Origin of the sequence: Streptomyces sp. WMMC940 (assembly GCF_027460265.1) — a bacterium.
In the GTDB taxonomy this organism is placed as follows: Bacteria; Actinomycetota; Actinomycetes; order Streptomycetales; family Streptomycetaceae; genus Streptomyces.
Window position 1 is genome coordinate 6,427,561 of sequence record NZ_JAPZBC010000001.1, and the last position, 57,671, is coordinate 6,485,231.

Annotated in this window: 51 protein-coding genes and 1 pseudogene (2 of these 52 only partly in view); 44 read left to right on the top strand and 8 right to left on the bottom strand. The window is 72.7% G+C overall.

Going from position 1 to position 57,671, the window contains the following annotated elements; all coding sequences use genetic code 11:
• The 15 genes from rpsD to nusB all read left to right on the top strand — a co-directional run.
• A protein-coding gene (gene rpsD / locus O7595_RS28380) for a 30S ribosomal protein S4 (RefSeq protein ID WP_269731425.1) crosses the window boundary here: on the top strand, positions 1 to 56 show its 3' portion. The gene continues 556 nt to the left of window position 1, outside the view; 56 of the gene's 612 nt are visible here — the last part of the coding sequence; its start codon lies off the left edge, out of view; the stop codon is at positions 54 to 56.
• Positions 57 to 311: 255 nt separating this feature from the next.
• Complete coding sequence (locus O7595_RS28385) at positions 312 to 743, top strand: DUF948 domain-containing protein (protein WP_269731426.1); 432 nt, start codon at positions 312 to 314, stop codon at positions 741 to 743.
• 6 nt (positions 744 to 749) lie between these two features.
• Positions 750 to 1,097: a DUF6167 family protein gene (locus O7595_RS28390; protein ID WP_269731427.1), complete on the top strand. Its 348-nt coding sequence runs from the start codon at positions 750 to 752 to the stop codon at positions 1,095 to 1,097.
• A complete protein-coding gene (gene alaS, locus O7595_RS28395) occupies positions 1,097 to 3,781 on the top strand; it encodes an alanine--tRNA ligase (RefSeq protein ID WP_269731428.1) in 2,685 nt (894 codons plus the stop codon). The genes O7595_RS28390 and alaS overlap by 1 nt, the downstream gene beginning before the upstream one ends.
• Positions 3,781 to 4,245 carry a Holliday junction resolvase RuvX gene (gene ruvX, locus O7595_RS28400; RefSeq protein ID WP_269731429.1) on the top strand — a complete coding sequence of 155 codons (465 nt, stop codon included), beginning with the start codon at positions 3,781 to 3,783 and terminating at the stop codon, positions 4,243 to 4,245. Before alaS ends, ruvX begins: the two co-directional genes overlap by 1 nt.
• 103 nt (positions 4,246 to 4,348) lie before the next feature.
• Complete coding sequence (gene mltG, locus O7595_RS28405) at positions 4,349 to 6,124, top strand: endolytic transglycosylase MltG (RefSeq protein WP_269731430.1); 1,776 nt, start codon at positions 4,349 to 4,351, stop codon at positions 6,122 to 6,124.
• Positions 6,102 to 6,944 (top strand): shikimate dehydrogenase, encoded by an 843-nt coding sequence (locus O7595_RS28410; RefSeq protein ID WP_269731431.1) that lies wholly within the window; start codon positions 6,102 to 6,104, stop codon positions 6,942 to 6,944. Before mltG ends, O7595_RS28410 begins: the two co-directional genes overlap by 23 nt.
• Positions 6,945 to 7,168: 224 nt before the next feature.
• Positions 7,169 to 8,353, top strand: coding sequence for a chorismate synthase (gene aroC / locus O7595_RS28415; RefSeq protein ID WP_269731432.1), 1,185 nt, complete (start codon positions 7,169 to 7,171; stop codon positions 8,351 to 8,353).
• 77 nt (positions 8,354 to 8,430) lie between these two features.
• Complete coding sequence (locus O7595_RS28420) at positions 8,431 to 8,913, top strand: shikimate kinase (protein ID WP_269732663.1); 483 nt, start codon at positions 8,431 to 8,433, stop codon at positions 8,911 to 8,913.
• Entirely contained in the window at positions 8,910 to 10,004 is a 1,095-nt protein-coding gene (aroB, locus tag O7595_RS28425) for a 3-dehydroquinate synthase (RefSeq protein WP_269731433.1), read from the top strand. Before O7595_RS28420 ends, aroB begins: the two co-directional genes overlap by 4 nt.
• Positions 10,001 to 10,441 carry a type II 3-dehydroquinate dehydratase gene (aroQ, locus tag O7595_RS28430; protein ID WP_269731434.1) on the top strand — a complete coding sequence of 147 codons (441 nt, stop codon included), beginning with the start codon at positions 10,001 to 10,003 and terminating at the stop codon, positions 10,439 to 10,441. Before aroB ends, aroQ begins: the two co-directional genes overlap by 4 nt.
• Positions 10,442 to 10,573: 132 nt before the next feature.
• Positions 10,574 to 11,416 carry a Pro-rich N-terminal domain-containing protein gene (locus O7595_RS28435; RefSeq protein ID WP_269731435.1) on the top strand — a complete coding sequence of 281 codons (843 nt, stop codon included), beginning with the start codon at positions 10,574 to 10,576 and terminating at the stop codon, positions 11,414 to 11,416.
• Positions 11,417 to 12,031: 615 nt separating this feature from the next.
• Positions 12,032 to 13,147, top strand: a complete 1,116-nt coding sequence (locus O7595_RS28440) for an aminopeptidase P family protein (RefSeq protein WP_269731436.1) — start codon at positions 12,032 to 12,034, stop codon at positions 13,145 to 13,147.
• A gap of 71 nt (positions 13,148 to 13,218) precedes the next feature.
• Positions 13,219 to 13,785: an elongation factor P gene (gene efp / locus O7595_RS28445; RefSeq protein ID WP_018892597.1), complete on the top strand. Its 567-nt coding sequence runs from the start codon at positions 13,219 to 13,221 to the stop codon at positions 13,783 to 13,785.
• 2 nt (positions 13,786 to 13,787) lie between these two features.
• Positions 13,788 to 14,216 (top strand): transcription antitermination factor NusB, encoded by a 429-nt coding sequence (gene nusB / locus O7595_RS28450; RefSeq protein ID WP_269731437.1) that lies wholly within the window; start codon positions 13,788 to 13,790, stop codon positions 14,214 to 14,216.
• A 311-nt stretch (positions 14,217 to 14,527) separates the two neighbouring features.
• On the opposite strand, the gene bldD is transcribed toward nusB, so the two are convergent.
• Positions 14,528 to 15,028: a transcriptional regulator BldD gene (bldD, locus tag O7595_RS28455; protein WP_017945577.1), complete on the bottom strand. Its 501-nt coding sequence runs from the start codon at positions 15,026 to 15,028 to the stop codon at positions 14,528 to 14,530.
• Between the two features lie 219 nt (positions 15,029 to 15,247).
• Here bldD and pyrR point away from each other — a divergent pair, with 219 nt between their 5' ends.
• The 14 genes from pyrR (at position 15,248) to O7595_RS28525 (ending at position 32,103) form a co-directional block, all read left to right on the top strand.
• The gene (gene pyrR / locus O7595_RS28460; RefSeq protein WP_269731438.1) at positions 15,248 to 15,823 is read left to right on the top strand and encodes a bifunctional pyr operon transcriptional regulator/uracil phosphoribosyltransferase PyrR; all 576 of its coding nucleotides are present in this window, start codon (positions 15,248 to 15,250) and stop codon (positions 15,821 to 15,823) included.
• 87 nt (positions 15,824 to 15,910) lie between these two features.
• Positions 15,911 to 16,891, top strand: coding sequence for an aspartate carbamoyltransferase catalytic subunit (locus O7595_RS28465; RefSeq protein ID WP_269731439.1), 981 nt, complete (start codon positions 15,911 to 15,913; stop codon positions 16,889 to 16,891).
• A 3-nt stretch (positions 16,892 to 16,894) separates the two neighbouring features.
• The gene (locus tag O7595_RS28470; protein ID WP_269731440.1) at positions 16,895 to 18,181 is read left to right on the top strand and encodes a dihydroorotase; all 1,287 of its coding nucleotides are present in this window, start codon (positions 16,895 to 16,897) and stop codon (positions 18,179 to 18,181) included.
• The gene (locus O7595_RS28475; protein WP_269731441.1) at positions 18,178 to 18,759 is read left to right on the top strand and encodes a PH-like domain-containing protein; all 582 of its coding nucleotides are present in this window, start codon (positions 18,178 to 18,180) and stop codon (positions 18,757 to 18,759) included. The genes O7595_RS28470 and O7595_RS28475 overlap by 4 nt, the downstream gene beginning before the upstream one ends.
• Positions 18,756 to 19,922 (top strand): glutamine-hydrolyzing carbamoyl-phosphate synthase small subunit, encoded by a 1,167-nt coding sequence (carA, locus tag O7595_RS28480; RefSeq protein ID WP_269731442.1) that lies wholly within the window; start codon positions 18,756 to 18,758, stop codon positions 19,920 to 19,922. Before O7595_RS28475 ends, carA begins: the two co-directional genes overlap by 4 nt.
• Positions 19,915 to 23,223, top strand: coding sequence for a carbamoyl-phosphate synthase large subunit (carB, locus tag O7595_RS28485; protein ID WP_269731443.1), 3,309 nt, complete (start codon positions 19,915 to 19,917; stop codon positions 23,221 to 23,223). Before carA ends, carB begins: the two co-directional genes overlap by 8 nt.
• 84 nt (positions 23,224 to 23,307) lie before the next feature.
• On the top strand, positions 23,308 to 24,420 hold the full coding sequence (locus O7595_RS28490; RefSeq protein ID WP_269731444.1) for a quinone-dependent dihydroorotate dehydrogenase: 1,113 nt from the start codon (positions 23,308 to 23,310) through the stop codon (positions 24,418 to 24,420).
• Positions 24,417 to 25,259 carry an orotidine-5'-phosphate decarboxylase gene (gene pyrF, locus O7595_RS28495; RefSeq protein ID WP_269731445.1) on the top strand — a complete coding sequence of 281 codons (843 nt, stop codon included), beginning with the start codon at positions 24,417 to 24,419 and terminating at the stop codon, positions 25,257 to 25,259. The genes O7595_RS28490 and pyrF overlap by 4 nt, the downstream gene beginning before the upstream one ends.
• Before the next feature lie 417 nt (positions 25,260 to 25,676).
• The gene (locus O7595_RS28500; RefSeq protein ID WP_093658266.1) at positions 25,677 to 26,000 is read left to right on the top strand and encodes an integration host factor; all 324 of its coding nucleotides are present in this window, start codon (positions 25,677 to 25,679) and stop codon (positions 25,998 to 26,000) included.
• Positions 26,001 to 26,038: 38 nt separating this feature from the next.
• Entirely contained in the window at positions 26,039 to 26,602 is a 564-nt protein-coding gene (gene gmk, locus O7595_RS28505; RefSeq protein ID WP_269731446.1) for a guanylate kinase, read from the top strand.
• A gap of 41 nt (positions 26,603 to 26,643) precedes the next feature.
• Positions 26,644 to 26,916, top strand: a complete 273-nt coding sequence (gene rpoZ, locus O7595_RS28510; protein ID WP_003982715.1) for a DNA-directed RNA polymerase subunit omega — start codon at positions 26,644 to 26,646, stop codon at positions 26,914 to 26,916.
• A gap of 135 nt (positions 26,917 to 27,051) precedes the next feature.
• Positions 27,052 to 28,254 (top strand): bifunctional phosphopantothenoylcysteine decarboxylase/phosphopantothenate--cysteine ligase CoaBC, encoded by a 1,203-nt coding sequence (gene coaBC, locus O7595_RS28515; RefSeq protein WP_269731447.1) that lies wholly within the window; start codon positions 27,052 to 27,054, stop codon positions 28,252 to 28,254.
• Between the two features lie 340 nt (positions 28,255 to 28,594).
• Entirely contained in the window at positions 28,595 to 29,803 is a 1,209-nt protein-coding gene (gene metK / locus O7595_RS28520) for a methionine adenosyltransferase (protein WP_269731448.1), read from the top strand.
• A gap of 131 nt (positions 29,804 to 29,934) precedes the next feature.
• Complete coding sequence (locus O7595_RS28525) at positions 29,935 to 32,103, top strand: primosomal protein N' (RefSeq protein WP_269731449.1); 2,169 nt, start codon at positions 29,935 to 29,937, stop codon at positions 32,101 to 32,103.
• Positions 32,104 to 32,250: 147 nt separating this feature from the next.
• Here the strand turns inward: O7595_RS28525 and O7595_RS28530 are convergent, their stop codons facing one another.
• Complete coding sequence (locus O7595_RS28530) at positions 32,251 to 32,772, bottom strand: hypothetical protein (RefSeq protein WP_269731450.1); 522 nt, start codon at positions 32,770 to 32,772, stop codon at positions 32,251 to 32,253.
• A 221-nt stretch (positions 32,773 to 32,993) separates the two neighbouring features.
• Between O7595_RS28530 and fmt the strand changes: the two genes are divergently transcribed.
• From fmt to O7595_RS28550, 4 genes are all read left to right on the top strand, one after another.
• The gene (gene fmt, locus O7595_RS28535; protein ID WP_269731451.1) at positions 32,994 to 33,926 is read left to right on the top strand and encodes a methionyl-tRNA formyltransferase; all 933 of its coding nucleotides are present in this window, start codon (positions 32,994 to 32,996) and stop codon (positions 33,924 to 33,926) included.
• Positions 33,927 to 34,228: 302 nt separating this feature from the next.
• Positions 34,229 to 35,659: an RsmB/NOP family class I SAM-dependent RNA methyltransferase gene (locus O7595_RS28540; protein ID WP_269731452.1), complete on the top strand. Its 1,431-nt coding sequence runs from the start codon at positions 34,229 to 34,231 to the stop codon at positions 35,657 to 35,659.
• Positions 35,660 to 36,275: 616 nt separating this feature from the next.
• Positions 36,276 to 36,959 carry a ribulose-phosphate 3-epimerase gene (gene rpe / locus O7595_RS28545; RefSeq protein WP_269731453.1) on the top strand — a complete coding sequence of 228 codons (684 nt, stop codon included), beginning with the start codon at positions 36,276 to 36,278 and terminating at the stop codon, positions 36,957 to 36,959.
• A gap of 75 nt (positions 36,960 to 37,034) precedes the next feature.
• The gene (locus O7595_RS28550; RefSeq protein ID WP_269731454.1) at positions 37,035 to 38,081 is read left to right on the top strand and encodes a sugar-binding transcriptional regulator; all 1,047 of its coding nucleotides are present in this window, start codon (positions 37,035 to 37,037) and stop codon (positions 38,079 to 38,081) included.
• A 426-nt stretch (positions 38,082 to 38,507) separates the two neighbouring features.
• On the opposite strand, the gene O7595_RS28555 is transcribed toward O7595_RS28550, so the two are convergent.
• Both O7595_RS28555 and O7595_RS28560 read right to left on the bottom strand, forming a co-directional pair.
• Complete coding sequence (locus tag O7595_RS28555; protein ID WP_269731455.1) at positions 38,508 to 39,629, bottom strand: amidohydrolase family protein; 1,122 nt, start codon at positions 39,627 to 39,629, stop codon at positions 38,508 to 38,510.
• Positions 39,630 to 41,105 (bottom strand): glutamine synthetase, encoded by a 1,476-nt coding sequence (locus tag O7595_RS28560; protein ID WP_269731456.1) that lies wholly within the window; start codon positions 41,103 to 41,105, stop codon positions 39,630 to 39,632.
• Between the two features lie 69 nt (positions 41,106 to 41,174).
• On the opposite strand from O7595_RS28560, the gene O7595_RS28565 reads away from it, so the two are divergent.
• From O7595_RS28565 to O7595_RS28575, 3 genes are read left to right on the top strand one after another with little or no spacing between them, the layout of a single operon-like run.
• Entirely contained in the window at positions 41,175 to 41,591 is a 417-nt protein-coding gene (locus tag O7595_RS28565) for a ribonuclease domain-containing protein (RefSeq protein WP_269731457.1), read from the top strand.
• A complete protein-coding gene (locus tag O7595_RS28570) occupies positions 41,588 to 41,950 on the top strand; it encodes a barstar family protein (RefSeq protein ID WP_269731458.1) in 363 nt (120 codons plus the stop codon). The genes O7595_RS28565 and O7595_RS28570 overlap by 4 nt, the downstream gene beginning before the upstream one ends.
• Before the next feature lie 36 nt (positions 41,951 to 41,986).
• Positions 41,987 to 43,498, top strand: coding sequence for a GuaB1 family IMP dehydrogenase-related protein (locus tag O7595_RS28575; RefSeq protein ID WP_269731459.1), 1,512 nt, complete (start codon positions 41,987 to 41,989; stop codon positions 43,496 to 43,498).
• A 424-nt stretch (positions 43,499 to 43,922) separates the two neighbouring features.
• On the opposite strand, the gene O7595_RS28580 is transcribed toward O7595_RS28575, so the two are convergent.
• Positions 43,923 to 44,996, bottom strand: a complete 1,074-nt coding sequence (locus O7595_RS28580; RefSeq protein WP_269731460.1) for a GDSL-type esterase/lipase family protein — start codon at positions 44,994 to 44,996, stop codon at positions 43,923 to 43,925.
• Positions 44,997 to 45,300: 304 nt separating this feature from the next.
• Between O7595_RS28580 and O7595_RS28585 the strand changes: the two genes are divergently transcribed.
• From O7595_RS28585 to O7595_RS28615, 7 genes are all read left to right on the top strand, one after another.
• Complete coding sequence (locus O7595_RS28585) at positions 45,301 to 48,027, top strand: sensor histidine kinase (RefSeq protein ID WP_269731461.1); 2,727 nt, start codon at positions 45,301 to 45,303, stop codon at positions 48,025 to 48,027.
• On the top strand, positions 48,020 to 48,457 hold the full coding sequence (locus tag O7595_RS28590) for a roadblock/LC7 domain-containing protein (RefSeq protein ID WP_269731462.1): 438 nt from the start codon (positions 48,020 to 48,022) through the stop codon (positions 48,455 to 48,457). The genes O7595_RS28585 and O7595_RS28590 overlap by 8 nt, the downstream gene beginning before the upstream one ends.
• Positions 48,458 to 48,461: 4 nt before the next feature.
• Complete coding sequence (locus O7595_RS28595; RefSeq protein WP_269731463.1) at positions 48,462 to 48,830, top strand: DUF742 domain-containing protein; 369 nt, start codon at positions 48,462 to 48,464, stop codon at positions 48,828 to 48,830.
• 245 nt (positions 48,831 to 49,075) lie between these two features.
• Positions 49,076 to 50,548 carry an amino acid permease gene (locus O7595_RS28600; RefSeq protein WP_443071755.1) on the top strand — a complete coding sequence of 491 codons (1,473 nt, stop codon included), beginning with the start codon at positions 49,076 to 49,078 and terminating at the stop codon, positions 50,546 to 50,548.
• A 10-nt stretch (positions 50,549 to 50,558) separates the two neighbouring features.
• Positions 50,559 to 51,014, top strand: coding sequence for an Lrp/AsnC family transcriptional regulator (locus O7595_RS28605; protein ID WP_138056358.1), 456 nt, complete (start codon positions 50,559 to 50,561; stop codon positions 51,012 to 51,014).
• Positions 51,015 to 51,282: 268 nt separating this feature from the next.
• Entirely contained in the window at positions 51,283 to 52,095 is an 813-nt protein-coding gene (locus tag O7595_RS28610; RefSeq protein WP_269731464.1) for a carbon-nitrogen hydrolase family protein, read from the top strand.
• A gap of 40 nt (positions 52,096 to 52,135) precedes the next feature.
• Positions 52,136 to 53,830, top strand: coding sequence for a flavin monoamine oxidase family protein (locus O7595_RS28615; protein ID WP_269731465.1), 1,695 nt, complete (start codon positions 52,136 to 52,138; stop codon positions 53,828 to 53,830).
• 205 nt (positions 53,831 to 54,035) lie between these two features.
• Here the strand turns inward: O7595_RS28615 and O7595_RS28620 are convergent, their stop codons facing one another.
• Entirely contained in the window at positions 54,036 to 54,740 is a 705-nt protein-coding gene (locus O7595_RS28620) for a DUF5995 family protein (RefSeq protein ID WP_269731466.1), read from the bottom strand.
• A gap of 107 nt (positions 54,741 to 54,847) precedes the next feature.
• On the opposite strand from O7595_RS28620, the gene O7595_RS28625 reads away from it, so the two are divergent.
• Entirely contained in the window at positions 54,848 to 56,041 is a 1,194-nt protein-coding gene (locus O7595_RS28625; RefSeq protein ID WP_269731467.1) for a glycoside hydrolase family 6 protein, read from the top strand.
• Positions 56,042 to 56,195: 154 nt separating this feature from the next.
• Here O7595_RS28625 and O7595_RS28630 read toward each other — a convergent pair.
• Positions 56,196 to 56,419: pseudogene (locus O7595_RS28630) on the bottom strand (hypothetical protein); the annotation flags it as partial.
• Between the two features lie 81 nt (positions 56,420 to 56,500).
• Positions 56,501 to 57,671: the 3' portion of an MFS transporter gene (locus O7595_RS28635; RefSeq protein ID WP_269731468.1), read on the bottom strand. The gene runs 68 nt beyond the window's last position; only the last 1,171 of its 1,239 coding nucleotides appear in the window; its start codon lies off the right edge, out of view; its stop codon occupies positions 56,501 to 56,503.

Below are 57,671 nucleotides of genomic sequence, written 5' to 3' on the forward strand. Positions count from 1 at the left end.
AGGAGATCCCGGTGATCTGCGACGAGCAGCTCGTCGTCGAGTACTACGCCCGCTGATCCAGCGGCGCGGTACCACCGGCCTTCGCGCCACGGCCCGCCGCCTCTCCGCCCTCACCGGCGGGGGAGCGGCGGGCTCTCGCGTTCCGCATCCCCGCGCCGGAGAACACGGAGCGTGAGCGGGGGCGGCGGCCCGTAGAATCCCCGCAACTCCCGTTCTGCGGTCACTGATCCGTTACGGGGTCCGACCTCGGGCGCGATAGGGTCGGACGAAGACTTTCGAAGTGACCCTCGACGAGCAGAGAGCGGTGCAGCGTGACCGGTGGAGAGGTTGCCGGGATCCTGGTGGCCGTCTTCTGGGCGATCCTGGTCTCCTTCCTCGCCGTGGTGCTGGTGAGGCTGGCCCAGACGCTCAGGGCGACCACCAAGCTGATGGCGGAGGTGACCGAACAGGCGGTGCCGCTGCTGGCCGACGCCTCCGCCACCGTCCGCTCCGCGCAGACCCAGCTCGACCGGGTCGACGCCATCGCCTCCGACGTCCAGGAGGTCACCTCGAACGCGTCGGCGCTCTCCACCACCGTCGCCTCGACGTTCGGCGGCCCGCTCGTGAAGGTCGCCGCGTTCGGCTACGGAGTGCGCCGCGCGATGAGCCGCAACAAGGACGTCGCGCCGCCCGCGCAGACCCGGCGCACGGTCGTCGTCGGCCGCACCGTACCGGCCGCGAGGCGCCGGAAGCAGAAGGACTGAGACCCGATGTTCCGTCGTGCGTTCTGGTTCACCGCCGGCGCCGCAGCAGGCGTGTGGGCCACCACCAAGGTCAACCGCAAGCTCAGGCAGCTGACCCCCGAGAGCCTCGCCGCCCAGGCGGCGAACAAGGCGATCGAGACCGGGCACCGGCTCAAGGACTTCGCCCTCGACGTCCGGGCCGGGATGGCCCAGCGCGAGGCCGAGCTCGACGAGGCGCTGGGGATCGAGCGCCCCGTCGACCGGGGACTTCCCGCACAGCGCCGCCGGGCCGCCCTGGAAAACCACAAGCACGACAAGAAGCACTACGAGATGCTTGACGAGAAGCGCTCGTACAACCGGAATGAGGACCACTGATGGAGTCGGCTGAAATCCGCCGCCGCTGGCTGAGCTTCTTCGAGGAGCGCGGGCACACCGTCGTGCCTTCGGCGTCGCTCATCGCGGACGACCCGACTCTGCTGCTGGTCAACGCGGGCATGGTCCCCTTCAAGCCGTACTTCCTGGGCGAGACCAAGCCGCCCGCCCCGCGCGCCACCAGCGTGCAGAAGTGCGTGCGCACCCCCGACATCGAAGAGGTCGGCAAGACCACCCGCCACGGCACGTTCTTCCAGATGTGCGGCAACTTCTCCTTCGGCGACTACTTCAAGGAAGGGGCCATCAAGTACGCCTGGGAGCTGCTGACCTCACCTCAGGACAAGGGCGGCTACGGCCTCGAGCCCGAGAAGCTCTGGATCACGGTCTACCTCGACGACGACGAGGCCGAGCGCATCTGGCGGGAGGTCGTCGGCGTCCCCGCCGAGCGCATCCAGCGCCTGGGGAAGAAGGACAACTTCTGGTCCATGGGCGTCCCCGGACCGTGCGGTCCCTGCTCGGAGATCAACTACGACCGCGGCCCCGAGTTCGGCCCCGAGGGCGGCCCGGCCGTCAACGACGAGCGCTACGTGGAGATCTGGAACCTGGTCTTCATGCAGTACGAGCGCGGCGAGGGCTCCGGCAAGGAGGACTTCGAGATCGTCGGCGACCTGCCGAGCAAGAACATCGACACCGGTCTCGGCCTCGAACGTCTCGCCATGATCCTGCAGGGCGTGCAGAACATGTACGAGACGGACACCCTGCGCGTCGTCATCGACAAGGCCACGGAGCTCACCGGCGTCCGCTACGGCGACAGCCACGAGTCGGACGTCTCGCTCCGCGTGGTCGCCGACCACATCCGTACGTCGGTGATGCTCATCGGCGACGGCGTCACCCCCGGCAACGAGGGCCGTGGCTACGTCCTGCGCCGCATCATGCGCCGCGCCATCCGCAACATGCGGCTCCTCGGTGCCACCGGCCCCGTCGTCTCCGCGCTGGTCGACGTGGTCGTCAAGACCATGGGGCAGCAGTACCCGGAGCTGGAGACCGACCGCAAGCGGGTCGAGACCGTCGCGCTCGCCGAGGAGGCCCGCTTCCTCAAGACGCTGAACGCCGGCACGAACGTGCTGGACGGCGCCGTCACCGAGGCCCGCAACGCCGGCTCGACCGTCCTCTCCGGCGACAAGGCCTTCCTGCTCCACGACACCTGGGGCTTCCCGATCGACCTCACCCTCGAGATGGCCGCCGAACAAGGCCTGTCCGTGGACGAGGACGGCTTCCGCCGTCTGATGAAGGAGCAGCGGGAGCGCGCCAAGGCCGACGCCAAGGCCAAGAAGACCGGCCATGCCGATCTGTCCTCCTACCGCGAGGTCGCCGACACCTCCGGCTCGACCGAGTTCACCGGCTACACGCACACGGAGGGCGAGTCGACCGTCGTCGGCCTGCTCGTCGACGGCGTGCCCTCGCCGGCCGCCTCGGAGGGCGACGAGGTCGAGGTCGTCCTCGACCGCACCCCCTTCTACGCCGAGGGCGGCGGCCAGCTCGCCGACCAGGGCCGCATCAAGCTCGACACGGGCGCCGTCATCGAGGTCCGCGACGTGCAGCAGCCCGTCCCGGGCGTCTCCGTACACAAGGGCTCGGTGCAGGTCGGCGAGGTGACCGTGGGCGCCTCCGCCTACGCCGCCATCGACGTCAGGCGGCGCCGGGCCATCGCCCGCGCCCACAGCGCCACCCACCTCACCCACCAGGCGCTGCGCGACGCCCTCGGCCCGACGGCCGCGCAGGCCGGCTCCGAGAACTCGCCGGGGCGTTTCCGCTTCGACTTCGGTTCGCCGGCCGCCGTCCCCGGCGCGGTGCTGACCGACGTCGAACAGCGGATCAACGAGGTCCTGGCCCGTGAGCTCGATGTCCAGGCCGAGGTCATGAGCATCGACGAGGCCAAGAAGCAGGGCGCCATCGCCGAGTTCGGCGAGAAGTACGGCGAGCGGGTCCGCGTCGTCACCATCGGCGACTTCTCCAAGGAGCTGTGCGGTGGCACGCACGTGCACAACACCTCGCAGCTGGGTCTGGTGAAGCTGCTCGGCGAGTCGTCGATCGGTTCCGGCGTGCGCCGTATCGAAGCCCTCGTCGGTGTCGACGCCTACAACTTCCTCGCCAAGGAGCACACGGTCGTCGCCCAGCTCCAGGAGCTGGTCAAGGGCCGTCCGGAGGAGCTTCCGGAGAAGATCGCCACCATGCTCGGCAAGCTCAAGGACGCCGAGAAGGAGATCGAGAAGTTCCGCGCCGAGAAGGTCCTCCAGGCCGCCGCCGGTCTCGCCGAGAACGCCAAGGACGTCCGCGGCACGGCGCTGGTCACCGGTCAGGTCCCGGACGGTACGTCCGCCGACGACCTGCGCAAGCTGGTCCTGGACGTCCGCGGCCGGCTGCAGCAACTGTCGGGGGCCGGCGACCGTCCCGCCGTCGTGGCGTTGTTCACCACCGCCAACGGACGTCCGCTGACCGTCATCGCCACCAACGAGGCCGCCCGTGAGCGCGGGCTCAAGGCCGGCGAGCTGGTCCGCGCCGCCGCCAAGACCCTCGGCGGCGGCGGAGGCGGCAAGCCCGACGTCGCCCAGGGCGGTGGCCAGAACCCGGAGGCCGTCGGCGACGCCATCGACGCGGTCGAGCGCCTGGTCGCCGAGAGGGCCTGATGCGCAGGGGACGCCGTCTCTCGATCGATGTCGGGGACGCCCGGATCGGGGTCGCCTCGTGCGACCCCGACGGGGTCCTCGCCACCCCGGTGGAGACCGTGCCGGGACGGGACGTCCCGGCCGCCCACCGGCGGCTGAGGCAGCTGGTCGAGGAGTACGAGCCGATCGAGGTGGTCGTGGGGTTGCCGCGTTCGCTGAGCGGTGGCGAGGGCCCGGCGGCGGCCAAGGTCCGGACCTTCGCCCAGGAGCTCGCCCGCGGTGTCCATCCGGTTCCGGTGCGACTGGTCGACGAGAGGATGACCACAGTGACGGCCGGTCAGGGGCTGCGCGCTTCGGGCGTGAAGTCCAGAAAGGGCCGGTCTGTCATCGACCAGGCCGCGGCAGTTGTCATCCTTCAGAACGCTTTGGAGGCCGAACGGACCTCGGGGGGTCCCCCGGGCGAGGGCGTCGAAGTGGTCATCTGATCGCGATACGGTAACGTTCCGCGCGATGCGGCGGTGTTCGAACAACCGCCGCACAACGTAGAGGCGGAGCGTTCGGCGCTCGTCTCGCGGCTCTAGGGGATCGATGACTGAATATGGCCGGGGCCCCGGCTCCGAACCGTGGCACCCCGAGGATCCCTTGTACGGGGACCAGGGGTGGAGAGGACAGCAGGGCGGCGCCGGCCCCGCGTCCTACGGCGGCCAGCCGCAGCAGCAGTACCCGCAGCAGCCGCAGGACCAGGCCCGGCACGGGGACGCCCAGTACGAGACGGGCCATCGGCAGCAGTACGGACAACAGCAGTACGGACAACAGCAGTACGGGCAGCAGCAGTACGACACCGGGCAGTACGACACGGGACAGTACGGCACCGGGCAGTACGGCACGGATCAGTACGGTCGGCAGCAGTACGACACGGGTCAGTACACAACCGGCCAGTACGGCGGCCAGGACCACGCAGCCCAGCCGTACGACGGCACCTGGGACACCGGGCAGCAGCCCGTGATGCCGTACGACCCGAACGCCGGGGCCGCCCCCTACGGCGCCGGCGCCGATCACTACGCCACCCCCGAGGCCTACCCGCCCCCGCAGCCTCCCGGCCATCGCACCGCTCCGCCGTCCCAGGGTCGGCAGCCGACTGCGGACGACGACTGGGCGACGGATCGGCAGGAGGAGGACCATCCCTTCTTCACGGGGGACGACCGTCGCGGCGACGATGACGACGAGCCGGGCGCGATGCCCGGACGCGGCGGTGACGGCCGCGGCCCGGCCAAGAAAAAGAAGAAGGGCCGCAACGGCTTCGCCTGCCTCTTCGTGGCCCTGGTCCTGGTCGGCGGTGCCGGCGGTGCCAGCTACGTCGGATACCAGTTCTGGCAGGGGCAGTTCGGTGAGGCGCCCGACTTCGACGGCCCCGGCAGCGGAAGCGTGCAGGTCGAGATCGCCCTGGGCGCCAGCGGCACGGACATCGGCAACGCACTCAAGAAGGCCGGCGTCGTGAAGAGCGTCGACGCCTTCGTCTCCGCGCAGAACGACAACCCCCGCGGCACCAGGATCCAGGACGGCATCTACACCCTGAAGAAGGGGATGTCGGCCGAGGAAGCCGTCAAGGCGATGCTCGACCCGAACAACCGCAACGCCCTCAGCATCGCCGAGGGGGCGCGGAACGCCGCGATCTACGAGTTGATCGACAAACGACTCGAACTCGATCCCGGCACCACGAGGTCCGTCGCCCTGAAGGAGGCGAAGAACCTCGGACTCCCCGTGTGGGCCCAGAACCACGAGAACGTCAAGGACCCGCTGGAAGGGTTCCTCTACCCGGCCACGTATCCGGTCGCGCCGGGCTCCAAGCCGGAGACGATCCTCAAGGCCATGGTCGCCCGGGCCAACCAGGAGTACGGGAAGATCGACCTCGAGGCCAAGGCGAAGCAGTTCAAGCTGAAGAACGCCTGGGAACTGATCACCGTGGCCAGCCTGGTGCAGGCCGAGGGCAAGAACGAGGACGACTACAAGAAGATGGCCGAGGTCATCTACAACCGTCTGAAGCCCACCAACACCGAGACCAACCAACTGCTCCAGTTCGACTCGGCCTTCAACTACCTCAAGGGCCAGAGCAAGATCGACATCAGCGAGCGGGAGATCAACAGCAACCAGGACCCGTACAACACGTACACCCAGAAGGGGCTGCCGCCCGGGCCCATCGGCAACCCGGACCTGACGGCGCTGAACGCCTCGATCGCGCCGACCTCGGACGGCTGGTTGTACTTCGTGGCGACCGACGGCAAGCACAAGACCGAGTACGCCAGGACCCACGCGGACTTCGAGAAGCTCAAGGCCAAGTTCAATGACCAGCGCGACACGAACTGACAGGCGCAGGGCCGCGGTCGTGGGCTCCCCCATCGCCCACTCGCTCTCCCCGGTGCTCCACCGCGCCGCCTACGCGGCGCTCGGCATGACCGGCTGGTCGTACGACCGCTTCGAGGTGACCGAGGGAGACCTGGCGGGTTTCCTGCAGGGGCTGGACGCGAGCTGGGCCGGGCTGTCGCTGACCATGCCGCTGAAGCGGGCCGTCATCCCGCTGCTCGACGGGATCAGTGACACCGCCGCCGCAGTCGAGGCCGTCAACACGGTCGTCCTCACCGAGGACGGCCGGCGCACCGGCGACAACACCGACATCCCCGGCATGGTCGCCGCCCTGCGCGAGCGCGGCGTCGAGAAGGTTGACCACGCGGCCGTCCTGGGCGCCGGCGCGACCGCCTCCTCCGCGCTCGCCGCACTCGGCCGGATCTGCACGGGGCCGGTCACCGCCTATGTGCGCAGCAGGGCGCGGGCCGACGAGATGCGCGGCTGGGGCGAGCGGCTCGACGTCGAGGTGCACACCGCCGACTGGGCGGAGGCGGCACACGCCTTCGACTCTCCGCTGGTCGTCGCCACCACCCCCGCCGGGGCGACGGACACCCTGGTCCCGTACGTCCCGGAACGTCCCGGCACCCTCTTCGACGTGCTCTACGACCCGTGGCCGACGCCGCTCGCGGCGGCGTGGGCCGAGCGGGACGGCTCCGTCGTCGGCGGCCTCGACCTGCTGGTGCACCAGGCCGTCTTCCAGGTCGAGCAGATGACCGGGCGTTCGCCGGCACCGCTGGCGGCCATGCGGGCGGCCGGCGAGGAGGCCCTCGCCGAACGCTGATCACCGGGCCCTCCACGGCGCCGGATCAGCCAGGTCCCGTCCCGCCCGGCCGTCCGACTGCTGGACCACCGGCCTGGTCCGCGGCCCGGACGTGGGAGGATCGGGGTAGGCGGGCCCGGGCCGCGCCGCTCCCGGCCACCACAGGGCGGGGGTGTCTCCAACCGCTGGAGGAGTGCCCCGAGGCCGCGCTGTCGCAGTTCCAGGCGCGAGCATGAGGAGCACCGTTGAGCAGGTTGCGTTGGCTGACCGCGGGGGAGTCGCACGGACCCGCACTGGTGGCGACGCTGGAGGGTCTTCCCGCCGGTGTCCCGGTCACCACGGAGATGGTGGCGGACCATCTGGCACGGCGGCGCCTGGGCTATGGACGCGGTGCGCGGATGAAGTTCGAGCGGGACGAGGTCACCTTCCTCGGCGGGGTGCGCCACGGGCTCACTCTCGGCTCGCCGATCGCGGTCATGGTGGGCAACACCGAGTGGCCGAAGTGGGAGAAGGTCATGGCGGCCGACCCGGTCGATCCGGTCGAGCTCGCGGCGCTGGCCCGCAACGCGCCGCTGACCCGGCCCCGGCCCGGCCACGCCGACCTGGCCGGAATGCAGAAGTACGGGTTCGACGAGGCGCGGCCGATCCTGGAGCGGGCGAGTGCCCGGGAGACCGCGGCCCGTGTCGCCCTCGGCGCCGTGGCCCGTTCCTACCTCGAGGAGACCGCGGGCATCGAGATCGTGTCGCACGTGACCGAGCTGGCCGCGGCCAAGGCCCCGCACGGGGTCTACCCCACCCCGGCCGATGTGGCGAAGCTCGACGCCGATCCGGTGCGCTGCCTGGACGCCGACGCGTCGAAGGCGATGGTCGCGGAGATCGACCAGGCGCACAAGGACGGCGACACCCTGGGCGGGGTGGTCGAGGTGCTGGCCTACGGCGTTCCCGTCGGGCTGGGTTCGCACGTCCACTGGGACCGGCGGCTCGACGCCCGCCTCGCGGCCGCGCTGATGGGCATCCAGGCCATCAAGGGCGTCGAGGTCGGCGACGGTTTCGAGCTGGCGCGGGTGCCCGGCTCCCGGGCCCATGACGAGATCGTCTCCACCGAGGACGGCATCCGCCGCTCCTCCGGCCGTTCGGGTGGCACCGAGGGCGGTCTGAGCACCGGTGAGCTGCTGCGCGTCCGCGCGGCGATGAAGCCGATCGCGACCGTGCCGCGCGCGCTCAGGACCGTCGACGTCAGCACCGGCGAGACCGCCGCGGCGCACCACCAGCGTTCCGACGTGTGCGCGGTGCCGGCCGCGGGCATCGTCGCCGAGGCGATGGTGGCGCTGGTGCTCGCGGATGCCGTCGCGGAGAAGTTCGGCGGGGACAGCGTCGCCGAGACCCGCCGCAATGTGCGCTCGTACCTCGAGAACCTGGCCATCCGGTGAGCGACCCGCAGGACACCGGGACCCCGCGGCCGGACACCCCGGCACCCGGTGGACCCAGGGTCGTGCTGATCGGGCCGATGGGCGTCGGCAAGTCCACGGTCGGTGCCCTGCTGGCGCAGCGGCTCGGCACCCGCTACCGCGACACCGACGCCGACATCGTGGCGGCCGAGGGCCGGGAGATCTCGGACATCTTCATCGAGGACGGCGAGCCGCACTTCCGTGAGCTGGAGCGCGCGGCGGTCCGCGCCGCCGTCGCCGAGCACACGGGCGTGCTCGCCCTCGGCGGCGGCGCGATCCTCGACCAGGGCACCCGCGAGCTGCTTTCCGGGCTGCCCGTCGTCTACCTCTCCATGGACGTCGAGGAGGCGGTGCGCCGCGTGGGGCTGAACACCGCCCGCCCGCTGCTGGTCGTCAACCCGCGCCGCCAGTGGCGTGAGCTGATGGAGGCCCGCCGGCACCTCTACACCGAAGCCGCCCGGGTCGTCGTCGCCACCGACGACCGTACGCCCGAAGAGGTCGCCCAGGCGGTCCTCGACGCACTCGAATGGAAGGACGCATGACCGAGCAGGCAGTCACCCGCATCCAGGTCGCAGGCACCGCGGGCACCGACCCGTACGAAGTGCTCGTCGGCCGCCGGCTGCTGGGCGAGCTCCCGGGACTGATCGGTCCCAGGGCCAAGCGCGTCGCCGTCATCCACCCCGAGGCACTGGCCGAGACCGGTGACGCCGTCCGCCAGGACCTCGCCGACCAGGGGTACGAGGCCGTCGCCATCCAGGTGCCCAACGCCGAGGAGGCCAAGACGGTCGAGGTCGCAGCGTACTGCTGGAAGGCCCTCGGGCAGACCGGTTTCACCCGTACCGACGTCATCGTCGGCGTCGGCGGCGGCGCAACGACCGACCTCGCCGGGTTCGTGGCCGCGAGCTGGCTGCGCGGAGTGTGCTGGATCGCCGTACCGACGACGGTGCTCGCCATGGTGGACGCCGCCGTGGGAGGCAAGACCGGGATCAACACCGCCGAGGGCAAGAACCTCGTCGGAGCCTTCCACCCGCCCGCCGGGGTGATCTGCGACCTCGGTGCGCTGGACTCCCTGCCCGTCCACGACTACGTCAGCGGCCTGGCCGAGATCATCAAGGCCGGCTTCATCGCGGACCCGGTCATCCTCGACCTGGTCGAGGATGACCCGGAGAGCGCCCGCACCCCCGCCGGCCGGCACACCGCGGAACTGATCGAGCGCTCGATCCGGGTCAAGGCGGACGTCGTCTCCAGCGACCTCAAGGAGTCCGGCCTGCGGGAGATCCTCAACTACGGGCACACGCTGGCGCACGCCATCGAGAAGAACGAGCGATACAAGTGGCGGCACGGCGCCGCGGTGTCCGTCGGCATGGTCTTCGCCGCCGAGCTCGGCCGCCTCGCCGGAAGGCTCGACGACGCGACGGCCGACCGGCACCGGACCGTGCTGGAGTCGGTCGGCCTGCCACTGACCTATCGGGGCGACCAGTGGCCCAGGCTGCTGGAGACCATGAAGGTCGACAAGAAGTCCCGGGGCGACCTGCTGCGCTTCATCGTGCTCGACGGCCTCGCCAAGCCCACCGTGCTGGAGGGCCCGGACCCGGCCGTGCTGCTCGCCGCGTTCGGCGAGGTGTCCGGGTGAGCCGCCGGGTCCTCGTCCTGAACGGCCCGAACCTCGGGCGCCTCGGCTCCCGGGAGCCGGACGTGTACGGTTCCACCTCGTACGCGGGCCTGGTCGACGCGTGCCGGTCGCTGGGCAAGGAGCTCGGCTTCGACGTCGACGTCCGGGAGACCAACGACGAGGGCGAGATGATCCGCTGGTTGCACGAGGCCGCCGACGGCTCGATCCCCGTCGTCGTCAACCCCGGCGCGTTCACGCACTACTCGTACGGCATGCGTGACGCGGCCGCCCAGCGGACCGCCCCGCTGATCGAGGTGCACATCTCGAACCCGTACGCACGCGAGGAGTTCCGCCACACTTCGGTGATCGCGGCGGTCGCGTCCGGAACCGTCGCCGGCTTCGGGATCGGTTCGTACCGGCTCGCCCTGCGCGCGCTGGCCGAGGAACTCGACGGCTGAACCGCCCGCCCCGGGCACGTCGTGCCCTCCCCGGCCGTTCCCACAGGAGCGGCCGGGGAGGGTACCGTTCGGTGCGGACGGGCCAACTCCCGTCCGACCAGCGTGAAGTCGTACGAGACGGAGTGGCGCCGGATGCAGCACGCAGTGGGAGCTCCGCTGCCTCCCCACGGGCCGGGGCACGTCCCGGGACCCATACCCGGGCACGGCCCGGCGACCGGATGGGATCACCAGTCCCAGCACCCCGGCCCGCCGCCGCAGAGCCCTCCGCCTCCTCCCCAGGGGCCGCCCGCCCCCGGCTGGAGCGACCCGGCGCGGCAGGTTCCCGCGCCGCCCGCCCCGGACACCACGGGGCACGTCTCACTCCCGCCGGGCGGACCGGTTCCGGTCCCCGCACCGCCCGCCGAGAACGGCACCGGCACCGCCACGCTCGCGGTCCTGCTGATCGGCCCGGCGGGTGCGGGCAAGACGACCGTGGCCCGGCACTGGGCGCAGCGCCGCCGCGTCCCCACCGCGCACATCAGCCTCGACGACGTCCGCGAATGGGTCTGCTCCGGCTTCGCCGACCCCCAGACCGGCTGGAACGACCAGTCGGAGGCCCAGTACCGCCTGGCACGCCGGACCTGCGGCTTCGCCGCCCGCAACTTCCTGGCCAACGGCATCTCCTGCATCCTCGACGACGCCGTCTTCCCCGACCGCCCCGTCGTCGGACTCGGTGGCTGGAAGCGCCATGTCGGACCCGGACTGCTGCCCGTGGTGCTCCTGCCCGGCCTGGAGGTCGTCCTGGAGCGCAACGCCGAGCGCAGCGGCAACCGCCGTCTGTCGGACGAGGAGGTCGCCGGCATCCACGGCCGCATGGCCGGCTGGTACGGCTCCGGCCTCCCGATCATCGACAACTCCCAGTGCGACGTGGAGACGACGGCGCGCATCCTGGACGACGTGCTGGCCCGGGCGCTGAAGAGCCCACCGGCCTGGTAGGCGCGTTGCGCGGTGGGGCCGTGCGCCGTACGTGCCGCCGGGGTGCGCCTCTCGCGGCGGCGGGGACGTGTCGGCGCGCGGAAGCGCCGGCTCCGGGCGTACGAGCGTGACACTGAGTCGCTGGAGCCGCCGCGCTCAGCGGGAGCGGGAGAGCCGTCGAGCACACCGTCCGGATACGAGCCCCGGAGCGTGCCGGCAGCGCGGCGCCACGACCGGCACAGCGCCGCCCCGCCGCGCCATGGTCGCCTGACGCGCGCCGTCCTGCGCCGCATCGGCGCCCCGCCGCGCCATAGCTGCCCGCTCCGGCGCACCGCCGCGCATCTTGCGCCGCCCGTCCCGCCCCGCCGTGCCCGCCCCGGCGCACCGCCGTGCATCTTGCGCCGCCCGTTCCGCTCGCAGGGCCGCCCGCCCCGGCCCGCCGCGCCATAGCTGCCCGCCCCGCGCCACGCGCCGTACCGCCGTGCATCTTGCGCCGCCTGCCCCGCCCCGCCGTGCCGTAGCCGCCCGCCCCGCTCGCAGGGCCGCCCGCCCCGCAGGGGAGGCGCACCCGCCGGAGGGACCCCGCACGGACGCTCTCAACCAGCCGGATCCGCTCCGCGCTCTTAGGCTCGTCACATGTCCGAGGTGTTCGCTGTCCGCCGCAGCCGGCTGCGCGACCGGTGTGTCGCGACCGGGAGCGCCGCGGCGCTGATCTCCCGGCCTGCCAACGTCCGTTACCTCGCCGGCGGCGCTCCGCCCGGCGCCGTCCTGCTCCTGGGGCCCGCAGGGGAGTCCGCGGACGAACTGCTGTGCCCCACGGCGCCCACCGGCGACCCCGTCGACGGGCGTCTGGACGAGCGACTGCGGCTGACCGTCCTGCCGGTGCACGGACACGACCCCGCCGTCGCCGCGGCGGAAACCGCGGCCGGCTCCGGCGCCGACGGACTCGCCGTCGAGGAGAACCACCTCACCGTCGCCCGCCACCGCGCCCTCGGCACGGCCGCGCCGGGTCTGCGGCTGACCGATCTGGGCGGCGCCGTCGAACAGCAGCGGATGGTGAAGGACGAGGACGAGATCGCGTGTCTGCGGATCGCGGCCGAGATCACCGACCAGGCACTCGGCGAACTGCTGGAGTCCATCCTGGTCGGCCGCACCGAGCGCCATCTCGCCCTCGAGCTCGAACGCAGGCTCGTCGACCACGGTGCCGACGGCCCCGCCTTCCCCACCTCGGTCGCCACCGGGCCGAACGCCGGACGCCGCCGGCACCGGCCCTCGGACCGGCGCGTCGAGGAGGGTGATTTCCTCTCCGTCTGCCTCGGCGCCAACTACCGCGGCTACCGCTGCGAGATCGGCCGGACGTTCGTCATCGGCACCTCTCCCGCGGACTGGCAGATCGATCTGTACGACCTCGTCTTCGCCGCTCAGCGGGCCGGACGCGAGGCGCTCCTGCCCGGTGCCGGGTACCGGGACGTCGACCGCGCGGCCCGTCACCTCCTCGACTCGGCGGGCTACGGCGAGGGACTCGCGCCCCTCACCGGCCACGGTGTAGGACTGGAAATCGACGAGGACCCGCAGCTGGCACCTGCGGCCATGGGTAAACTGGACGCTTGTGTGCCGGTCACCGTCGAACCGGGGGTCCACCTCCCGGGCCGGGGCGGAGTCCGGATCGATGACACGCTCGTCGTGCGCCAGGAGGCGGACGGCGGACCCGAGCTACTCACCATCACGACCAAGGAGCTGCTCGCGCTGTAGCTCCGCTCGCAGCGCGCACCTTCGCTCCTCCCCGGTCGTCCACCAGCGTCAGTCCAGGAGATTCCGCAACCGTGGCCACCACGAACGACCTCAAGAACGGCATGGTGCTCAAGCTCGACAACGACCAGCTCTGGTCCGTCGTCGAGTTCCAGCACGTCAAGCCCGGCAAGGGCCCGGCCTTCGTGCGCACCAAGCTCAAGAACGTGCTCTCCGGCAAGATCGTCGACAAGACCTTCAACGCCGGCGTGAAGGTCGAGACGGCCACCGTCGACCGCCGCGACATGCAGTTCTCGTACATGGACGGCGAGTACTTCGTGTTCATGGACATGCAGACGTACGACCAGCTGCACGTCGCCCGCAACGCCGTCGGCGATGCCGCCAACTTCCTCATCGAGGGCTTCACCGCCACCGTGGCCACGCACGAGGGCGAGGTGCTCTACGTCGAGCTGCCGGCGGCCGTCGAGCTCGTCATCCAGGAGACCGAGCCGGGCGTCCAGGGCGACCGCTCCACGGGCGGTACCAAGCCCGCCACCCTGGAGACCGGCTACACCATCCAGGTCCCGCTCTTCATCACCACCGGTGAGAAGATCAAGGTCGACACCCGTTCCGGCGACTACCTCGGCCGGGTGAACAGCTAACCGTGGCTGCCCGCAACAAGGCCCGCAAGCGTGCTTTCCAGATCCTCTTCGAGGCCGACCAGCGCGGTGCCTCCGTGCAGGAGGTCCTCGCCGACTGGATCCGGCACTCGCGGTCCGACGACCGTCAGCCGCCGGTCAACGAGTACACGATGGAGCTGGTCGAGGGGTACGCGGAGCACGCGGACCGGATCGACGAGCTGATCGCCACGCACGCGGTCGGCTGGACGCTCGACCGGATGCCCGTCGTGGACCGCAACATCCTCCGGCTCGGCGCGTACGAGCTGGTCTGGGTGGACAACACCCCGGACGCCGTGGTGATCGACGAGGCGGTGCAGCTCGCCAAGGAGTTCTCCACGGACGAGTCGCCGTCCTTCGTGAACGGCCTGCTGGGGCGTTTCAAGGATCTGAAGCCGACCCTGCGCGACGCGTAGGCGCGGCTGGAGTCGGGCCCGAGCCGGACAGGTCCGCAGCACCGCGGTGCTGCGGACCTTCGGCGTTCCCGTGCATGGCGCGGCGGCCGTCCACGAAGGCGCTCGCATCCCGCGGGCCCCGGACGTCCCACGGGCCCCGGAGCGCGTCCCACGGGCCCGGAGCGGGGCCCCAGGCAGTCGCCGGCAGCGGTGTCGGCCCGAGAGGGCGCGGAGAAGCCTTCCCGGCGGCACGGGCATGGAACCGAAGACCGCCGGGCCGTGGGAGGCAGCCCCTCCCACGGCCCGGCGGCAACGTTTCTGCTGTTGTGGCGTCAGCCCTCTTCGTGGGCGACAGCGCGACGCGCGTCGGCGTCCAGCACGCCCCAGCTGATCAACTGCTCGGTGAGCACCGACGGCGACTGGTCGTAGATGACGGCGAGCGTGCGCAGGTCGTCCTGGCGGATGGAGAGCACCTTGCCGTTGTAGTCCCCGCGCTGGCTCTGGATGGTCGCCGCATAGCGCTGCAGCGGTCCGGCCTTCTCGGCGGGGACGTGGGCAAGACGCTCGAGATCGAGAACGAGCTTCGGCGGCGGCTCGGCGGCACCGCCCGGCGTGGTGCCGGGAAGGAGCTCCTGCACCGGAACACCGTAGAAGTCCGCCAGCTCGGCCAGGCGCTGAACCGTCACGGCGCGGTCCCCGCGCTCGTACGACCCGACGACGACGGCCTTCCAGCGGCCCTGGGACTTCTCCTCCACCCCGTGGAGCGAGAGCCCCTGCTGGGTACGGATGGCGCGGAGCTTGGCCCCGAGCTGTTTTGCGTATTCGCTGGACATATAGCTCCCCGGACGCTGTATCACGTGCGGCACGGCCGCGTGCTGGTCACTCACTGTGAAGGTTACGCAGCGTTACTTGGCCGCGTCAAGCCGAATGGTCCGTACGCCCCTCCCGAGGGGGTGGTCAGGGCGCCTCGCGGACCCTGGTAGCGTGGACGGCGCAAAATCCGACGTCCTTTAAGGTCCGTCCCGTGAGGCGGAGAAGGAGGTCCGTTTCGTATGGACGCACACACTTCCGACGTCTCGCGCCCCGTTCTCGAGGGCCCCGACATCGCGCGGGTACTGACCCGCATCGCCCATGAGATCGTCGAGCGCGCCAAGGGCGCCGAAGACGTGGTGCTCCTCGGCATCCCGACCCGCGGCGTGTTCCTGGCCGACCGGCTCGCCGCCAAGCTCGCAGGGATCACCGGCCGCACCATCCCCGTCGGCTCGCTCGACATCACCATGTACCGCGACGACCTGCGGCTCCGCCCCGCCCGTGCCCTCGCGCGCACGGACATCCCGGCCGACGGCATCGACGGCCGGCTGGTCGTCCTCGTCGACGACGTGCTCTTCTCCGGCCGCACCATCCGCGCCGCCCTCGACGCGCTGAACGACATCGGCCGTCCGCGCGCCGTCCAGCTCGCGGTCCTGGTGGACCGGGGCCACCGCGAGCTGCCCATCCGCGCCGACTACGTCGGCAAGAACCTCCCGACGTCGCTGCGGGAGACGGTCAAGGTCCAGCTCTCCGAGGAGGACGGTCGCGACACCGTGCTCCTGGGCGTGCGGGAGACCGCCCCGGCCGGCGAGCAGTAACAGCCCGGCCCGGCCCCCGTCCCGCCCCCCGGGCAGCGCTCGCGCGCCCGCACGCCCGCACATCTCCACACCCTGGAGCACACCCAGATGAAGCGTCACCTCATCTCGGCCGCCGACCTCACCCGTGACGACGCCGTCCTGATCCTCGACACCGCCGAGGAGATGGCCCGGGTCGCCGACCGGCCGATCAAGAAGCTGCCGACCCTGCGCGGCCGGACCGTCGTCAACCTCTTCTTCGAGGACTCGACGAGGACCCGGATCTCCTTCGAGGCCGCGGAGAAGCGGCTGTCCGCGGACGTCATCAACTTCGCCGCCAAGGGCTCGTCCGTCTCCAAGGGCGAGTCGCTGAAGGACACCGCGCAGACCCTGGAGGCGATGGGCGTCGACGCCGTCGTCATCCGGCACGGCGCCTCCGGCGCCCCCTACCGGCTCGCGACCTCCGGCTGGATCGACGCCGCGGTCATCAACGCCGGCGACGGTACCCACCAGCACCCCACCCAGTCGCTGCTCGACGCGTTCACCATGCGCCGCCGCCTCGTCGGGCGGGACGCCGGCCTGGGGCAGGACCTCGCGGGCAAGCGGATCACGATCGTGGGCGACATCCTGCACAGCCGCGTCGCCCGGTCCAACGTGGACCTGCTGCACACCCTCGGCGCCGAGGTCACCCTGGTCGCGCCGCCCACCCTGCTGCCGGTCGGCGTCGGGCACTGGCCCTGCGAGGTCTCCTACGACCTGGACAGCACGCTGCCGAAGAGCGACGCGGTGATGATGCTGCGGGTGCAGCGCGAGCGCATGAACGCGGCCTTCTTCCCGACCGAGCGCGAGTACTCGCGGCGCTACGGGCTCGACGGCGACCGCATGGCGAAGATGCCCGAGCACGCCATCGTGATGCACCCCGGCCCCATGGTGCGCGGCATGGAGATCACCGCCGAGGTCGCCGACTCCGAGCGCTGCACCGCCGTCGAGCAGGTCGCCAACGGCGTGCACACCCGGATGGCGGTCCTCTACCTGCTTCTCGGCGGCAACGAGCCCGCCGTCACCCACGCCCGTACCGAGGAGACGAAGTAACCCATGAGCAAGACGCTTATCCGTGGCGCGAAGGTGCTGGGCGGCGCGGCACAGGACGTACTGGTCGACGGCGAGACCATCGCCGAGGTCGGAACCGGGATCGAGGCCGGCGGTGCGACCGTCGTCGAGGCGGAGGGCAGGATCCTGCTGCCCGGCCTCGTCGACCTGCACACCCATCTGCGGGAGCCCGGCCGTGAGGACTCCGAGACCGTCCTCACCGGCACCCGCGCGGCGGCGAGCGGCGGTTACACGGCCGTGTTCGCCATGGCCAACACCTTCCCCGTGGCCGACACCGCGGGCGTCGTCGAGCAGGTGTGGCGGCTCGGCAGGGAGCACGGCTACTGCGACGTCCAGCCGATCGGCGCCGTCACCGTCGGCCTGGAGGGCAGGAAGCTCGCCGAACTCGGCGCCATGCACGACTCCGCCGCCGCCGTCACCGTGTTCTCCGACGACGGCAAGTGCGTCGACGACGCCGTGATCATGCGCCGGGCGCTGGAGTACGTGAAGGCCTTCGGCGGTGTCGTGGCGCAACACGCGCAGGAGCCCCGGCTCACCGAGGGCGCCCAGATGAACGAGGGCGTCGTCTCCGCCGAACTGGGCCTGGGCGGCTGGCCGGCCGTCGCCGAGGAGTCGATCATCGCCCGGGACGTGCTGCTTGCCGAGCACGTCGGCTCCCGCGTCCACATCTGCCACCTGTCGACCGCCGGCTCCGTCGCGATCGTCCGCTGGGCCAAGTCCCGGGGCATCGACGTCACCGCCGAGGTCACCCCCCACCACCTGCTCCTCACCGACGAGCTGGTCCGCACGTACAACCCCGTCTACAAGGTCAACCCGCCCCTGCGCACCGAGCGCGACGTGATGGCGCTGCGCGAGGCCCTGGCCGACGGCACGATCGACATCGTCGCCACGGACCACGCCCCGCACCCGCACGAGGACAAGGACTGCGAGTGGGCCGCGGCCGCGATGGGCATGGTCGGCCTGGAGACCGCGCTCTCCGTCGTCCAGCACACGATGGTCGACACCGGGCTGCTGACCTGGGAGGGCGTCGCCGACCGGATGTCGTTCAAGCCCGCCCGGATCGGCCGCGCCGAGGGCCACGGGCGGCCCGTCTCGGCAGGTGAGCCCGCCAACCTCACCCTGCTCGATCCGGCATACCGTGGAACCGTGGACCCCGCGGGCTTCGCCTCCCGCAGCCGCAACACCCCCTACGAGGGCCGTGAGCTGCCGGGGCGCGTCACCCACACGTTCCTGCGGGGCCGCGCGACGCTCATGGACGGGAAGCTGGCGTGACGACACCACTGATCATTCAGGCGGCCGGAGAGGTCGAGCGGAAGTCGGCGGAGGTGACCGACTGGGCCGCACGGCTCGGCTGGGTCGCCGGACTGCTGCTCTTCATCGCCCTCGTCTACTGGCTGATGCGCCAGGGCTGGAAGTGGCGGGGCGAGCTCCAGTCCGGGCTGCCGGAGCTCCCGACCGCACCCGAGGACACCGGCGGGGCGAAGCTCCGGCTCAGCGGCCGGTACCACGGCTCCACGACCGCCGGGCAGTGGCTCGACCGGATCGTCGCCCGGGGCCTGGGCAACCGCAGCCGCGCCGAGCTGACGCTCACCGACGCCGGGATCGACGTCGTCCGCCCCGGGGCCGCCGACTTCTTCATCCCGGCCGCGGCCCTGCGCGGGGCCCGTCTCGACAAGGGGATCGCCGGGAAGGTCCTCACCGAGGGCGGTCTGCTGATCCTCACCTGGGAGCACGGCGACCGGCTGATCGACTCCGGTTTCCGCTCCGACCGGGCGGCCGGCCACACGGCCTGGGTCGAGGCCCTCGACTCCATGACCAAGAACGACACGACGGAAGGCGCCGCACGATGACGACCTCCACCAGGGGAACCCGCGTTCCCGCCGTACTCGTCCTGGAGGACGGTCGCACCTTCCGCGGCCGCGCCTACGGGGCCGTGGGGGCGACCTTCGGCGAGGCGGTGTTCTCCACCGGCATGACCGGTTACCAGGAGACCCTCACCGACCCGTCGTACCACCGCCAGGTCGTCGTGATGACCGCCCCGCACGTCGGCAACACCGGTGTCAACGACGAGGACCCCGAGTCGGCCCGCATCTGGGTGTCCGGCTACGTCGTCCGCGACCCCGCCCGCGTCCCCTCCAACTGGCGCTCCCGCCGCTCCCTCGACGAGGAGCTCGCGGCCCAGGGGGTGGTCGGCATCAGCGGAGTCGACACCCGTGCCCTCACCCGCCACCTGCGGGAGCGCGGCGCGATGCGCGTGGGCATCTTCTCCGGCAACGCGCTGCCCGACGAGGGCACGATGCTCGCCGAGGTCCGCCAGGCGCCCGAGATGAAGGGCGCCGACCTCTCGGCGGAGGTCGCGACGAAGGAGCCTTACGTCGTCCCCGCGATCGGCCCCGACGGCGAAGCCGTACCGGTCGGCACGGCGAGGTTCACCGTCGCCGCCGTCGACCTCGGTATCAAGGGCATGACCCCGCACCGTATGGCCGAGCGCGGCATCGAGGTGCACGTGCTGCCCGCGACCGCCACCGTCGAGGACGTGTACGCGGTCGGCCCCGACGGCGTGTTCTTCTCCAACGGCCCGGGCGACCCGGCCACCGCCGACCACGCGGTGTCGGTCATGCGGGGCGTGCTGGAGCGCCGGACGCCGCTGTTCGGCATCTGCTTCGGCAACCAGATCCTGGGCCGCGCGCTGGGCTTCGGCACGTACAAGCTCAAGTACGGCCACCGCGGCATCAACCAGCCCGTACAGGACCGTACGACCGGCAAGGTCGAGGTCACCGCGCACAACCACGGCTTCGCCGTGGACGCCCCTCTCGACAAGGTCTCCGAGACCCCCTACGGCCGCGCCGAGGTCTCCCACGTCTGCCTCAACGACGACGTGGTGGAGGGCCTCCAGCTGCTCGACCAGCCGGCCTTCAGCGTCCAGTACCACCCCGAAGCGGCCGCGGGCCCGCACGACGCCGCGTACCTGTTCGACCGCTTCGTCTCCCTGATGGAGGGCCAGCGTGCCTAAGCGCACCGATATCCAGTCCGTCCTGGTCATCGGCTCCGGCCCGATCGTCATCGGTCAGGCAGCCGAGTTCGACTACTCCGGCACCCAGGCCTGCCGGGTCCTCAAGTCCGAGGGCCTGCGCGTCATCCTGGTGAACTCCAACCCGGCGACGATCATGACCGACCCGGAGATCGCCGACGCCACGTACGTGGAGCCGATCACCCCCGAGTACGTCGAGAAGATCATCGCCAAGGAGCGCCCCGACGCGCTCCTGCCCACCCTCGGCGGCCAGACCGCGCTCAACACGGCGATCTCCCTCCACGAGGGCGGCACCTTGGAGAAGTACGGCGTCGAACTGATCGGTGCCAACGTCGAGGCCATCAACAAGGGCGAGGACCGCGACCTCTTCAAGGACGTCGTCGAGGCCGTCAACCGCAAGATCGGCCACGGCGAGTCCGCCCGCTCGGTGATCTGCCACTCCATGGACGACGTGCTCAAGGGCGTCGAGACCCTCGGCGGCTACCCCGTGGTCGTCCGGCCCTCCTTCACCATGGGCGGCGCCGGCTCCGGCTTCGCGCACGACGAGGACGAGCTGCGCCGCATCGCCGGCCAGGGCCTCACCCTGTCCCCCACCACCGAGGTGCTCCTGGAGGAGTCCATCCTCGGCTGGAAGGAGTACGAGCTGGAGCTGATGCGCGACAAGAACGACAACGTCGTGGTCGTCTGCTCCATCGAGAACTTCGACCCCATGGGCGTGCACACCGGCGACTCGATCACGGTCGCGCCCGCGATGACGCTGACCGACCGCGAGTACCAGACCCTGCGCGACATCGGCATCGCCGTCATCCGCGAGGTGGGCGTCGACACCGGCGGCTGCAACATCCAGTTCGCGGTCAACCCCGAGGACGGCCGGGTCATCGTCATCGAGATGAACCCGCGGGTGTCCCGCTCCTCCGCGCTGGCCTCCAAGGCCACCGGATTCCCGATCGCGAAGATCGCGGCCCGACTCGCCGTGGGCTACACCCTCGACGAGATCCCCAACGACATCACGGAGCAGACGCCGGCGTCCTTCGAGCCGACCCTCGACTATGTGGTCGTCAAGGCCCCGCGCTTCGCCTTCGAGAAGTTCCCCTCCGCGGACAGCACGCTCACCACCACCATGAAGTCCGTGGGCGAGGCCATGGCCATCGGCCGCAACTTCACCGAGGCCCTGCAGAAGGCGCTGCGCTCCCTGGAGAAGAAGGGCAGCCAGTTCGACTTCACCGGCGAGCCCGGCGACAAGGACGAGCTGCTGCGCGAGGCGGGCCGTCCGACCGACGGCCGGATCAACACGGTGATGGCGGCCATCCGCGCCGGAGCCACCCAGCAGGAGGTCTTCGACGCGTCGAAGATCGACCCGTGGTTCGTCGACCAGCTCTTCCTGATCAAGGAGATCGCCGACGACCTGGCCGCCGCCGAGGAGCTCGACCCCGAGCTGCTGGCCGAGGCCAAGCGGCACGGCTTCTCGGACGCCCAGATCGGCGGCATCCGGGGCCTGCGCGAGGACGTCGTCCGCGAGGTGCGCCACGCCCTGGGCATCCGCCCGGTCTACAAGACCGTCGACACCTGCGCCGCCGAGTTCGCCGCGAGGACCCCGTACTTCTACTCGTCCTACGACGAGGAGTCCGAGGTCGCCCCGCGCGAGAAGCCCGCCGTGATCATCCTGGGCTCCGGCCCGAACCGCATCGGCCAGGGCATCGAGTTCGACTACTCCTGCGTCCACGCCTCCTTCGCGCTCCACGACGCGGGCTACGAGACCGTCATGGTCAACTGCAACCCCGAGACGGTCTCCACCGACTACGACACCTCCGACCGGCTCTACTTCGAGCCGCTCACCCTGGAGGACGTCCTGGAGATCGTGCACGCCGAGCAGCTGGCCGGACCGGTCGCCGGCGTCGTGGTCCAGCTCGGCGGACAGACCCCGCTGGGCCTCTCGCAGGCCCTGAAGGACAACGGCGTCCCGATCGTCGGCACGTCCCCCGAGGCCATCCACGCCGCCGAGGACCGCGGCGCCTTCGGCCGGGTCCTCGCCGACGCCGGCCTCCCGGCGCCCAAGCACGGCACCGCGACCACGTTCGCCGAGGCCAAGGCCATCGCCGACGAGATCGGCTACCCGGTGCTCGTGCGCCCGTCGTACGTGCTCGGCGGCCGCGGCATGGAGATCGTCTACGACGAGACCCGGCTCCAGGCGTACATCTCGGAGTCCACCGAGATCGGCCCGGACCGGCCGGTCCTGGTCGACCGCTTCCTCGACGACGCCATCGAGATCGACGTGGACGCGCTGTACGACGGCTCCGAGCTGTACCTCGGCGGCGTCATGGAGCACATCGAGGAGGCCGGCATCCACTCCGGTGACTCGGCCTGCGCCCTGCCCCCGATCACGCTCGGCGGTTTCGACGTCAAGCGGCTGCGGGCGTCGACCGAGGCCATCGCCCGCGGCGTCGGTGTGCGCGGACTGATCAACATCCAGTTCGCGATGGCCGGCGACATCCTGTATGTGCTGGAGGCCAACCCGCGCGCCTCCCGCACCGTCCCGTTCACCTCGAAGGCGACCGCCGTGCCGCTGGCCAAGGCCGCCGCCCGGATCTCGCTCGGCGCCACCGTCGCCGAACTGCGCGAGGAGGGCCTGCTGCCGGCCCAGGGCGACGGGGGCACGCTCCCGCTGGACGCCCCGATCTCCGTCAAGGAGGCCGTGATGCCGTGGAGCCGCTTCCGCGACATCCACGGACGCGGTGTCGACACCGTCCTCGGCCCGGAGATGCGCTCCACCGGCGAGGTCATGGGCATCGACAACGTCTTCGGCACGGCGTACGCGAAGTCGCAGGCCGGGGCCTACGGGCCGCTGCCCACCAAGGGCCGTGCCTTCATCTCGGTCGCCAACCGGGACAAGCGCTCGATGATCTTCCCGGCCCGGGAGCTGGTCGCGCACGGTTTCGAACTGCTCGCCACGTCGGGCACCGCCGAAGTGCTCAGGCGCAACGGCATCCACGCCACCGTCGTGCGCAAGCAGTCCGAGGGCGAGGGCCCCGGCGGCGAGAGGACCATCGTCCAGCTCATCCACGACGGACAGGTCGACCTCATCGTCAACACGCCCTACGGCACGGGCGGCCGCCTCGACGGCTACGACATCCGCACCGCGGCCGTGGCCCGCGGCGTGCCGTGCCTGACGACGGTCCAGGCGCTCGCGGCGGCGGTCCAGGGCATCGACGCGCTCAACCTCGGCGGGGTGGGCGTCCGTTCGCTCCAGGAACACGCGGAGCAGCTGACCGCGGCCCGCGACTAGCAGCCCACGAGGGGGACACCGAACCGGTGTCCCCCTCTTCGTGAGGACACCCGTCCTCGTGAGGACACACAGGACGCCACTGAGATGTACAAGTTCTTCTTCAACCTGGTCTTCAAGCGGATGGACCCGGAGGAGGCCCACCACCTGGCCTTCCGGTGGATCCGGCTCGCGGTCCGCGTTCCGGTGCTGCGCACGTTCGTCGCCGCCGCGCTCGCACCCCGCTACGAGGAACTGCGCACCGAGGCCCTGGGGCTGCGGATGCACGGCCCGTTCGGGCTTGCCGCCGGCTTCGACAAGAACGCCGTCGCCATCGACGGCATGTCCATGCTTGGGTTCGACCACGTCGAGATCGGCACCGTCACGGCACAGCCCCAGCCGGGCAATCCCCGCAAAAGGCTCTTCCGCCTCGTGCCGGACCGGGCGCTGATCAACCGCATGGGCTTCAACAACGACGGTTCCGCCGCCGTCGCCGCCCGGCTCGCCGCCCGCCGGGAGATCTTCCGGACGGTCGTCGGCGTCAACATCGGCAAGACCAAGCTCGTCCCCGAGGACGAGGCCGTCGGCGACTACGTGACCTCCACCGAGCGGCTCGCCGCCCACGCGGACTACCTCGTCGTCAACGTCAGCTCGCCGAACACCCCCGGCCTGCGGAACCTCCAGGCCACTCAGGCGCTGCGCCCCCTGCTCCGCGCGGTGCGCGAGGCCGCCGACCGCACGGTCACCGGCCGTCGCGTCCCCCTGCTGGTCAAGATCGCCCCGGATCTCGCCGACGAGGACGTGGACGCCGTCGCCGACCTCGCCGTCGAGCTGGGCCTCGACGGCATCATCGCCACCAACACCACCATCGCCCGCGACGGTCTCGGCCTGAAGTCCGACCCGGCGCTGGTGAAGGAGACCGGCGGACTCTCCGGCGCCCCCGTCAAGGAGCGCTCCCTGGAGGTGCTCCGCCGCCTCTACGCGCGCGTGGGCGACCGCATCACCCTCGTGGGCGTCGGCGGCATCGGGAGCGCCGAGGACGCCTGGCAGCGCATCCTGGCCGGCGCCACCCTCGTCCAGGGCTACAGCGCGTTCGTCTACGAGGGCCCGTTCTATGCCCGAGCCGTCCACAAGGGCCTGGCCGCCCGGCTCGCCGCGAGCCCCTACGCCACCCTCGCCGAGGCCGTCGGCGCCGAGACCCGAAAGGCAGCCACCGCATGAGCCCTCTGGAACCCTTCGGCACCCGTCTGCGCCACGCCATGGACACCCGCGGCCCCCTGTGCGTGGGGATCGATCCGCACGCCTCCCTGCTCACCGCCTGGGGGCTGAACGACGACGTCAACGGCCTGGAGCGGTTCACCCGTACGGTGGTCGAGGCGCTGGCCGACCGGGTCGCCGTCCTCAAACCGCAGTCCGCGTTCTTCGAGCGCTTCGGCTCGCGCGGGATCGCCGTGCTGGAGAAGGCGGTGGAGGAGTCCCGGGCCGCCGGGGCGCTGGTCCTGATGGACGCCAAGCGCGGCGACATCGGCTCCACCATGGGCGCCTACGCGGAGGCGTTCCTCCGGAAGGACTCGCCGCTGTTCTCCGACGCCGTGACGGTCTCGCCCTACCTCGGCTTCGGGTCGCTGCGCCCGGCACTCGACCAGGCCGTCCTCAGCGGCTGCGGCGTCTTCGTCCTCGCGCTCACCTCCAACCCGGAGGGCGCCGAGGTCCAGCGCGCCACGGCGTCCGGCGGAGGCTCGCTCGCCCAGCTCATGCTGAACCACATGGCCGACGAGAACGCCGGGGCGGACCCGATGGGCCCGGTCGGCGCCGTGGTAGGGGCCACGCTCGGCGACGCGGGCGTGGACCTGGACATCAACGGCCCGCTCCTCGCGCCGGGCATCGGCGCCCAGGGAGCGACCCCGGCCGACCTGCCCGGCGTGTTCGGTCCCGCCGTGCGCAACGTCGTGCCGAGCGTGAGCCGCGGCGTCCTGCGCCACGGCCCGGACGCGGCCTCCCTGTGCGGAGCCGCGGAGCGCTTCGCCGACGAGGTCCGTGCGGCGGTCGAAGGCGCGTAGGCGTACGCGAGGGACGGCCGGGGGAGCCCTCCCGGCGGCCCGGGAGACGTTCCGGGTCCGTTCCGGGGCCGCTCCCGATGGGTCCCGGGGCTCCGTTGCGGGGTCCGGACGGGCTCGCCGGGGCGGAGTCAGAGCTTCCGAGGGCCCTGCCGAAGCACTCGGCAGGGCCCTCATCTGCGTCTTCGACCGACGCTTTCTTGACAGAAAGCGGGTCAGTATGTCTGGAATATCCAGGTCGGCCGATGCTGACCAGGACTTTTCCGCTGTTCTCGCTGACTGGAGCGGTCTCGGCCGCTAGTCTCCGTCGAGAGTCAGCGAAGCAACGGCCACTGCGTTGTTCGTTGCTCGCCTGGTGTGGGCCGACTAGGTTCCTCACCGGTCCGTATCCGACAGTTCGACATCCGAGGTGACGTAGGCGTGGCTCTTCCGCCCCTTACCCCTGAACAGCGCGCAGCCGCGCTCGAAAAGGCCGCCGCGGCTCGCCGGGAGCGGGCCGAGGTCAAGAATCGACTCAAGCACTCCGGCGCCTCCCTCCACGAGGTCATCAAGCAGGGCCAGGAGAACAACGTCATCGGCAAGATGAAGGTCTCCGCCCTGCTCGAGTCGCTCCCCGGCGTCGGCAAGGTCCGTGCCAAGCAGATCATGGAGCGACTGGGCATCTCCGAGAGCCGCCGTGTGCGGGGTCTCGGCTCCAACCAGATCGCGTCGCTCGAGCGTGAGTTCGGCGGCGGCGCCGCCTGACGTTCTCGGGCACTCCCGAGAACCTGGATAATCGCTGCATGGCAGCAGAGGCACGTCCGCGGCTGACCGTGCTCTCCGGCCCCTCCGGGGTCGGCAAGAGCACGGTCGTCGCCCATATGCGCAAGGTCCACCCCGAGGTCTGGCTCTCGGTGTCGGCCACCACCCGGAAGCCGCGCCCCGGCGAACGTCACGGTGTCCAGTACTTCTTCGTCGGCGACGACGAGTTCGACAAGCTGGTCGCCAACGGCGAGTTGCTGGAATGGGCAGAGTTCGCGGGCAACCGCTACGGCACTCCGCGCCGTGCGGTCCAGGATCGCCTGGAGGCCGGGGAACCGGTGCTCCTGGAGATCGATCTCCAGGGCGCGCGTCAGGTCAAGGAGTCCATGCCGGACTCGCAGCTGGTCTTCCTGGCCCCGCCGAGCTGGGACGAACTGGTCCGCCGCCTCACCGGCCGCGGCACCGAGGCCCCCGAGGTCATCGAGCGCCGCCTCGAGGCGGCGAAGGTCGAGCTGGCCGCGGAGTCCGAGTTCGACACCACCCTGGTCAACACCTCCGTCGAGGACGTCGCGCGTGAGCTGCTAGCCTTGATGGAAGTTGTCTGATCTTTCTGATCTCCCCCGTAGTTTCTTCGGAAGGCTAGAGCGTGTCCTCTTCCATCACCGCGCCCGAGGGCATCATCAACCCGCCGATCGACGAGCTGCTCGAGGCGACCGACTCGAAGTACAGCCTGGTGATCTACGCGGCCAAGCGCGCGCGTCAGATCAACGCGTACTACTCGCAGCTCGGTGAGGGTCTCCTCGAGTACGTCGGTCCGCTGGTGGACACCCATGTGCACGAGAAGCCGCTCTCGATCGCCCTGCGCGAGATCAACGCGGGCCTGCTGACCTCCGAGGCCGTCGAGGGCCCGGCCCAGTAGCGTCCGGCCCGGGACCGGCCATGGCCACCCGGGAGCATGCGGCACTGTCACCACAGGCCCGGCGGAGCATCCGCCGGGCCTGTGGTGTGTCATAGAGGCGATACGTATCGCCATCGGTGGGGAGCGGGAGACGCAGTGGACAAGCCGAAGGTCGTCCTGGGTGTCAGCGGCGGCATCGCCGCCTACAAGGCGTGCGAGCTGCTGCGCCGGCTGACCGAGTCCGGACACGAGGTCCGGGTGGTGCCCACCGCCTCCGCGCTCCAGTTCGTCGGTGCCGCGACGTGGTCGGCCCTGTCGGCGCACCCGGTCTCCACCGAGGTCTGGTCGGACGTCCACGAGGTCCCGCACGTGCGGATCGGGCAGGGCGCCGATCTCGTCGTCGTCGCCCCGGCCACCGCCGACGTGCTCGCCAGGGCCGCCCACGGCCTCGCCGACGACCTGCTGACGAACACCCTGCTCACCGCCCGCTGTCCGGTGGTCCTCGCGCCCGCGATGCACACCGAGATGTGGGAGCACCCCGCCACCCAGGAGAACGTGGCGACGCTGCGCCGCCGCGGCGCGGTCGTCGTCGAACCCGCAGTCGGCCGGCTCACCGGCGTCGACACCGGCAAGGGCCGGCTGCCGGAGCCCGGGGAGATCTTCGAGGTCTGCCGCAGGGTGCTGGCCCGTGGGGTGACCGCCCCGGATCTCGCCGGCCGTCACGTGGTGGTGAGCGCCGGCGGGACGCGTGAGCCGCTCGACCCGGTCCGGTACCTGGGGAACCGCTCCTCCGGCAAGCAGGGCTACGCGCTGGCCCGCACCGCCGCGGCCCGCGGGGCCCGGGTGACGCTGATCGAGGCCAACACCGGTATGGCCGACCCGGCCGGTGTCGACGTGGTCCACGTCGGCACCGCGGTGCAGCTGCGTGAGGCGGTGCTGAAGGCCGCCGCCGACGCCGACGTGGTCGTGATGGCCGCGGCCGTCGCCGACTTCCGTCCGGCCGCGTACGCCGAGGGCAAGATCAAGAAGAGGGACGGCCAGGAGCCCGCGCCGATCGTCCTGGTGCGCAACCCCGACGTCCTCGCCGAGATCTCCGCGGAGCGGGCCCGTCCGGGGCAGCTGGTGGTGGGCTTCGCCGCCGAGACCGACGACGTGCTCGCCAACGGCCGGGAGAAGCTCCGCCGCAAGGGCTGCGACCTGCTGGTCGTCAACGAGGTGGGGGAGCGGAAGACTTTCGGCTCGGAGGAGAACGAGGCGGTGGTCCTGGCCGCGGACGGGACCGAGACACCGGTTCCCCACGGCCCCAAGGAAGGGCTCGCGGACACGGTCTGGGACCTCGTGGCGGCCCGGCTGGCGTGACGCGCGCCGCGCGGCGGTCCGGTGGCGCGGTGTGACGAAGCGCTCACTCCCGGATCCTGCCCGGTGGACACGCCGGAACCGGGTGAATCCGGGATGAATTTCTCATCCCTCGCTAAGGCCGCGTTAAATCCGGCGAATCCGGCCCTTCCGGGCGGACGTCGCCGTCGTCCGTGCCCGGGTGGCGGGTGATTCGGCCCACGGTTGGCCGCCCAGGGTGCGAGACGCTGGTCCGGCCGCCGGGAGTGCCCGATAAACTGTCCCTCGGACACGACGCGGGGCGCAGCCCCCCGGCCGGTCCACCAATGATCAGCCAGCAGCCGCTGCAACCCCAGGGAGCGTTGTGTCCCGTCGCCTGTTCACCTCGGAGTCCGTGACCGAAGGTCACCCCGACAAGATCGCTGACCAGATCAGTGACACCATTCTCGACGCGCTGCTTCGCGAGGACCCCACGTCCCGCGTCGCCGTGGAGACCTTGATCACCACCGGCCTGGTGCACGTCGCGGGCGAGGTGACCACCAAGGCGTGGGCGGACATTCCCACGCTGGTGCGCAACAAGATCCTCGAGATCGGCTACGACTCCTCGAAGAAGGGCTTCGACGGCGCCTCCTGCGGTGTCTCCGTCTCCATCGGGTCCCAGTCGCCCGACATCGCCCAGGGTGTCGACACGGCCTACGAGAGCCGGGTCGAGGGCGATGACGACGAGCTCGACAAGCAGGGTGCCGGCGACCAGGGCCTGATGTTCGGGTACGCCTGCGACGAGACCCCCGAACTGATGCCGCTGCCGATCTACCTCGCGCACCGCCTGTCCCGCCGTCTCTCCGAGGTCCGCAAGAACGGCACCATCCCGTACCTGCGCCCGGACGGAAAGACCCAGGTCACCATCGAGTACGACGGCGACAAGGCCGTCCGTCTCGACACGGTCGTGGTCTCCTCTCAGCACGCGTCCGACATCGACCTGGACTCGCTGCTCGCGCCGGACATCCGTGAGTTCGTCGTCGAGCACGTGCTGAAGCAGCTCGTCGAGGACGGCATCAAGCTGGACACGGACGGCTACCGGCTGCTGGTCAACCCCACCGGCCGCTTCGAGATCGGCGGCCCGATGGGCGACGCCGGCCTCACCGGCCGAAAGATCATCATCGACACCTACGGCGGTATGGCCCGTCACGGCGGTGGCGCGTTCTCCGGCAAGGACCCGTCCAAGGTCGACCGCTCGGCCGCCTACGCGATGCGCTGGGTCGCCAAGAACGTCGTGGCCGCCGGCCTCGCCTCGCGCTGCGAGGTCCAGGTCGCGTACGCGATCGGCAAGGCGGAGCCCGTGGGTCTGTTCGTGGAGACCTTCGGTACCGCCGCGGTCGACGTCGAGAAGATCGAGAACGCCATCGGCGAGGTCTTCGACCTGCGCCCGGCCGCGATCATCCGCGACCTCGACCTGCTCCGCCCGATCTACTCCCAGACGGCCGCCTACGGCCACTTCGGCCGGACGCTCCCCGACTTCACCTGGGAGCGCACGGACCGCGTCGACGCGCTGCGCGCGGCGGCGGGCCTCTGACGGCACCCGCTCGGCACGAGGGGCTCCGGACCGGACAGGTCCGGAGCCCCTCGCGCGTTCGCCGGGCCCCGGCGTGAAGGGCGCTCCGAGAGGCCCGGGCGCTGTCGGTGCCGTCTGGTAGGAATGTGGCTGTGAGCAGCGACGACGAAGCCTCCGTGCGGCCCGGGGACGGTTCGCCGGAGCAGCTTGCGCTCATCCGGGAGACCGTACGGAAGGCGGCGAAGCCGCGGGCCAAGCCGCGCACCTGGCGCGGGGCGGCGCTCGCCGGGGAACTGCCGGTGGCCCGGGTCGTGGTCAACAAGGGCGTGCTGCACCTCGACCAGTACTTCGACTACGCGGTGCCCCAGGAACTGGACGAGGCCGCGCAGCCCGGAGTCCGGGTCCGGGTGCGCTTCGGCGCGGGGTCCCACCAGGTCCGGGAGGGCCGCCGTGAAGGGGGCCGGCTGATCGACGGCTTCATCGTCGAGCGACGGGCCGACTCGGACTACTCGGGCCCGCTCGCCGCCCTCGCGGGCGTGGTCTCGCCCGAACCCGTGCTCGGCCCCGGGCTGCTCGGCCTGGCCAGAGCGGTCGCGGACCGTTACGCGGGCAGCCTCGCCGATGTGCTGCAGCTCGCCGTGCCGCCCAGGAGCGCACGCGCCGAGTCCCGGCCGTCGCCCCCTCCGCTGCCGCCTCCGGCGGCCCCGCAGCCGGGCACCTGGACGCGTTACGAGCAGGGGCCGGCGTTTCTGGACGCCCTGGCCGGGGGCGGCACGCCGAGGGCCGTGTGGACGGCGCTCCCCGGCCCGCACTGGGCCGGCGAGCTGGCGGGAGCCGTGGTGGCGACCCTCGCGTCCGGCCGGGGCGCGCTGGTGGTCGTCCCGGACGGGCGGGCCGTCGCCCGCGTGGACGCGGCCCTGACCGGGCTGCTCGGCGAGGGACGCCACGCGGTGCTCACCGCGGAAGCGGGCCCCGAGAAGCGGTACGGGCAGTGGCTCGCCGTACGGCGCGGCTCCGTGCGGGCGGTGGTCGGGACGCGTGCGGCGATGTTCGCACCGGTCCAGGACCTGGGGCTGGTCGCGATATGGGACGACGGCGACTCCAGCCACAGCGAGCAGCACGCTCCGCTGCCGCACGCGCGGGAGGTCCTGCTGCTGCGTGCCGCGCACGAGCGCTGCGGATTCCTGCTCGGCGGCGTCAGCTGCACGGTCGAGGCCGCCCAGCTCGTCGAGACCGGCTGGGCACGGCCCCTGGCGGCGGGCAGGGAGCAGGTGCGCCGTGCCGCACCGCTGATCCGCACGGTCGGTGACGGCGAGCTCGCGCGCGACGAGGCGGCACGGGCCGCCAGGCTGCCGTCGCTGGCGTGGCAGACCGTCCGGGACGGCCTGCGCACCGGACCGGTGCTGGTCCAGGTGCCCCGTCGCGGATATGTACCGAGGCTGGCCTGCGAGCGCTGCAGGGCGCCCGCGCGCTGCGGGCACTGCGCCGGCCCTCTGGAGGCCCCACGGGAGCAGGACCTCAGGTGCGGCTGGTGCGGACGGGACGCCTCCGGCTGGCACTGCGCCGAGTGCGGCGGGGCCCGGCTGCGCGCCCGGATAGTGGGGGCCCGGCGGACCGCGGAGGAGCTGGGCCGGGCCTTCCCCGCGGTGCCGGTGCGGACGTCGGGGCGCGACCACGTGCTCGACTCGGTACCCGGCCGTCCCGCGCTGGTGGTCAGCACACCGGGCGCCGAGCCCGTCGCCGAGGGCGGCTACGCGGCCGCGCTGCTGCTCGACGGCTGGGCCATGCTCGGGCGGGCCGATCTGCGTGCCGGCGAGGAGGCGCTGCGGCGCTGGACGGGTGCAGCCTCGCTGGTGCGCGGCCAGGCGGAGGGCGGCACGGTCGTCGTGGTCGCCGAGCCCACCCTGCGCCCCGTGCAGGCCCTGGTGCGTTGGGACCCGGTCGGCCACGCCCAGCGCGAGCTGGCCGAGCGCGCCGAGCTGGGCTTCCCGCCGGTGTCGCGGATGGCCTCGGTGACCGGTCGCGCGGAGGCGGTCGCGGGCTTTCTCGCCACGGCGTCCCTGCCCGACGACGCGGAGGTGCTGGGCCCGGTGCCCCTGCCGCCGCCTCCGCCGGGGCGACCGCGTCGACCGGGCGACCCGCCCCCGGCTTCCCCGTCCGGTCCTCGGCCGGGGGAGCAGTGGGAACGCGCTCTGCTGCGCGTACCGCCCGGCAGCGGCGCGGCGCTCGCCGCCGCGCTGAAGTCCGCGCAGGCCGCCAGGCTCGCGCGGGGCGGTGGCGACCCCGTGCGGATCCGGGTGGATCCTCCGGACATCGGCTGACGGGGAGGCGGGGGCCGGTCGGTGCCCGCGGGCCTGCCCGGGCCGCCGGGCCGGGGCCCGCCGACGTGCCGCCCCGCACGGCACCGCCCCGGCGTCCGCGAGGGTGCGCCGGGGCGGTCGGGGAGACGGGGCGGTCGGGGAGAGGGGTCAGCCGTTGCGCGGGCCGGGGAAGGCGCTCGGGCGGACCTCCTCGCGGAGCGGGTGGGCGCCGGGTCCCGGCTGTGGTGGCATGGACCGTGCCGCGGGTACCGCGGGGGCGACGGGCATCGTACGGGTCGCACCCTGCTCCGGCTCCGCGGGCACGGCGGTGGGCTGCGGCGTGGTCCGCCGTGACCCGTAACGGCGGTGCACCGCCTGCTTGGTGACGCCGAGAGCCGAGCCCACCGCGTCCCACGAGAAGCCCAGCGAGCGGTCGAAGTCGACCGCGGCGGTCACCAACGTCTCGACGCTGTCCCGCAGTTCCTGGGCCAGACGGACGGTCGGGGCGGGTGCCCGGCCGTAGACGACGAAGCCCGTGGACGGGCCCGAGCGACGCGGACGGTAGACGTTCCCCAACTGGGCCGTGAGCGTGCGCAGAGCGTCCACCTGCCGGCGGACCCGCTCGATGTCCCGCACCAACAGATGCAGACTCGCCCGGGCCTGGGCGTCGTGGGTTGCGTGGTCGGCCATGAACAAGCCTCTCGAACCGGCGTTGAAAAGGGTCGGGCCGCTCCGGCGGCCCGCTTCGGTCAATCTCTCTTGACAACGCGCCACCAGTGGTTCTGGTCACGCTGCGGAGGAGCAGGCGCATATGCGCGGGGCGCGCGGCAGTCCGCGCGCCCCCTGTCGGTGCGGCCAAATAGACTGGTGCGTCGCGCGATCACCCCGGCACACAGAGCGAGGTATTACCAGTGAAACTTGTCTTCGCAGGCACCCCCGAGGTCGCCGTGCCCGCCCTGGACGCCCTGATCGCCTCCGGCCGGCACGACGTGGCGGCGGTCGTCACCCGTCCGGACGCCCCCGCGGGCCGCGGGCGCCGTCTGGTGGCCAGCCCGGTGGCCCAGCGCGCGCACGAGGCCGGCATCGAGGTCCTGAAGCCCGCGAAGCCTCGTGACGAGGACTTCCTCGCCCGGCTGCGCGAGATCGCGCCGGACTGCTGCCCCGTGGTCGCCTACGGCGCGCTGCTGCCCAAGGCGGCGCTGGACATCCCGGCACGCGGCTGGGTCAATCTGCACTTCTCGCTGCTGCCCGCCTGGCGCGGAGCGGCGCCGGTGCAGCACGCGATCCTCGCGGGCGACGAGATGACCGGCGCCTCCACGTTCCAGATCGAGGAGGGGCTGGACTCGGGCCCGGTCTACGGCGTGATCACCGAGCACGTGCGGCCGACGGACACCAGCGGCGATCTGCTCACCCGGCTCGCCTTCGCCGGCGCCGGACTGCTGGCCGCGACCATGGACGGTATCGAGGACGGCACGCTCGAGGCCGTGCCGCAGCCGGCCGACGGGGTCACCATGGCGCCGAAGATCACCGTCGAGGACGCGCATGTGGACTGGCGCACGCCCGCCCTCCGTATCGACCGCCTCGTCCGCGGCTGCACTCCCGCGCCCGGTGCGTGGACGCTGTTCCGCGGCGAGCGGCTCAAGCTGATCAACGTCCAGCCGCTGCCTGACCGCACGGAGCTGGCGCCCGGTGAGCTCTCGGCCGGCAAGAACCATGTGCACGCCGGTACCGGTTCGCACGCCGTCGAACTCCACTGGGTCCAGCCGCAGGGCAAGAAGCCGATGCGTGCCGCCGACTGGGCACGTGGCGTGCGGATCGCTCCCGGGGAGATCCTCGGCTCGTAGGGCCGAGTCGGGCGGGGTCCGCCCGTCGGGGAGCGGAGTCCGGTGCACGGTTCCCCCGGCCCTCAGGGCCGGGGGAAGGACCGCAGGGCGCCGGATCGACCTCGTGGCGGGCCCGCTCGGTCGGTTTCGGCAGCGCCGCGAGTCGCCGTGGCCGGCGTCGCGACGGGGCGCACCGGCCGACGAGGCACCGGCCCGCGCCCGGAGCCGGGGCGAGGGCGGGGCGGTACCGGAGCGAGGGTGGGGGCGCCCGGCCGGCCGACGTAGGCTGAAGGGGTTCGACCGTTCGGAAACGCGGAGCACCTTTGAGCCAGCAGAGCCGTCGCCGTCCCTCCCAGCCCTACCGCCCCCCGAAGAAGGACCCCGTGCGGATCCTCGCCTTCGACGCACTGCGGGCCGTGGACGAGCGTGACGCGTACGCCAACCTCGTCCTGCCCCCGCTGCTGCGCAGGGCGCGTGAACAGGGCGACTTCGACGGCAGGGACGCGGCGCTCGCCACGGAGCTGGTGTACGGCACGCTGCGGCGCCAGGGCACCTACGACGCGATCATCGCCGAGTGCGTCGACCGGCCGCTGCGCGAGGTCGACCCGCCCGTCCTCGACGTACTGTCGCTCGGTGCGCACCAGTTGCTGGGCACGCGCATCCCGACGCACGCCGCGGTGTCGGCGAGCGTCGAGCTGGCCCGGGTCGTCCTCGGCGACGGCCGGGCCAAGTTCGTGAACGCCGTGCTGCGCCGGATCTCGCAGCACGACCTCACCGGCTGGACGGACCGGGTCGCGCCGCCCTACGACGAGGACCCCGAGGACCACCTCGCCGTCGTCCACTCCCATCCCCGCTGGGTCGTCTCGGCCCTGTGGGACGCGCTGGGCGGCGGCCGCGCCGGGATCGAGGACCTGCTGGAGGCCGACAACGAGCGGCCCGAGGTGACGCTGGTCGCCAGGCCGGGCCGGTCGTCCGCCGACGAGCTGCTCGAGCTGCTGGGCGAAGGGGGCGGGCTGCCCGGGCGCTGGTCGCCGTACGCCGTGCGGCTCGCCGAGGGCGGTGAGCCGGGCGCCCTCGAACCCGTGCGGGAGGGACGCGCGGGGGTGCAGGACGAGGGCAGCCAGCTCGTCGCGGTCGCCCTCGCGGGCGCGCCGCTCGACGGCCCGGACGAGCGCTGGCTGGACGGCTGCGCGGGCCCCGGCGGCAAGGCCGCCCTGCTGGGCGCGCTGGCCGCCGAGCGCGGCGCCGTCCTGGTCGCGGCCGAGAAGCAGCCGCACCGGGCCCGTCTCGTCGAGCGGGCGCTGGCCGGCAATCCCGGCCCGTACCAGCTCGTGATCGCCGACGGCACCCGCCCTGCCTGGCGTCCGGGCGCCTTCGACCGCGTCCTCGTCGATGTGCCGTGCTCGGGCCTGGGCGCTCTCCGGCGCAGGCCCGAGGCCCGCTGGCGCCGCCGCCCCGAGGACCTGGACGGCTTCGCCCCGCTCCAGCGTGCCCTGCTGCGCGAGGCGCTGGAATCGGTACGGGTGGGCGGAGTGGTCGGGTACGCCACGTGCTCGCCGCATCTCGCCGAGACCCGCGCGGTCGTCGACGACGTCCTGGAGTCGCGCGGCGGGTCCGTCCGGGCCGAGTGGATCGACGCCCGCCCCCTGATGCCCGGTGTACCGGCCCTGGGAGACGGCCCGGACGTCCAGCTGTGGCCGCATCTCCACGGCACGGACGCGATGTACCTGGCACTGCTGCGCCGCACGGCCTGACGCCCACCGGGGCCGGCACGCCGCCGCACCTCACCGCGTCGCACGCCGCAGTCGCACCCCGGCTCGGCGCAACGTGGCCCGACCGGTCGCCGGTCGTTCGGACACACAGCCCTGCTCGCCCGGATCCCGGCCCGGCGGTGCGCATCCGCGGGAACCGGACGTGGCCGCCCGTGGTCGGGGCCGAGCGTCGACCAGCGGTCCGCCGGGGCCGCCCCGCCCGTCCTGCCGTCCACCCGGACCAGCCGTTTCCAGGGCTCGGCGAACCGGCTCGTCCCCGTGACGGGTGCCCGGCGGGTGCACCGGTGTGCCGACCCCGGCGAGGCCGCGGTCCCGTGTCCGTCCTGGGCGCACCCTGACCGCGACCGCGACGGTCACGGCCGCGGCGGTCCCGCCCGGGAGAACCCAGCGCCGCCGGACGGCGCGGCCGGCCCGACGGCGGCGCTGCGCGCGGCGGCCCTGCCGGTGGCCCGCCGAACCCGTGCCGGGCCACCGGGCGGGGCGGAATGCCGGAATCATGGCGACTGGGGCGCCCCGCACAGCCGGCGGCACCGCGGAAAGGACGGCTTCCGTCGGCTCCGAGGCCGGGAAGTGGTCCGGAGCATGGCAGTCTTGGCACATGGCCCAGATCAACCCCAGCATCCTGTCCGCCGACTTCGCCCGACTCGCCGAGGAGGCGACGGCGGTCCGAGGCGCCGACTGGCTCCACGTCGACGTCATGGACAACCACTTCGTGCCCAATCTGACGCTGGGGGTTCCGGTCGTCGAGTCGCTGAGCCGGGCGACGGACACCCCGCTGGACTGTCACCTGATGATCGAGAGCCCGGACCGCTGGGCTCCCCAGTACGTGGAGGCCGGGGCCGGATCCGTCACCTTCCACGCGGAGGCCGCCGCGGCACCGGTGCGGCTGGCGCGGGAGATCCGGGCCAAGGGCGCGCGCGCCTCCATGGCTCTCAAGCCCGCCACGCCCATCGAGCCGTACGAGGACCTGCTGCCCGAGCTCGACATGCTGCTGGTCATGACCGTGGAACCCGGCTTCGGCGGCCAGTCGTTCCTCGACATCATGCTCCCCAAGATCCGCCGTACCAGGGAGCTCATCAACAAGCACGGTCTGGAGCTGTGGCTCCAGGTCGACGGCGGCGTCTCCGAGTCCACGATCGAGCGGTGCGCCGAGGCCGGCGCCGATGTGTTCGTCGCCGGGTCCGCGGTCTACGGGGCCGAGGACCCGGCGCAGGCCGTCCGGACGCTGCGCGAGCAGGCCGACCGGACGATCGCGTCGGCACCCTGGGCGTGCAACCACTGAGCCACAGCTCGGTGAACGGGGCCCTACCGGGCTGATCAACATCACCCGGATCTGTCAGGATGGCGGTTCCGGAGTGTGAACAGCAGTGAGGAGAACGCGGTGTCTGCTATGTCGGCGGGACGGTCGGCCCTGCGGATGGGACCCGCGGAGCTGGTGCAGGCGGCGGCCATGGCCCGACGCTTCTATCTCGAGGGCAAATCCAAGATCCAGATCGCCGAGGAGTTCGGCGTCAGCCGCTTCAAGGTGGCCCGGGTCCTGGAGACCGCGCTCGAACGCGACCTCGTACGGATCGAGATCCGCGTCCCCGCCGAGCTGGACGCGGAGCGCTCCGACGCACTCCGCGCCCGCTACGGACTGCGGCACGCGGTGGTCGTGGAGTCCCCGACCGAGGGCGAGGACGAGTCGCCCGACCCGGAGAACCTCGGAGAGGTCGCGGCGGACCTCCTCGGTGAGCTCGTCACCGAGGGAGACGTGCTGGGCCTGGCCTGGGGGCGCTCCACGATCCACATGGCGGCCGCGCTCGACCGGCTGCCGCCCTGCACGGTCGTCCAGCTCACGGGGGTGTACGACGCCGGGACCGCGGAGCGCGGCTCGGTGGAGGCGGTGCGGCGCGCCGCACAGGTGTCCGGCGGCGAGGCGCACCCGATCTACGCGCCGATGCTGCTGCCGGACCCGGCGACCGCCGCCGCGCTGCGGAACCAGACGGGCATCGCCAGGGCCTTCGAGTACTTCGACAAGGTCACGGTCGCCTGTGTCTCGATCGGCTCGTGGGAGCCCGGCATCTCGACGGTGCACGACATGCTGAGCGACGAGGAGCGGGCGCACTACGCCTCGCTCGGCGTCGCGGCCGAGATGTCCGCCCATCTGTTCGACGCCGACGGCAGACGCGTCGGCCGTGACCTGGGCGAACGCTGTATCACGGTCGAGACCGACCGGCTGCGCCGCATTCCCGAAGTGGTCGCCATCGCAGGTGGCCACCGCAAGGCGGCGGCCATCGGGGCGGTCCTGCGGTCCGGCCTGGTGACCAGCCTGGTGACGGACACCTCGGCAGCGGACTACCTCCTCACGGAGTCCCGCCCCGCGCCGCGCCCGGCGCTGGAGCGGGCCGACCCGGACGACTGACCACCGGCACGGAACCTGTCCCGGCCGTAGCGAACCGCCACGGCCGGGCCGCCTTCCGGGGCCGGGCACCGTGCCCCGGCGGACGGCCGGCTCGGCGGAAGGGGCGGATGCCGCGGGCCGGGCGACGGGGCCACTCGGCCGCGGCTCGGCGCGCCCGCCCGCCCGTCGGCGCGGCTCACGACTGTGCTGCGCCCGGTCGGCCGTGGGGCCCGTGCCGCCGGGCCCGGCCGCCCCTGGAGTTCACGATTCCGCTGGGGTCGGCCCGTGGGGTCGGTGCCTTCCGGTCGGGCGCGGTGCGTCCGTCTCGCCGGTGGTGCCTCGTGTGTGCCGGGGCGGGTCGCACGCGCCTGCCGTCCGGGACCGCCCCTGTGGGCCCGCCCGCCTGTGGCGGCCCATGTATCCGCCGGGCCCGGCCGTCGGCGCGGCTCACGACTCCGCCGGGACCAGCCCGTACAGCCGCGCCGCGTTGTCCGCGGCCAGCAGACCCGCGATCCGAGTCGCGTCGCGCCCCGACCAGGCACCGGAGGACGTCCAGTCGTCGGTGAGCCTGGTGAGCGCGTCCTCGAACACCCTGGCGCCGACGAGGTACAGCTCCGGCAGCCCGTACGCGTCGCTCGAGTAGAGCAGTTTGCCGAACGGGGTGAGCTCCAGCGCCTCGGCGAGCACGGCGGCCGCCCTGACCCCCGTGTGGGACAGAGCGAGGCCCACATCCGCGTACACGTGTGTGAACGCGTGGGCGAGGTAGGCGGCGTTCCGGTGGTACGGGTAGCCGTGCAGCAGCACCAGCGGGCAGCCGTGCGGGGCGACGGCCCTGATGAAGTCCGTCAGCAGCAGGGGATCACAGCGGTCGAGCCGAAGATCCGGGTCGCCGAAGCCCGTGTGCAACTGGAGCGGCAGTCCGGTGCGGACCGCCGCCCAGAGCAGATGCCGCAGCAGCACCGGGTCCGTGAGCCGCCCACCGGGGCCGCGCTCCGCCAGCCAGCGGGCCGCGGCGGCGTGGACCTCTGCGGCGCCGGGCGGATCGGGGTCCAGCCCGAGCCCGTACCGGTACGCCGCGACCGACTTGAAGCCGATGGCCGTGCGGGCCGAGGCCGCGACGGAGTGGTCGAACACCTCCATGAAGCCGGTGGCGTCGTGGCTCGCGTCCGCCGCACGCTCGGCGAGGGACTCCAGGCGCACGATCACGCCCGCGTCCCCGCCGCCCAGCTCCGCCAGCTCGGTGGGCCCGGTGAGGTCGCCCGGAAGCCCGGTGTCCACCAGATAGGTGCCGGTGCCGCTCGCCCGCAGCAGCAGCCGCGTCGCCTCCTCGGACCCCAGTTCGCGACGGCGCTCCAGATAGCGCTCCGGCGGGCAGTGCGCCTCCAGCCCGAGCAGGGGCGGACACCAGCGGAGCACCGCGAACCCCAGCTGGCTGTCGAAGAAGCTCGTACCGGGCGCGGGCGGGGCGTCCGACTCGGTCAGGAACGAGGCGAACCCGTCCCGTGCCGGTGAGTGCCGCAGCACCCCGTGGCAGTGGTGGTCGACGAGCGGGGGCAGGACGAGGGGCATTCAGTACCGCCCGCGGGTCGCGTCGGCGATCTCCTGCGCGGCGCTGCCCGCGAACAGCTCGCTCTCCGCACGGCGTACCGCCGCGATCGCCTCGAAGAGCGCGTCGCCGAGCGCCTCACGCAGCAGGTCCGAACGTTCGAAGTGCTCCAGCGCCTCCGGAAGCGACCGGGGCAGCCGCTCGGGCCCGGTGCGCCTGGTCTCCCGGTCGGTTCCGGTGTCGGGCTCTCGTGCGGCCGGTCCGCCGACCCCTGCCCGCCCGGCCGTTCCGGTCGGCGACGGTTCGCCGTCCCCCGCCGCGCGTCCCGTCCCCGCCGGGTCCGCCGCGCCTCCCGTCCCCGCCGGGTCGCCCCGCACCGGCTCCGGGAGCCTCGCCTCCGCCGCCATGCCCGCCAGCCCCGCCGCGATCACGGCGCCCGTGACCAGATACGGATTGGCCGCCGCGTCGAAGCACTTCACCTCCGCGTTCGCACCCTCCGGATCGTCGGGGGCGCCGGTGATGAACCGCAGCGCCGCCTCGCGGTTCTCCAGCCCCCAGCACCGGAACACCCCCGCCCAGTGGGACGGTTCGAGACGGAGATAGCTCGCCGGTGTCGGCGCTCCGACGGCGAGCAGGGCCGGGAGCGTGTCCAGCACGCCGGCGAGGAACGACTCGCTCTCCCCGGACATCCCGAACGGGCCGTCCCCGCCCCGGCACAGATTGCGGCCGTCCCGCCACAGGCTCAGATGCAGATGGCCGCCGTTGCCGACACCGCCCGCCTCCACGACGGGGCCGAAGAGGGCGGTGAGTCCGTGCCGCAGGGACACCGCGCGGACCGTCTCGCGCACGAGCACGGCGAGATCCGCCGCCCCGACCGGATCCGCCGGGGCCACGGAGACCTCGAACTGCCCGACGGCGTACTCGGGATGGATCTGCAGCACCTCAACGCCCTGGGCTCCCAGCGCGCGCAGCACCTCGTCCACGTAGTCGGAGAGTTCGACGACACGGGCCATCCCGTACGCGGGTCCGGTCCACGGGTACGTCCCGTCCCGTTGCACGATCCACTCGGTCTCGAAGCCCATCCGCAACTCGATGCCCCGGTCGGCGGCCCGCCGTGCCATCCGGCGGGCGAACAGCCGCTGGCAGGCGACGTAGGGCCGGCCCTCCTGGTCGTAGCGGTCGACGGGGGCCCAGGCCCAGCCCGGCTGGGCCGCGAGCACCGTGAGCCGCTCCAGGTCCGGCACCAGTCTCAGGTCGCCGTCCGGGCCGCCGATGTGCGGGCTGGTGGTGATCGAGTCGTCCACCAGGTAGACGTCGAACACCGGGGACATGCCGACCCCTCGGGCGGCGGCATGCGCGAGGCGGCCGGTGGGGACCGCCTTGACCCTGGTGAGACCGGCATTGTCCACCCAGGTCAGAGCCACGCCGCGGACGTTCTCGGCGTCCAGCCGGGCGGCCTCCCTGCGGGCCGCGCGCTGAGTCTCGTCAGTGTGCTGCACGGGGCATTCCCTACCCGCGCGGGACCGTCCTCACCGCCTGCACCACCCCCGCGTGGCAGCATCGGCGGCATGCCGAACCGGCCCCCACGGCTCCTCCTCGCGCTGCTGTCGGCCCTCACCGTCCTGCTGCTGACCGGCTGTACGGACGACGGCGCCGGCTGGGGGACCGGCACCGCAGCGCGCAGCCCCGCGGTCTCGGCGCCCGCCGGCCTGTCCACCGTCCGGGTCGCCGACCTGCCTCCGGAGGCCCGCGAGACCCTGCGGCTGATCGACGACGGCGGGCCCTTCCCGTACCGGAAGGACGGCAGCACCTTCGGCAACTTCGAGGGGATCCTGCCCGAGCGGGAGCGGGGCCACTACCGGGAGTACACCGTGGCCACGCCGGGGGAGCGCGACCGGGGCGCACGCCGCATCGTCACGGGCCGGGAGGGGGAGGTCTACTACACCGACGACCACTACGAGACGTTCAGGGTGGTACTCCGATGAGAAACGATCCCCTCGCCGCGCTGTTCGGTGCCACCCCGGGGCGGAACATCACCGTGCTCGACCTCCACGGCGTCACCGACAAGAAGACCCTCATGGAGCGCTGCGCGGGCGACCTGGGGCTCCCCGCGTGGTTCGGCCGGAACTGGGACGCCCTCGCCGACTGCCTCACCGACCTCCCCGGCGAGGAGGGCACCCTCGTGCTCGTCTGCCGCTGGCAGGGGTACGCCGCCGCCCGGCCGGGGGAATGGGCGATCGTCCAGGAGGTCTTCACCCACGCCGTCGACACCATGCCGGGGCAGCTCGCCGTGCTGCTGGCCCTTGGAGGATCCGACGAGAGGGCGACCACCAGTGCTGGATGATCGGCCCGCACGGTCCTGCCCCCCGCTCATGGGACAATGAAGTACGTGCGTTTTCTTCCGGGCGAGTGCCCGGGACCCCTCCGAATCGACTGGGATGTTCAGCACGTGCGTTTCCTCAATGACAGCAAGCCGCCGTACGACCTGACGTACGACGACGTGTTCATGGTGCCGAGCCGCTCGGCCGTGGGCTCCCGTCAGGGCGTCGACCTCTCCTCCCCCGACGGCACGGGCACCACCATCCCGCTGGTCGTCGCCAACATGACCGCGATCGCGGGCCGCCGGATGGCGGAGACCGTCGCCCGCCGCGGCGGTCTCGTCGTCATCCCGCAGGACATCCCCATCGACGTCGTCACCGACGTCATCACCTGGGTGAAGACGCGTCACCTGGTGCTCGACACACCCATCGTGCTCACCCCGCACCAGACCGTCGCCGACGCGCTCTCGCTGCTGCACAAGCGAGCCCACGGCGCGGGCGTCGTCGTCGACGAGGAGCAGCGGCCCGTCGGCGTCGTCACCGAGCACGACCTGTCCGGCGTGGACCGCTTCACCCAGCTGGCCGAGGTGATGTCGAAGGACCTGCTGCTCGTCGACGCCGACATCGATCCGCGCGAGGCGTTCACCAGGCTCGACGGAGCCAACCGCAAGCTCGCTCCCGCCGTCGACGGGGAGGGCCGGCTGGCCGGCATCCTGACCCGCAAGGGAGCCCTCCGCGCCACGCTGTACACGCCGGCCACCGACGCCGACGGCAGGCTGCGCATCGCCGCCGCCGTCGGCATCAACGGCGATGTGGCGGGCAAGGCCAAGCAGCTCCTCGACGCCGGCGTGGACACGCTCGTCGTCGACACCGCGCACGGCCACCAGGAGTCGATGATCGCAGCGATCAAGGCCGTCCGCGCGCTCGACCCGCACGTGCCGATCGTGGCGGGCAACATCGTGGCCGCCGAGGGCGTCCGGGACCTCGTCGAGGCAGGTGCGGACATCATCAAGGTGGGTGTGGGCCCGGGCGCCATGTGCACCACCCGCATGATGACCGGCGTGGGCAGGCCGCAGTTCTCCGCCGTGCTGGAGTGCGCCGCCGAGGCGAGGAAGTACGGCAAGCACGTGTGGGCCGACGGCGGTGTCCGGCACCCGCGCGACGTCGCGATGGCGCTTGCCGCCGGTGCGTCCAACGTGATGGTCGGGTCCTGGTTCGCCGGGACGTACGAGTCCCCGGGTGACCTGCAGCAGACCGCGGACGGCCGGCTCTACAAGGAGTCCTTCGGCATGGCCTCCGCGCGTGCCGTCCGCAACCGTACGAGCGAGGAGTCGGCGTACGACCGGGCCCGAAAGGCGCTCTTCGAGGAGGGCATCTCCACCTCGCGCATGTTCCTCGACCCGGCCCGCCCGGGCGTCGAGGACCTGATCGACTCGATCATCGCGGGCGTCCGCTCCTCCTGCACCTACGCGGGCGCCGGTTCACTGGAGGAGTTCGCCGAGAAGGCGATCGTCGGCATCCAGAGTGCCGCAGGCTACGCGGAGGGCAAGCCGCTGCACGCCAGCTGGAACTGACGGCACGGCCGGTCCGTGTCGCCCACCGAGTGCCGTGGCGCCGGGAGATCCCCGGGGGCCACGGCGGCATCGGACGGGCGGACCGGCTTCCCGGGCCGTCCGGCTCCGGGGCGCGGGCGGTGGGATGCGGCGGGAGGTGTGGTCGATCCGCTGCGTGGCGGTTCCGGTGCGTGGCGGTTGCGTTGTGTGGTGGTTCCGTGTCGGGCTGCCTGGTGCGGCGGGCCGCCGGGCCGTTGGGCCGGCCGGCGCTGCGGTCGGGCCGCGGGCCGTTTGCGGCGGGCGGCCATGGGGCGGATCCGCTCCCTGCCCTGCTTCGTGCGGACCGGCCCGCAGCCCCGGCGTGGATCACGCTCGGCGCGGATCACGCGCTGTGTCCCGTCGTGCTGATCCCGCGCCGCGTCCGGGCCCGGCAGGTGCGGGAGGTTCAGGCGCTCCCCGCCACGGTCCCCGCGCTCCCCGTCCCCGTCCCCGCCCCCGCGCTCGCGGCGGCCGGTGCGGGTGCGAAGCCCGACGCCCGGATGGCTCCGGCCACCGCGGAGGCCATCCGGGCGTGGCCCCCGTCGTTCGGATGCAGACCGTCCGCCAGGTCGTCCGCCGTCAGCAGACCGGCACCGGGCAGCAGGGCCAGCCGGTCGTCGCCGCCTGCGACGAGGTCCCGGACGGCCTCCTCCATCGCCGCGCGGAGGTCCGCGAGCGTCGCACCGAGCGGATTCCGCGCCGTCTCCGCGTCCGGGCGCAGTACGGGGGAGACCAACAGCAGGGGGGTGGTCGGGTGCCCCCGGCGGACGAGGGTGACGAAGGCGCGGGTCTTCTCGTACAGCAGGGAGGCGGAGCAGGGGACGCCCGACCAGCAGTTGGTGCCGAAGGCGAGCGTCATCAGGTCCGCCGGAAGCGAGGCGAGCTGCTGGGCGGTCGCGAGTTCGCCGCGGGCCGACCCGGCATAGCCGAGGTTCACGCAGTCCAGGCCGAGGGCCCGGCCGGCGGCCGAGGGCCAGGCGTGCGCGGGGCGGGTGGACCACCAGCCCTCGGTGATCGAGTCGCCGTGGACCGCCCAGCGCGGCCGGCGCGGTGCCGGGAGCACCCTGCCGCCCAGTCCGCGCACCCCGAGAACCACCGGTGCCTGGGACTCCGGCGGATGGACGGTGAACGGCCCCGGCCCGGGTGGCAGCGGGATCGTGACCGTGGCCTCCTCGGCGGGCTCGGTGAACGACTCGGCCGCACAGCGGTCGCCCTCCCACAGGGCGAAGCAGTGCGCGAGGTCGCGCAACGCGTCGGCCGTGCCGGGCACCCGGGCCCGGTAGCGCAGCTCGACCGCCCGGGCGCCGTCGGGAGCCGTGAACTCCAGCCGTACGCCGATGGGGAGCGCGGCGCGTTCCCGGGTGTCCCACGGCAGCCGGGCGAGATCACCGGGGTCGGCCCTGACCGGACGCCCGCCGTCGAGCCAGGCCACGCCGCGCAGGAACGGTCCGGGGTCGAGCCAGTTCGGGTCCGGCGTCACAGAGGCCTCCGTCCGGGTCGGTCGCGGGATCGTACGCGGACTTGACTCCTACCCCGCACGCGGCGAACGCTGCCTCCCGTCCGGCCGCCCCTCCGCGGCCCGCCGGTGGTGCCGTCCGCCGACGGGCATCACCGCCAGTGGCCGGTGACCGACCCCGGCGTTACCGGGGGGAGCATTGCGCGGCCCGTGACCGATCGCGTAGCTTCTGCCCCTACCCGGCGGTAACCCGCTGGTCGTACGTGCCGAACGTCCAGGGGAGCCCATGCGCCGGCGATTGCGCCCTCCCACGATCCGTGGCCGGATCGTGGCCCTCACCGTCGTGCCCGCCGTGGCCCTGCTGGCGTTGTGGAGCTTCGCCATGGTGTCCGTGACGGGCGATCTACGAGCGCTGGTCCGGCTCCAGAGCGTGTACGAGACGTTCGGCACCCCCGTCGACACGGCCGTCGGGCAGATCCAGATCGAACGCCGGCTCGCCGCGGCCTATCTGGGCGCCGGGCAGCGGAACGCCGGGGCGGCCGACGCCGCCGCGCTGCTGGCCCAGCAGCGTTCGACCGACCGGGCCGTGGAGGCGATGCTCGACGCCGTCGGGGACCGGGAACGCCGCGAGGACCTCTCCGGCCGGCAGCGGGCGTCCCTGGACACGATGGTCCGGGCCGTCGCACGGCTCGACGCGCTGCGGGAGGAGGTGGTCGACCGCAGGCTCTCCTGGAGCGAGGCGGTCGACGCCTACACGGTGGTCGTCGAGCCGACCTTCGACGTCCAGTCCCAGCTCACCGCGCTGCAGGCCGGACAGCTCGCACGTGAGGCGCAGGTCGTGGTGGAGCTCGTGCGGGTGCGCGAGTTCGTCTCCCGCGAGGACGCGCTCGTCGCCGGGGCCCGGGCCGCCGGCATCCTCACCGACGGCCAGTACGACACGCTCACCGCCACCATCGAGGACCGCCGGGTCTTCCACCGCACCTACGTCCCCGACCTCCCGGCGGACTCCCGGAAGCTCTTCACGGACTTCCAGCGCGGCGCCGAGTACCGGGCTCTGACGTCGGGGGAGGACGCGCTGCTGCGGGCCGGTGCGGCGAACGCCGGCCAGGCCATGGCGGACGCCTCGTGGCGGACGACGACGGACCGCGCAGTGAAGCGGTACATGCTGCTGTGCACCGAGTCGGCCCTGAACGCGGCCGAGCGCGGACGTGCCTTCGCCTACCGCGAGATGGTCAAGGCGGCCGTCGTCGGCCTCACGGGGCTGTCCGCGGTCGGGCTCTCCGTCTGGCTCTCGGCGAGCGCCGGCCGCCGGATCGCCCGAAGGCTGGAGGAGTTGCGGGACGCGGCGGACGTCCTCGCCACCCGACGACTGCCCGAGGTGATGGAACGGCTCGGCGCGGGCGAGGACGTCGACCCGGCCGCGGCGGCGCCGCCGCTCGACTTCGCCGACGGGGACGGGGAGCCCGACGAGATCGCGCAAGTGGGCACGGCCCTCAACGCGGCGCGCCGGGCGGCCGTCGAGGCGGCGGTGAAGCAGGCGACGCTGCGGCGCGGCATCTTCGCCGTGCTGCTGAACATCGCACGGCGGAACCAGGCGCTGGTGCACCGCCAGGCGAAGCTCGTCGACACCCTGGAACGGCGGACGACGGACCCCGACACGCTCGAGGACCTGTTCCGCATCGACCATCTGACGACCCGGATGCGGCGCCACGCGGAGGGCCTGATCATCCTTTCGGGAGCGGCGCCCGGACGGCGTTGGCGGGGGCCGGTGCCCCTCGTGGACGTGGTGGCGGCCGCGGTCGGCGAGATCGAGGACTACACGCGCGTCGTGGTGCCCCCGATGCCGGCGGTGGGCGTCGGGGCGGACGCCGTGGCGGACGTGGTGCACCTCGTCGCGGAACTGGTCGAGAACGCCACCGCCTTCTCGCCGCCGCACACCCAGGTGACGATGCGTACGGGCGAGGCCCGCAACGGCTTCGTGCTGGAGATCGACGACCGCGGCCTCGGCCTGGACGGCGACGAACTCGTCCAGGCCCACCGCACCCTGGCGCGGCCCGGCGACTTCGACCCGGTCCAGGACGAACGCCTCGGACTGTACGTCGTGGGCCGTCTCGCCGCCCGGCACGGCATCACCGTCACCCTCACCCGCTCTCCGTACGGGGGCACCACCGCGGTGGTGCTGCTGCCGCACACGATCATCACCCCGGCGGAGCCGGAGCCGGCCCCAGTCCCGTCCTCCGTAGCGGACGTACCGGGGCGGGAGCACGCGGAGGCTCCCGCGGGCGCGGCGACGGCGAACGGGGCAGGGACCGCGCCGCCCGAGCGCGCGCAGGCTTCCGCGGGTGCCGTGCTCCACGCCCTTCCCACGCGCACCGTGCCCACCCAGGACGGGCCGGCCGGGCACGGCGGCGCCTCGTCTTCCGCAGGTGGAGGCACCACCGGCCCGCGGTCCGTTGGTGACGGCGAGGTGGCGCGCGTCCGGCCCGGCGGTGGCCCGGAGCCGGGAGCCGGTCCCGCCGCCGACGGTACGGGCGCGGGGGTCCGGCCCGTTGGTGACGGCGAGGTGGCGGGCGTCCGGCCCGGCGGCCCGCCGCGCCCGCTCCCCGACCGCCGGCGCTCCCACCCGACGGCGGAGCAGCAGGCCGCCTCCGGAACCGCTCCCGGGGCGGAGCGGCCCCCCGGCGCCCTGGCGCCGCGTCCGGACGCCGGGCCGGGGAGCGAGCCGGCGCCGCCGAGCACCGTGGCGGCCGTCCCCGGCACCCGGGCCGCCGGCGAAGCGCCCGCGCAGGAACCGGCGCCTCCGGCGCTGCCCACCCGGATCCGGCAGGCATCCCTCGCCGGCCCGCTGCGCGAGAGCCCCGGCGGAACGCGGCAGGAAGGGCCAGGGAGACCGGAGAGGGAGGTCAGCGCCGAGGAGATGCGGGCCATCCTCGGGGCCTTCCAGCGAGGGCTCGACAGCGGACGGAGGAGCGAGCCCCGCGGGAGCGAACCGCAGGGCGGCCCGCCCGACGGGCCGGGAACCACGAACGACGAAGGGACGCACGACGATGGCTGAGCCTGACGACAGAGAGACCGGACGGACCGCCGCCGGTGGCCTCGGCTGGCTCCTCGACGACCTGCTCGAGAGGACCGACCACGTCCGGCAGGCCGTGCTGCTCACCGCGGACGGCCTGGTCACCTCCGCCTCCCGGGGCATGCCGCAACGCGACATCGAGCATCTGTCCGCCGTGTGCGCGGGCTTCCACAGCCTCGCCAAGGAGGCGGGTTCCCGATTCGCGGCCGGGAAGGTGCGCCAGACCATGGTCATGCTCGACGACGCCTACCTCTTCATCACCCCGGCGGGCGACGGGAGCCGTCTCGCCGTGCTCAGCGATACCGAGACCGACGTGGGACAGCTCGCCCACGAGATGGCGCTCCTGGTGAAGCGCGTCGGCCGGCACATGGCCGTTCCCGCGCGCTCGGCCGCCGAGGCCCCAGACGCGTAGTCCCGTGAACGACCACTGGTACGAGGACGAGACCGGGGCGATGGTGCGGCCGTACACCGTCACCCGTGGCCGGACCCGTCCCGTCGCGGAGCACCACATCGATCTGATGTCACAGGTCAGGGCCGTGGAATGGGACAGGCCCGAGCCGCGGCTCGACCATGCCCGCAGCGCTCTGCTGGAACTGGTGCGGCGTGCGCCGAGACCCGTCGCCGAGGTCGCGGCGGACGCCGACATGCCCCTCACGGTCGTCCGGGTCCTGCTCGTGGACCTGGTGGAGGCGGGTCTGGTGCGGATCTCGGAGCCACCCGCCCGGCAGGGCGCGCACGCTCCGTCCCTGTTGAGGGAGATAGCCGACCGGCTGCGCGAGATCTGAACACTTTTGCGCGGCTGTGCAATGTTCCACCGCCGTCGCCTCCAGTACGCAACGATCTTGCGCGGGTGCGCAAAGCTCATGCATTACGGTCGGGAACGTCGACCTCGTAGGGTTCCTGCCTGTACGTGGAGTGGCGGGGACCGTCTGCTCGGCGATTCCCCGCGCTCCGGGCTGCCCTCAGCCATGCCCGCGCGGGCCGCCGCGGTCGCCGCCTCACCGATAGGCAGCGATAAGGAGCCTCCCCAGTGTTGGACCACGGCGCAGCGCCCACCGTCACCCCCCAGAGGGATCCCGGTGGCCCCGCCCAGGGCCTCGGCAGCCGTCTGATGCGGCGCAAGCCCGTCGAACAGCTCGTCTCCGAGGGCGGCCAGGGCGAGGGCGGCACGCTCCGCCGCTCGCTCACGATGTGGCAGCTGACCATGATCAGCATCGGTGCCACCCTCGGCACCGGCATCTTCGTCGTCCTGGGCGAGGCCACCCCGCTCGCCGGCCCGGCCGTCGCGATCTCCTTCGTGGTCGCCGGCCTGACCGCCCTGTTCTCCGCCCTCTCCTACGCCGAGCTCGCCGGTGCCGTGCCGGTCTCCGGCTCCTCGTACTCGTACTCGTACGCGACCATGGGCGAGCTGATCGCCTGGGTCTGCGGCTGGTGCCTGGTGCTGGAGTACGGCGTCTCCGTCGCGGCCGTCGCCGTCGGCTGGGGCGAGTACCTGAACGAACTGCTCGACGGCACGATCGGGGTGACCATCCCGGACGCCGTGTCCGCGCCGATCGGCGAGGGCGGATTCATCAATCTCCCCGCCCTCGTCGTCGTGCTGCTCGCCATGGTCTTCCTGATGGGCGGCGCCAAGGAGAGCGCCCGCGTCAACACGGCCATGGTCGTCATCAAGATCGTGACGCTGCTGCTCTTCATCGGCATCGGCTTCATGGGCATCAAGGCCGGCAACTACACCCCGCTCGCCCCGCTGGGCGTCACCGGCATCAGCGCCGCCGCGGCCACGCTGTTCTTCTCGTACATCGGCTTCGACGCCGCCTCCACCGCCGGTGAGGAGGCGAAGAACCCGAAGAGGGACCTGCCGCGCGCGATCATGCTGTCGCTGCTGATCGTCACCGTGCTCTACTGCCTCGTCGCCCTGGTCGCCGTCGGCGCCATGCCGTGGCAGGACTTCGAGGGCACCGAGGCGGCGCTGGCGCAGATCATGAAGGACGTCACGGGCCAGAGCTTCTGGGGCGTGGTGCTCGCCGCAGGCGCCGTCGTCGCGATCGCCAGCGTCGTCTTCGCCGTGCTGTACGGCCAGACCCGCATCCTGTTCGCGATGTCCCGCGACGGCCTGGTGCCCAAGGTCTTCGCCAAGGTCAACGAGAAGACCGGCGCCCCGCGCGCCAACACCGTGATCGTCTCGCTGTTCTGCGGCGTGCTGGCGGCCTTCATCCCGCTCGGCGAACTGGCCAACGCCACCAGTATCGGTACGCTCTTCGCCTTCGGGCTGGTCAACGTCGCCGTGATCATCCTGCGCTGGAAGCGCCCCGACATGAATCGCACCTTCAAGGTGATGCTCTTCCCGGTCACCCCGATCCTGGGCTTCGGCTTCTGCGCCTACATGATGCTCAGCCTTCCCGGCATCACCTGGGTGTGGTTCGGTGGCTGGATGGCCGCCGGGCTCGTGTTCTACTTCCTCTACGGCCTTCGCCGCTCCCGGTTGGCAACAGCAGAGAAGTGATCCACCCCCCGTGCGACTGAACGATCTCGACGAACGCATCGTCCACGCCCTCGCCGAGGACGCCCGCCGTTCCTACGCCGACATCGGTTCGCTCGTCGGCCTGTCCGCGCCCGCCGTGAAGCGGCGCGTGGACAGGCTCCGGGCGGAGGGAGTCATCACCGGCTTCACGGTCCGTGTCGACCCGGCCGCGATGGGCTGGGAGACCGAGGGCTTCATCGAGATCCACGCACGCAGCAACACCTCGCCCGAGACCATCAAGCGCGGCCTCGAGCGGTACCCGGAAGTCGCGTCCGCCTCCACCGTCACCGGTGAGGCGGACGCGATCGTCCAGGTCTTCGCCTCCGACATGCGCCACTTCGAGCGCGTCCTGGAGCGGATCGCCGGCGAACCGTTCGTCGAGCGGACCAAGTCGGTGCTCGTGCTGTCCCCCCTGCTCAGGCGGTTCTCCTCGGGGGCCCCCGCCTGAGTCCGCGGCGGCCCCGGCCCACGGCGGGAGGCGCGGTCCCACCGGCGCACGCGCTCCGGTCCGGTCCCACCCGGAGCCTTCGGGGGCCGTCGAAACAGCCGTAAGGCGCGCCGACGCCCGAGGCGCAACGAATCACCGGCCCTCGCCGGATCCACGCAACGGATCGACACGCGGAACGCAACGGTCTCGCCTTGTCCCGGCGGTTGGCCGGAACGTACCGTTTTTGACGTCTCCCCGACACCCTCCCCACTCCTTCCGAGGTAGGTCCATGCCGCCGCTGCGCACCGCCCTGCTCCAGAGCTCCGGGACCCCCGGCGACATCGCGAAGAACCTCGAGATCCTCGACAGCCACGCGGCCCGCGCGGCCGCCGCCGGGGCCGGCCTCCTCGTCGCCCCGGAGATGTTCCTCACCGGCTACGCGATCGGCGCCGACGTGCACCGCCTCGCCGAGACGGCCGACGGCGCCTCCGCCGCGGCCGTCGCCGCGACCGCCGCCCGCCACGGCATCGGCGTCGTCTACGGCTACCCGGAGCGCGGCACCGGGCACGAGGCGGAGACGGTGTACAACGCGACGCAGCTGATCGGCCCCGACGGCGCCCGCCTCGCGAACTACCGCAAGACCCATCTCTTCGGATGCTTCGAGAAGGAGTGGTTCACGCCCGGCGACGAGACGGTCGTCCAGGCCGAGCTCGGCGGCCTCCGCGTCGGCCTGCTGATCTGCTACGACGTCGAGTTCCCGGAGAACGTGCGGGCCCACGCCCTGGCGGGCACGGACCTGCTGGTGGTGCCGACGGCGCTGATGAACCCCTTCCGGTTCGTCGCCGAGAAGCTCCTCCCGGTCCGCGCCTTCGAGAGCCAGATGTACGTGGCGTACGCCAACCGCACCGGCCCCGAGGGCGACTTCGACTTCGCCGGACTGAGCTGCCTCGCCGGCCCCGACGGCATCGCCCGGGCCCGCGCCGGCCTCGGAGAGGACCTGGTGATCGGCGACGCCGACCCGGCCCTGCTGGCCGCCTCCCGCGCCGACAACCCGTATCTGCGCGACCGCCGGCCCGGCCTGTACGGGCCGCTCGCCCGCTGAGACATCCCGCCCCGCCCCGTCACACCAGGAGCAACACCCCATGACGTCCACGGTGCCCACCGCCGTCCCGCACACCGACGCGCAGCCGCCCATCACCATGTTCGGGCCGGACTTCCCCTACGCCTACGACGACTTCCTCGCCAACCCGGCGGGCCTGGGCCAGATACCCGCGACCGAGCACGGCACCGAGATCGCGGTCATCGGGGGCGGTCTCTCCGGCATCGTCGCCGCGTACGAGCTGATGAAGATGGGCCTCAAGCCGGTCGTCTACGAGGCGGACCAGATCGGCGGCCGGCTGCGCACGGTGGGCTTCGACGGCTGCGACCCGTCGCTCACCGCCGAGATGGGCGCCATGCGCTTCCCGCCGTCCTCGACGGCGCTGCAGCACTACATCGACCTGGTGGGGCTGGAGACCCGGGCCTTCCCCAACCCGCTCGCCGAAGCCACCCCCTCCACCGTCGTCGACCTCAAGGGCGAGTCGCACTACGCGGAGACCATCGACGACCTGCCGCAGGTGTACCGCGACGTCGCGCAGGCGTGGAACGCCTGCCTGGAGGAGGGCGCGGACTTCTCCGACATGAACCGCGCCATGCGCGAGCGCGACGTCCCGCGGATCCGCGAGATCTGGGCGAAGCTCGTCGAGAAGCTCGACAACCAGACCTTCTACGGCTTCCTCTGCGACTCCGAGGCCTTCAGGTCCTTCCGGCACCGCGAGATCTTCGGCCAGGTCGGCTTCGGCACCGGCGGCTGGGACACCGACTTCCCCAACTCCATCCTGGAGATCCTCCGCGTCGTCTACACCGAGGCGGACGACCACCACCGCGGCATCGTCGGCGGCTCCCAGCAGCTGCCGCTGCGGCTCTGGGAGCGCGCGCCGGAGAAGATCACGCATTGGGCGTACGGCACCTCGCTCGCCACACTGCACGTGGACGGGGCGCCCCGGCCCGCCGTGACCCGGCTGCACCGCACCGCGGGCAACCGCATCACCGTCACGGACGCCTCCGGCGACATCCGTACCTACCAGGCGGCGATCTTCACCGCGCAGTCCTGGATGCTGCTCTCCAAGATCGCCTGCGACGACTCGCTGTTCCCCATCGACCACTGGACGGCGATGGAGCGCACGCACTACATGGAGTCGTCCAAGCTCTTCGTCCCGGTGGACCGGCCGTTCTGGCTGGACAAGGACGAGCAGACCGGCCGTGACGTCATGTCGATGACGCTCACCGACCGGATGACGCGCGGCACCTACCTGCTGGACGACGGCCCGGACAAGCCCGCCGTCATCTGCCTCTCGTACACGTGGTGCGACGACAGCCTCAAGTGGCTGCCGCTGTCCGCGAACGAGCGCATGGAGGTCATGCTCAAGTCGCTCGGCGAGATCTACCCGAAGGTCGACATCCGCAAGCACATCATCGGCAACCCGGTGACCGTGTCCTGGGAGAACGAGCCCTATTTCATGGGCGCGTTCAAGGCCAACCTGCCGGGCCACTACCGCTACCAGCGGCGGCTGTTCACCCACTTCATGCAGGACCGGCTGCCCGACGACAAGCGCGGCATCTTCCTCGCCGGCGACGACATCTCGTGGACGGCCGGCTGGGCCGAGGGCGCGGTGCAGACGGCGCTCAACGCCGTGTGGGGCGTGATGCACCACCTCGGCGGCGCCACCGACGCCACCAACCCGGGCCCGGGCGATGTCTTCGACGAGATCGCCCCGGTGGAACTCCCCGAGGACTGACGCCCCTCCCGGGACCCGCACGCCGCGGGTCCCCGCCGAACGAACCCCCGCCGCCGACCGCGATCCGGCCGGCCCCGGGAGGTCGCCCCAGCCGCCGCCGGCCGGACACCCCGGCCGGCGGCGGCCCCGTGTGCGCGCCGGGCCCGGCGCGGCAGGTCCCGTGCGGGCCGCCCGTGCCCGGGCCCCCTCGGCCGGGGCCGCGCGGTCAGCGGAGCGGGGTGAGGAGGCAGCGCCCGACCAGGCCGACCCCGGCGTCCAGCCGTTCGGTGAACTCCTCGGCCAGAGAGGGCAGTTCCCGCAGTCCCCACAGCAGGCGCGCCGCGGTCCAGGCGCCGTCACGGGCCCGCTCCAGACTCCAGGCGCCGAGGAGATGGGTGAGGGGATCGGCGATCTCCAGCAGATCGGGCCCGGGCATCAGATCCTCGCGGATGCGTTCCTCCAGCATCGTGAGGATGTCGCCCACGCGGTCGAAGTCGGCTTCGAGGTCGGGCGGTCGGCAGTCGAGCGTACGGCAGGTGTCCACCACGGCCAGCGCGAGGTCGTGTCCGATGTGCGCATTGATCCCGGCCAGCGCGAACTGCAGCGGGCGTACGCCGGGATGACGCCGGAACTGGAACAGCGGGCGCCAGCAGGCCGGCGCCCGGCCGCCCGCGGCGACCGTGTCCGCGGCCGACAGATAGCGCTCGGCGAAGAGGACCTGCAGGGTGACGGCGGACTCGCGGTCGGGGAACCCGCCGTTGTCGATGCACCGGGCGAGTCGTTCCGTGACGGTCAGGTAGACGCGGTTGAAGACCGCGATCCCGTCGTCCGCGGGCCAGTCGGAGCGGAACGCGCGCATCCGGTCCAGCACCGTGCCGACCGGGGCACGGCGCGCTCCGCCGCCGGCCGAGTACTGTGCGATCTTCGCCATGGGGGCAGCGTCCCAGCCATGGGCTCGGACACGCGCCGCCCGGCCGCAGGCGTCCCCGGAACGGGGGAACGCCACGGCCGCGGCGGCCTGGGGAGGGAGCACAGCACATGTCAGGCGTACGCAATCGGCGCCGGGCGGAACGGCAGGACCGGCGCCTCGCGGCCGGCCGGGGCGTCATGGCCGCGGCGGCCTCCGCGGTGGTGGCCCTGGGCACCGTCGCCGGGCTGGTGTCCACCGCGGGACGGGGCGGCGAGGACGGCACGGCACGGCCCGAGGTGAGGAGTTCGCCCGTGACCGTCCCGCTGCCCGCACGCCCGAGCCGCACGCCGTCCGCGCCCGAGCAGTCCCCCGCGCCCTCGCCGTCACCCGCGGCCCCGGCCGTGTCCGCCACCCCGTCCCCGAAGAGCCGCCCGACCGGCGGCCCCCGAACGCCCGCGGCGGCCGGGCGGCTCTACCGCCATCCGCAGTCCCAGGTCCTGGACTGGGTGCGGGAACACCGTGACGATCCCCGCAGGCCGCTGATCGAGTCGCGCATCGCCGCGCACCCCGCCGCGGTCTGGTTCCCCGAGTACGACCCCGGCCGGATCGCGGGCCGGGTGCGGGCGGTGACCTCGGGTGCCGCCGCCTCGGGCCGCGTGCCGGTGCTGGTGCCGTACGCGATCCCGGACCGGGACTGCGGCGGCGCGTCCCGGGGCGGCGCGCCCGATCTCGCCGCGTACGACGCCTGGATACGGCAGTTCGCCGCCGGCCTCGGCGACGGTCCGGTCATCGTCGTCCTCGAACCCGACTCCATCGCCCTCGCCGACTGCCTCGCGGATGACCGGCGGGCGGCCCGCTACGGCTCGCTCGCCCGCGCGGCGCGCACCCTGAAGGCCGCCAACCCCCGGGCGAGGGTCTACTTCGACGCAGGCCACTCCGGCTGGCACCCGGTCGCGAAACAGGCCGCCGAGCTGCGCGCCGCGGGCGCCGCCACCAGCGGCGACGGCATCTTCACCAACGTCTCCAACTTCCACGGCACCGCCGAGGAGGCGCGGTACGCACGCCGGGTACTGGACGCCCTCGGCGGGCCCCCGGGCCTGGGCGCCGTCATCGACACCAGCCGCAACGGCAACGGCGCGCCGCGACGGGGCGCCTGGTGCGATCCCGCCGGCCGCGCCCTCGGCAGGGCCCCGACCACCGGGACCGGCGAGGCCCGGATCGACGCCTACCTGTGGGTGAAGCTGCCCGGGGAGTCGGACGGGTGCAGGGGCGCGGCGGGCACCTTCACCCCGGACTACGCCTACGACCTGGCGACCGGCTGACCGCCGCCGTCACCCTCGACGTACGTGGACGTGCCCGCGTCCAGCAGCGGCTCCCGCGTCTTCGTGCGGGCGGGGGGCGAGGGTGCGCAGCACGTGGTGGCCGGTGATGACGACGGTGCCGAGGGCGATGCCGCCGAGTTCGAAGTTCTCGGTGAACTTCGGGGTCCAGCCCCCTCGGCACCGGCGCCACGAACGACGCGCCGAACATGGGCACGACGTGCTGGGCGCCGAGCCCTGTCGTGCGGGGCCGCGAAAGGCGTTCCTCGGGCCGTACGACTTCTCCCGGAGCGGGGGTTCGTCCGTCGCGAGGTGCAGGCTCCGGCGCACGCCGAGGTTCGGACGGGCCTCACTTCCGAGGGGGCGGTGATCAGCGCCCATGGCACAAGGAACGTGATGCTCCGCTTCTGTCGCCGGGTCGGCGGGAAGTGCGTCCCACCGCCCCGCGGCGCAACCCCCGCGCTACGCCCGGAGATCCGGTGCCGGCACCGGAGCGGGGACCTGAGTGCCGGATGCCCCGGGCGCGGCCGGCGCCGGCCGCCGGCCGCTGCCCCGTAGCACTCCCGCCCCCAGCACGAGCCCGAACGCGAGCACCGTCACCAGCCCGAACGACACGACCAGTGAGGTCAGATCGGCGATCCCGCCGATCGCCGAGGGGGCGATCAGGCCGGACGTGTACGTGATCGTCGCCACCCCCGCGATCGACTGGCCGGCGTTCGTCCCGGTGCGCCCCGCCGCCGCGAACGCCAGCGGCACCACCACGGCGATACCGAGCCCGATGCAGCCGAACCCCGCCATCGCGGCCGCCGGATGGGGCGCCAGGACCACCAGCACGCCTCCGGCCGTCGCCAGCACCCCGCCGACACGGACCGTGCGGACCGGGCCGAACCGGTCCACGACCCGGTCGCCGGCCAGCCGTGCCACCGCCATGGTCAGCGCGAACGCCGTCGTGGACGCGGCGGCGAGCCCGGCCGAGGTGCCCAGCACGTCCCGCAGGTACACCGCCGACCAGTCCAGGCTCGCACCCTCGGCGAACACCCCGCAGAACCCGATCGCGCCGATGACCACCGCGGACTTCGGCGGCAGCGCGAACCGCGGGGGCGGCTCCTCGTCCGCGGATCCCCGCAGGTCGAGCACTCCCCGGCAGGCCAGCAGCCCGACGGCCGTCAGGGCGGCGGACGCGAGCACATGGTGGAGCCGTGCGTCGCTGCCGAGGTGCGCGGCGACCGTGCCCGCGGCGGAGCCGAGGAGCGCGCCGACGCTCCACATGCCGTGCAGCCCGGACATGACCGAGCGGTCGAGACGGTTCTCGACCTCGACCCCGAGGGCGTTCATGGCGACGTCGGACATCCCCGCGGTGGCGCCGTACACGAACAGCGTGGCGCACAGGGCGTACACGTCGGGGGACACTGCCGGGAGGGTCAGGGACAGCGTCCAGAGCGCGAGCAGCCCGCGCAGCGCGGTGCGAGCCCCGAAGCGATGGCTGACGGCGCCCACGAGGGGCATGGCGAGGGACGCGCCGATGGCGGGGAAGGCGAGTGCGAGACCCAGTTGTCCCGCGCTGACGCCCGCGTGGTCCTGGACCCACGGGATGCGGGTGGCGAAGCTGCCCGTCACGGCACCGTGCACGCAG

Excerpts from the sequence above, each read along its gene's own strand:
- carA (WP_269731442.1), top strand. The coding sequence starts at position 18,756 with ATGACGACCTCCACCAGGGGAACCCGCGTTCCCGCCGTACTCGTCCTG.
- O7595_RS28555 (WP_269731455.1), bottom strand. The coding sequence starts at position 39,629 with ATGCCCCTCGTCCTGCCCCCGCTCGTCGACCACCACTGCCACGGGGTG.
- O7595_RS28490 (WP_269731444.1), top strand. The coding sequence starts at position 23,308 with ATGTACAAGTTCTTCTTCAACCTGGTCTTCAAGCGGATGGACCCGGAG.
- pyrF (WP_269731445.1), top strand. The coding sequence starts at position 24,417 with ATGAGCCCTCTGGAACCCTTCGGCACCCGTCTGCGCCACGCCATGGAC.
- O7595_RS28465 (WP_269731439.1), top strand. The coding sequence starts at position 15,911 with ATGAAGCGTCACCTCATCTCGGCCGCCGACCTCACCCGTGACGACGCC.
- O7595_RS28565 (WP_269731457.1), top strand. The coding sequence starts at position 41,175 with ATGCCGAACCGGCCCCCACGGCTCCTCCTCGCGCTGCTGTCGGCCCTC.
- O7595_RS28530 (WP_269731450.1), bottom strand. The coding sequence starts at position 32,772 with ATGGCCGACCACGCAACCCACGACGCCCAGGCCCGGGCGAGTCTGCAT.
- O7595_RS28410 (WP_269731431.1), top strand. The coding sequence starts at position 6,102 with ATGACCAGCGCGACACGAACTGACAGGCGCAGGGCCGCGGTCGTGGGC.
- ruvX (WP_269731429.1), top strand. The coding sequence starts at position 3,781 with ATGCGCAGGGGACGCCGTCTCTCGATCGATGTCGGGGACGCCCGGATC.
- O7595_RS28625 (WP_269731467.1), top strand. The coding sequence starts at position 54,848 with ATGTCAGGCGTACGCAATCGGCGCCGGGCGGAACGGCAGGACCGGCGC.
- O7595_RS28570 (WP_269731458.1), top strand. The coding sequence starts at position 41,588 with ATGAGAAACGATCCCCTCGCCGCGCTGTTCGGTGCCACCCCGGGGCGG.
- O7595_RS28420 (WP_269732663.1), top strand. The coding sequence starts at position 8,431 with ATGGGCGTCGGCAAGTCCACGGTCGGTGCCCTGCTGGCGCAGCGGCTC.
- O7595_RS28440 (WP_269731436.1), top strand. The coding sequence starts at position 12,032 with ATGTCCGAGGTGTTCGCTGTCCGCCGCAGCCGGCTGCGCGACCGGTGT.
- alaS (WP_269731428.1), top strand. The coding sequence starts at position 1,097 with ATGGAGTCGGCTGAAATCCGCCGCCGCTGGCTGAGCTTCTTCGAGGAG.
- O7595_RS28610 (WP_269731464.1), top strand. The coding sequence starts at position 51,283 with ATGCCGCCGCTGCGCACCGCCCTGCTCCAGAGCTCCGGGACCCCCGGC.
- bldD (WP_017945577.1), bottom strand. The coding sequence starts at position 15,028 with ATGTCCAGCGAATACGCAAAACAGCTCGGGGCCAAGCTCCGCGCCATC.
- O7595_RS28620 (WP_269731466.1), bottom strand. The coding sequence starts at position 54,740 with ATGGCGAAGATCGCACAGTACTCGGCCGGCGGCGGAGCGCGCCGTGCC.
- O7595_RS28435 (WP_269731435.1), top strand. The coding sequence starts at position 10,574 with ATGCAGCACGCAGTGGGAGCTCCGCTGCCTCCCCACGGGCCGGGGCAC.
- gmk (WP_269731446.1), top strand. The coding sequence starts at position 26,039 with ATGGCAGCAGAGGCACGTCCGCGGCTGACCGTGCTCTCCGGCCCCTCC.
- O7595_RS28470 (WP_269731440.1), top strand. The coding sequence starts at position 16,895 with ATGAGCAAGACGCTTATCCGTGGCGCGAAGGTGCTGGGCGGCGCGGCA.
- mltG (WP_269731430.1), top strand. The coding sequence starts at position 4,349 with ATGACTGAATATGGCCGGGGCCCCGGCTCCGAACCGTGGCACCCCGAG.
- rpe (WP_269731453.1), top strand. The coding sequence starts at position 36,276 with ATGGCCCAGATCAACCCCAGCATCCTGTCCGCCGACTTCGCCCGACTC.
- O7595_RS28615 (WP_269731465.1), top strand. The coding sequence starts at position 52,136 with ATGACGTCCACGGTGCCCACCGCCGTCCCGCACACCGACGCGCAGCCG.
- aroB (WP_269731433.1), top strand. The coding sequence starts at position 8,910 with ATGACCGAGCAGGCAGTCACCCGCATCCAGGTCGCAGGCACCGCGGGC.
- O7595_RS28390 (WP_269731427.1), top strand. The coding sequence starts at position 750 with ATGTTCCGTCGTGCGTTCTGGTTCACCGCCGGCGCCGCAGCAGGCGTG.
- O7595_RS28590 (WP_269731462.1), top strand. The coding sequence starts at position 48,020 with ATGGCTGAGCCTGACGACAGAGAGACCGGACGGACCGCCGCCGGTGGC.
- pyrR (WP_269731438.1), top strand. The coding sequence starts at position 15,248 with ATGGACGCACACACTTCCGACGTCTCGCGCCCCGTTCTCGAGGGCCCC.
- O7595_RS28575 (WP_269731459.1), top strand. The coding sequence starts at position 41,987 with ATGAAGTACGTGCGTTTTCTTCCGGGCGAGTGCCCGGGACCCCTCCGA.